At 69.9% G+C, this 57,671-nt stretch carries 45 protein-coding genes and 1 tRNA gene (1 of these 46 running past the window's edge); 18 read left to right on the top strand and 28 right to left on the bottom strand.

Annotated features, from left to right (window positions below):
* Positions 1 to 963: the 3' end of a TonB-dependent receptor gene (locus AC07N1_RS18980; RefSeq protein WP_494673199.1), read on the top strand. Its footprint begins 1,791 nt before the window's first position; 963 of the gene's 2,754 nt are visible here — the last part of the coding sequence; its start codon lies off the left edge, out of view; it ends in the stop codon at positions 961 to 963.
* 67 nt (positions 964 to 1,030) lie between these two features.
* Here AC07N1_RS18980 and AC07N1_RS18975 read toward each other — a convergent pair whose 3' ends face one another.
* The 10 genes from AC07N1_RS18975 to AC07N1_RS18930 all read right to left on the bottom strand — a co-directional run bounded on the left by AC07N1_RS18975 (position 1,031) and on the right by AC07N1_RS18930 (position 11,816).
* Positions 1,031 to 2,389 (bottom strand): DUF1501 domain-containing protein, encoded by a 1,359-nt coding sequence (locus AC07N1_RS18975; RefSeq protein WP_494673198.1) that lies wholly within the window; start codon positions 2,387 to 2,389, stop codon positions 1,031 to 1,033.
* A gap of 3 nt (positions 2,390 to 2,392) precedes the next feature.
* A complete protein-coding gene (locus AC07N1_RS18970) occupies positions 2,393 to 4,108 on the bottom strand; it encodes a DUF1800 domain-containing protein (protein WP_494673197.1) in 1,716 nt (571 codons plus the stop codon).
* 73 nt (positions 4,109 to 4,181) lie between these two features.
* Positions 4,182 to 5,162, bottom strand: a complete 981-nt coding sequence (gene virB11 / locus AC07N1_RS18965; RefSeq protein ID WP_494673196.1) for a P-type DNA transfer ATPase VirB11 — start codon at positions 5,160 to 5,162, stop codon at positions 4,182 to 4,184.
* Positions 5,159 to 6,277: a TrbI/VirB10 family protein gene (locus AC07N1_RS18960; RefSeq protein ID WP_494673195.1), complete on the bottom strand. Its 1,119-nt coding sequence runs from the start codon at positions 6,275 to 6,277 to the stop codon at positions 5,159 to 5,161. The genes virB11 and AC07N1_RS18960 overlap by 4 nt, the downstream gene beginning before the upstream one ends.
* Positions 6,274 to 7,023, bottom strand: a complete 750-nt coding sequence (locus tag AC07N1_RS18955; RefSeq protein ID WP_494673194.1) for a TrbG/VirB9 family P-type conjugative transfer protein — start codon at positions 7,021 to 7,023, stop codon at positions 6,274 to 6,276. The genes AC07N1_RS18960 and AC07N1_RS18955 overlap by 4 nt, the downstream gene beginning before the upstream one ends.
* Positions 7,024 to 7,052: 29 nt before the next feature.
* Complete coding sequence (locus AC07N1_RS18950; protein ID WP_494673193.1) at positions 7,053 to 8,243, bottom strand: TrbL/VirB6 family protein; 1,191 nt, start codon at positions 8,241 to 8,243, stop codon at positions 7,053 to 7,055.
* Positions 8,240 to 10,591, bottom strand: a complete 2,352-nt coding sequence (locus tag AC07N1_RS18945; protein WP_494673192.1) for a VirB4 family type IV secretion/conjugal transfer ATPase — start codon at positions 10,589 to 10,591, stop codon at positions 8,240 to 8,242. Before AC07N1_RS18945 ends, AC07N1_RS18950 begins: the two co-directional genes overlap by 4 nt.
* A complete protein-coding gene (locus AC07N1_RS18940) occupies positions 10,588 to 10,875 on the bottom strand; it encodes a VirB3 family type IV secretion system protein (RefSeq protein ID WP_198574271.1) in 288 nt (95 codons plus the stop codon). The genes AC07N1_RS18945 and AC07N1_RS18940 overlap by 4 nt, the downstream gene beginning before the upstream one ends.
* A 6-nt stretch (positions 10,876 to 10,881) precedes the next feature.
* A complete protein-coding gene (locus AC07N1_RS18935) occupies positions 10,882 to 11,199 on the bottom strand; it encodes a TrbC/VirB2 family protein (protein ID WP_494673191.1) in 318 nt (105 codons plus the stop codon).
* A complete protein-coding gene (locus AC07N1_RS18930) occupies positions 11,199 to 11,816 on the bottom strand; it encodes a lytic transglycosylase domain-containing protein (protein WP_494673190.1) in 618 nt (205 codons plus the stop codon). Before AC07N1_RS18930 ends, AC07N1_RS18935 begins: the two co-directional genes overlap by 1 nt.
* Positions 11,817 to 12,205: 389 nt before the next feature.
* Between AC07N1_RS18930 and AC07N1_RS18925 the strand changes: the two genes are divergently transcribed.
* Positions 12,206 to 14,578 (top strand): TonB-dependent receptor, encoded by a 2,373-nt coding sequence (locus tag AC07N1_RS18925; RefSeq protein ID WP_494673189.1) that lies wholly within the window; start codon positions 12,206 to 12,208, stop codon positions 14,576 to 14,578.
* 205 nt (positions 14,579 to 14,783) lie between these two features.
* Here the strand turns inward: AC07N1_RS18925 and AC07N1_RS18920 are convergent.
* Positions 14,784 to 14,858 (bottom strand) — tRNA-Thr (locus AC07N1_RS18920).
* A 341-nt stretch (positions 14,859 to 15,199) separates the two neighbouring features.
* Between AC07N1_RS18920 and murA the strand changes: the two genes are divergently transcribed.
* The 5 genes from murA (at position 15,200) to AC07N1_RS18895 (ending at position 21,447) form a co-directional block, all read left to right on the top strand.
* Entirely contained in the window at positions 15,200 to 16,489 is a 1,290-nt protein-coding gene (murA, locus tag AC07N1_RS18915; RefSeq protein WP_494673188.1) for a UDP-N-acetylglucosamine 1-carboxyvinyltransferase, read from the top strand.
* Between the two features lie 2 nt (positions 16,490 to 16,491).
* On the top strand, positions 16,492 to 16,929 hold the full coding sequence (locus AC07N1_RS18910; protein ID WP_494673187.1) for a DUF2948 family protein: 438 nt from the start codon (positions 16,492 to 16,494) through the stop codon (positions 16,927 to 16,929).
* 159 nt (positions 16,930 to 17,088) lie between these two features.
* Positions 17,089 to 18,219: a hypothetical protein gene (locus AC07N1_RS18905; RefSeq protein WP_494673186.1), complete on the top strand. Its 1,131-nt coding sequence runs from the start codon at positions 17,089 to 17,091 to the stop codon at positions 18,217 to 18,219.
* A 56-nt stretch (positions 18,220 to 18,275) separates the two neighbouring features.
* Positions 18,276 to 20,204, top strand: coding sequence for a M1 family metallopeptidase (locus AC07N1_RS18900; protein ID WP_494673185.1), 1,929 nt, complete (start codon positions 18,276 to 18,278; stop codon positions 20,202 to 20,204).
* A 115-nt stretch (positions 20,205 to 20,319) separates the two neighbouring features.
* The gene (locus tag AC07N1_RS18895; protein ID WP_494673184.1) at positions 20,320 to 21,447 is read left to right on the top strand and encodes a glycoside hydrolase family 5 protein; all 1,128 of its coding nucleotides are present in this window, start codon (positions 20,320 to 20,322) and stop codon (positions 21,445 to 21,447) included.
* Positions 21,448 to 21,725: 278 nt separating this feature from the next.
* On the opposite strand, the gene AC07N1_RS18890 is transcribed toward AC07N1_RS18895, so the two are convergent.
* Positions 21,726 to 22,976 carry a dicarboxylate/amino acid:cation symporter gene (locus AC07N1_RS18890; protein WP_494673183.1) on the bottom strand — a complete coding sequence of 417 codons (1,251 nt, stop codon included), beginning with the start codon at positions 22,974 to 22,976 and terminating at the stop codon, positions 21,726 to 21,728.
* A 144-nt stretch (positions 22,977 to 23,120) separates the two neighbouring features.
* On the bottom strand, positions 23,121 to 23,327 hold the full coding sequence (locus tag AC07N1_RS18885; protein ID WP_058346819.1) for a hypothetical protein: 207 nt from the start codon (positions 23,325 to 23,327) through the stop codon (positions 23,121 to 23,123).
* 226 nt (positions 23,328 to 23,553) lie between these two features.
* Here AC07N1_RS18885 and AC07N1_RS18880 point away from each other — a divergent pair, with 226 nt between their 5' ends.
* The 3 genes from AC07N1_RS18880 (at position 23,554) to AC07N1_RS18870 (ending at position 27,891) form a co-directional block, all read left to right on the top strand.
* Positions 23,554 to 26,562, top strand: a complete 3,009-nt coding sequence (locus tag AC07N1_RS18880; protein ID WP_494673182.1) for a TonB-dependent receptor domain-containing protein — start codon at positions 23,554 to 23,556, stop codon at positions 26,560 to 26,562.
* A 184-nt stretch (positions 26,563 to 26,746) separates the two neighbouring features.
* On the top strand, positions 26,747 to 27,415 hold the full coding sequence (locus AC07N1_RS18875; RefSeq protein WP_494673181.1) for a phytanoyl-CoA dioxygenase family protein: 669 nt from the start codon (positions 26,747 to 26,749) through the stop codon (positions 27,413 to 27,415).
* A gap of 113 nt (positions 27,416 to 27,528) precedes the next feature.
* Positions 27,529 to 27,891 (top strand): CZB domain-containing protein, encoded by a 363-nt coding sequence (locus AC07N1_RS18870; protein ID WP_494673180.1) that lies wholly within the window; start codon positions 27,529 to 27,531, stop codon positions 27,889 to 27,891.
* A 93-nt stretch (positions 27,892 to 27,984) separates the two neighbouring features.
* Here the strand turns inward: AC07N1_RS18870 and AC07N1_RS18865 are convergent, their stop codons facing one another.
* The 9 genes from AC07N1_RS18865 to AC07N1_RS18825 all read right to left on the bottom strand — a co-directional run bounded on the left by AC07N1_RS18865 (position 27,985) and on the right by AC07N1_RS18825 (position 40,981).
* Positions 27,985 to 29,385 carry an efflux transporter outer membrane subunit gene (locus AC07N1_RS18865; RefSeq protein ID WP_494673179.1) on the bottom strand — a complete coding sequence of 467 codons (1,401 nt, stop codon included), beginning with the start codon at positions 29,383 to 29,385 and terminating at the stop codon, positions 27,985 to 27,987.
* The gene (locus AC07N1_RS18860; RefSeq protein ID WP_494673178.1) at positions 29,382 to 32,585 is read right to left on the bottom strand and encodes an efflux RND transporter permease subunit; all 3,204 of its coding nucleotides are present in this window, start codon (positions 32,583 to 32,585) and stop codon (positions 29,382 to 29,384) included. The genes AC07N1_RS18865 and AC07N1_RS18860 overlap by 4 nt, the downstream gene beginning before the upstream one ends.
* Complete coding sequence (locus tag AC07N1_RS18855; protein WP_494673177.1) at positions 32,582 to 35,716, bottom strand: multidrug efflux RND transporter permease subunit; 3,135 nt, start codon at positions 35,714 to 35,716, stop codon at positions 32,582 to 32,584. The genes AC07N1_RS18860 and AC07N1_RS18855 overlap by 4 nt, the downstream gene beginning before the upstream one ends.
* A 15-nt stretch (positions 35,717 to 35,731) precedes the next feature.
* The gene (locus AC07N1_RS18850; RefSeq protein ID WP_494673176.1) at positions 35,732 to 37,030 is read right to left on the bottom strand and encodes an efflux RND transporter periplasmic adaptor subunit; all 1,299 of its coding nucleotides are present in this window, start codon (positions 37,028 to 37,030) and stop codon (positions 35,732 to 35,734) included.
* A 104-nt stretch (positions 37,031 to 37,134) separates the two neighbouring features.
* Positions 37,135 to 37,392, bottom strand: a complete 258-nt coding sequence (locus tag AC07N1_RS18845; protein WP_494673175.1) for a hypothetical protein — start codon at positions 37,390 to 37,392, stop codon at positions 37,135 to 37,137.
* Between the two features lie 175 nt (positions 37,393 to 37,567).
* The gene (locus AC07N1_RS18840; protein WP_494673174.1) at positions 37,568 to 38,740 is read right to left on the bottom strand and encodes a S41 family peptidase; all 1,173 of its coding nucleotides are present in this window, start codon (positions 38,738 to 38,740) and stop codon (positions 37,568 to 37,570) included.
* Between the two features lie 91 nt (positions 38,741 to 38,831).
* Positions 38,832 to 39,593 (bottom strand): pseudouridine synthase, encoded by a 762-nt coding sequence (locus AC07N1_RS18835; protein ID WP_494673173.1) that lies wholly within the window; start codon positions 39,591 to 39,593, stop codon positions 38,832 to 38,834.
* A 4-nt stretch (positions 39,594 to 39,597) separates the two neighbouring features.
* Positions 39,598 to 40,638, bottom strand: coding sequence for a lysine-2,3-aminomutase-like protein (locus tag AC07N1_RS18830; protein WP_494673172.1), 1,041 nt, complete (start codon positions 40,636 to 40,638; stop codon positions 39,598 to 39,600).
* A 217-nt stretch (positions 40,639 to 40,855) separates the two neighbouring features.
* Entirely contained in the window at positions 40,856 to 40,981 is a 126-nt protein-coding gene (locus AC07N1_RS18825) for a hypothetical protein (protein ID WP_255580250.1), read from the bottom strand.
* Positions 40,982 to 41,110: 129 nt separating this feature from the next.
* Between AC07N1_RS18825 and AC07N1_RS18820 the strand changes: the two genes are divergently transcribed.
* Positions 41,111 to 41,986 carry a LysR substrate-binding domain-containing protein gene (locus AC07N1_RS18820; protein WP_494673171.1) on the top strand — a complete coding sequence of 292 codons (876 nt, stop codon included), beginning with the start codon at positions 41,111 to 41,113 and terminating at the stop codon, positions 41,984 to 41,986.
* A 177-nt stretch (positions 41,987 to 42,163) separates the two neighbouring features.
* On the opposite strand, the gene AC07N1_RS18815 is transcribed toward AC07N1_RS18820, so the two are convergent.
* Together AC07N1_RS18815 and epmA are read right to left on the bottom strand one after the other, a co-directional pair.
* Complete coding sequence (locus AC07N1_RS18815) at positions 42,164 to 42,604, bottom strand: VOC family protein (RefSeq protein ID WP_494673170.1); 441 nt, start codon at positions 42,602 to 42,604, stop codon at positions 42,164 to 42,166.
* Positions 42,605 to 42,859: 255 nt separating this feature from the next.
* Positions 42,860 to 43,912 (bottom strand): EF-P lysine aminoacylase EpmA, encoded by a 1,053-nt coding sequence (epmA, locus tag AC07N1_RS18810; RefSeq protein ID WP_494673169.1) that lies wholly within the window; start codon positions 43,910 to 43,912, stop codon positions 42,860 to 42,862.
* Positions 43,913 to 44,051: 139 nt separating this feature from the next.
* Here epmA and efp point away from each other — a divergent pair, with 139 nt between their 5' ends.
* Complete coding sequence (gene efp / locus AC07N1_RS18805; protein WP_494673168.1) at positions 44,052 to 44,618, top strand: elongation factor P; 567 nt, start codon at positions 44,052 to 44,054, stop codon at positions 44,616 to 44,618.
* 278 nt (positions 44,619 to 44,896) lie between these two features.
* Here efp and AC07N1_RS18800 read toward each other — a convergent pair whose 3' ends face one another.
* Positions 44,897 to 45,835, bottom strand: coding sequence for an alpha/beta fold hydrolase (locus tag AC07N1_RS18800; protein ID WP_494673167.1), 939 nt, complete (start codon positions 45,833 to 45,835; stop codon positions 44,897 to 44,899).
* Between the two features lie 187 nt (positions 45,836 to 46,022).
* Here AC07N1_RS18800 and AC07N1_RS18795 point away from each other — a divergent pair, with 187 nt between their 5' ends.
* Positions 46,023 to 46,418 (top strand): MerC domain-containing protein, encoded by a 396-nt coding sequence (locus AC07N1_RS18795; protein WP_494673166.1) that lies wholly within the window; start codon positions 46,023 to 46,025, stop codon positions 46,416 to 46,418.
* A 176-nt stretch (positions 46,419 to 46,594) separates the two neighbouring features.
* On the opposite strand, the gene AC07N1_RS18790 is transcribed toward AC07N1_RS18795, so the two are convergent.
* Positions 46,595 to 48,415 (bottom strand): glycoside hydrolase family 9 protein, encoded by a 1,821-nt coding sequence (locus AC07N1_RS18790; protein ID WP_494673165.1) that lies wholly within the window; start codon positions 48,413 to 48,415, stop codon positions 46,595 to 46,597.
* 396 nt (positions 48,416 to 48,811) lie between these two features.
* Entirely contained in the window at positions 48,812 to 49,405 is a 594-nt protein-coding gene (locus tag AC07N1_RS18785; RefSeq protein ID WP_494673164.1) for a metal-independent carbonic anhydrase family protein, read from the bottom strand.
* A 386-nt stretch (positions 49,406 to 49,791) separates the two neighbouring features.
* Between AC07N1_RS18785 and AC07N1_RS18780 the strand changes: the two genes are divergently transcribed.
* Positions 49,792 to 51,294 carry a DUF885 domain-containing protein gene (locus AC07N1_RS18780; RefSeq protein ID WP_494673163.1) on the top strand — a complete coding sequence of 501 codons (1,503 nt, stop codon included), beginning with the start codon at positions 49,792 to 49,794 and terminating at the stop codon, positions 51,292 to 51,294.
* Positions 51,295 to 51,407: 113 nt separating this feature from the next.
* On the opposite strand, the gene AC07N1_RS18775 is transcribed toward AC07N1_RS18780, so the two are convergent.
* Entirely contained in the window at positions 51,408 to 53,045 is a 1,638-nt protein-coding gene (locus tag AC07N1_RS18775) for a pectate lyase (protein WP_494673162.1), read from the bottom strand.
* A 532-nt stretch (positions 53,046 to 53,577) separates the two neighbouring features.
* On the opposite strand from AC07N1_RS18775, the gene AC07N1_RS18770 reads away from it, so the two are divergent.
* The 4 genes from AC07N1_RS18770 (at position 53,578) to AC07N1_RS18755 (ending at position 57,169) form a co-directional block, all read left to right on the top strand.
* Entirely contained in the window at positions 53,578 to 53,757 is a 180-nt protein-coding gene (locus tag AC07N1_RS18770) for a hypothetical protein (protein WP_110120980.1), read from the top strand.
* An 85-nt stretch (positions 53,758 to 53,842) separates the two neighbouring features.
* Positions 53,843 to 54,865, top strand: a complete 1,023-nt coding sequence (locus AC07N1_RS18765; protein ID WP_494673161.1) for a sensor histidine kinase — start codon at positions 53,843 to 53,845, stop codon at positions 54,863 to 54,865.
* 100 nt (positions 54,866 to 54,965) lie between these two features.
* Positions 54,966 to 56,912, top strand: coding sequence for a transglycosylase domain-containing protein (locus AC07N1_RS18760; RefSeq protein WP_494673160.1), 1,947 nt, complete (start codon positions 54,966 to 54,968; stop codon positions 56,910 to 56,912).
* Positions 56,913 to 56,992: 80 nt separating this feature from the next.
* Positions 56,993 to 57,169, top strand: a complete 177-nt coding sequence (locus AC07N1_RS18755) for a hypothetical protein (RefSeq protein ID WP_494673159.1) — start codon at positions 56,993 to 56,995, stop codon at positions 57,167 to 57,169.
* The last annotated feature ends 502 nt before the right edge of the window (positions 57,170 to 57,671 follow it).

Here is a 57,671-nt window from a genome sequence, read left to right as displayed (position 1 = left end):
GCCTACGACACCGAGCTGACCTCGACCGGCGTCATGGCCGTGCGCGGCGTCAACACCCCGACCACCGTCAAGAAGAGCTATTCGGGCGTCCTGCCGGCCTTCAACGCCGTGCTGGAAGTCAGCGACCAGTTCCAGATCCGCGCCGCCGCGGCCCAGAACATCAACCGTCCGTCCCTGGCCGCCTACGCCATGAACGGCTCGATCAGCGTCGACGGCTCGACCGTCACGGTGTCGAGCGGCAACCCGAACCTCGACCCCTACACCTCGGACGAGTTCGACCTGTCGGCCGAATGGTACTTCGGCAGCATCGGCATGCTGACCGCCGGCGTCTTCCACAAGAAGATCGACAACCTGGTCAGCAGCACGACGAGCAACGCGCTCTATTCCGACACGGGCCTGGCCGAAGGCCTGGTGACGGGCGTCACCGCCTCGACCCCGGTGATCTACACCCGCTCGGTCAACAACGCCTCGGCCACGCTGAGCGGCCTCGAGCTGAGCGCCCAGAGCGACTTCTTCTTCCTGCCCGGCCCGCTCAAGAACCTGGGCATGGTCGCCAACCTGACGCTGATCGACTCCGAGACCACCAACAAGATCAACGGCAAGGACGTGAAGGGCCAGATCTACGGCCTGTCGGACGTCAACACCAACATCACGCTCTACTACGAGACCGCCAAGTGGGGCGCGCGGGTGTCGTCGAACTACCGCTCGGACTACACGATCGACAGCGGCGGCTTCGAGGCCACCACCTATGTCGATGCGGCCGCCTTCTATCAGGTGAGCCCGCGCATCCGCCTGACGCTGGACGGGGTGAACCTGACCGACGAGCGCGAGGCCCAGTACAACAGCTTCTACGTCTACAACTCGACCACCGGCGTGAACGTCACCCAGCCGGGCGCCCACCGCCTGTGGAACCACACCAAGAGCGGCCGGACCGTCTTCTTCGGCGCGAACATCCAGTTCTAGGGCTTGGCCCGGAACTGAAAGAGAAACGCCCCGGAGCCGCAAGGCTCCGGGGCGTCGTCTTTTGGGATCAGCCGAACAGGGGCACGGGTCCGCGCCCGCCGCCGTTCCACGTCGCCCAGTTGGGGAAGACGTAGGGCAGGTCGGTCGCCGACACGCCGTACCACCTGGCGATGGCGCCGACATATTCCTCGACGGCGATGGTCGGGATCCAGCGGCCGTCGTTGTAGGCGTCGTCCGCCCCGCCGAAGGTCGTGTCCGGATAGGCGCCGTGCACCTTGCGCGAGGCCAGGCCCGCGCCGAGCACCAGGTGGTTGGAGCCCCAGGCGTGGTCGGTGCCGCCGCTGGCGTTGGATTTGTAGACCCGCCCGAAGTCCGACATCGTGAAGGCCGTGACGTTGTCGGCCAGGCCCAGCGACTTCATGGCGTTGTAGAAACCGGCCAGGGCCATGGCCAGGTCGGCGTAGAGCGAGGCGTGGGCGGCGACCTCGTTGGTGTGGGTGTCGTAGCCGCCCTGGCTGACGAAGAAGGTCTGCTTGGCGTGGCCCAGGTTGTTGCGGGCCTCGATCATCCGCGCCGCCCGCAGCAGCTGGCGGGAGATGTCGCTGGTCAGGGCCGCGCCGGTGGTCGGGTTCTTGAAGTACTGGTCCACCGTCGAGGTGGTCGAGCTGATGATCGTGTTGGCCGTGACCGCCTGGGCGTAGGCCGACGACATCCCCCGGCCGGTCATGTCGGTCACCGCGCCGAACGCCGAGGCGTCCGAGAAGGTGTTCAGCGCCGCCTGGCGGGCCACGACGGCCGCGTCGATGCTGGCGGCGTTGTAGCCGTTGCGCGAGATGCCGCCGCTCGACGGCAGGATCAGCGGCGACTTGCGGCTGCCGATCAGGGCCAGCTGCGAGCCGGCGATCGAGACCAGCGGCGGCAGCTCGGCCGCGTCGGCGCGGTCGAGGATGCGGCCCATGTAGCCGTCGAGGTTCTTCTCGCGCGTCCGCATGCCCTGCCACTGGTTCTGCTGGTCCTCGTGGGACATCAGGTTCAGCGGCCGCAGGTCCGGGCGGGTCTGGTACAGCGACTTGGTCAGCGGCTGGAACAGGGTGCCGGTGTTGAGCACGACGCTCAGCGCGCCCTCGTCCCAGGCGGTCTTCAGCGGGGCCATGGCGGCGTTCAGGCCGAAGGCCGTGCCGGTCAGCGGGACCAGGGTCTCCTTCTTCAGGGCGATGCCGCCGCGCTGGCTGGCGTAGGCCGCGTAGCGATCGTCGGTGGGCACGACCATGTTCCAGGCGTCGTTGCCGCCGAACAGGAACACCCCGACCATCGCGCGATAGCTGGAGGTGTCGGCGATGGCGGCCGAGATGCCGATCTGGGTCAGGGCGGCGGTGGCGGAGGCGCCGGCGAGCAGCCGGCCGAAATCACGTCGGGAAAGGGTCATGGCTCAGCGGTCGACTTGGAATTGCGGGGACGAGGCGACGATGTAGAGGGCGACCTGTGCCCGCTTGCGCGCCTGGACGGCGGGGTCGGTGTTCTTGACGGCGGCCATGGCCGACGACAGCGCGCTGCGCTGGGCCGAGGTCATGGTCCCGTTCAGGAAGATGAGGTCGATGCGGTCGAGCATCCTGGCCTCGTCGGCGGCCAGGGCCTCCCACTCGGTCCACGGCAGCTCGACGGCGGTCGAGCCGGCGAGGGTCGACTGGACCTTGAACTCGGTGCGGGTGGCCTCGCCGGCCATGGTCCAATCCCAGGCCAGGTTGTGGCGGGCGATCATGGTCGAGGTGGTCATCAGCTTGCTGACCGGGCTGATCTCGCCCGAGCCCAGCGGCAGCGGGAAGTCGTAGGGATAGAAGTTGAACACCGAGGTGGCGCGGAAGGGCATCTGGCCCAGGGCGTTGTCGCGGTAATAGAAGGCGTAGCCGTCCGACTTCAGGCCCATGCCGCGCGCCAGGCCGGTCAGGAACAGCACCGGCTCCTTGATCTTGCCCGGGGTGGCGGCCGAGCCGCGCGCCTCGGCGTCGGTCAGGATCGCCTTGATCACCGCCTTCATGTCGCCGCGCACGCCCGCGCCGTTGTCGGCGAAGACCGCCGAAACGCGGCCCACATAGGCCGGCGACGGGTTGGCCAGCACCAGCTGCTGGATCAGCCGCTTGCTGATGAAGGGGGCGGTGTTGGGGTGGTTGAAGACGGTGTCGACCACCGTGTCGACATTGGCCTGCGGCGTGGCGTCGGCCGCGATGGTGACGCCCAGGAAGGTCTTGGCCTTGGTGTCGAACCGCACCGTGCTGACGATCATCGGCTTGGAGTAGTCGAGCTTGGTCCCGTCGGTGACGGCCGCGCCGTCGAGGCGGGCGTAGGTCCACCCCGTCAGGGCGCGGGCTACTTCCTTGACCTCGGCGTTGCTGTAGGTGGCGATCACCGCCCCGTCGGCGCCGGTCTTGGCCGTGCCGTCGGCGTTCAGCAGCACCGTGCCGACCGAGAACAGCTGCATCAGCTCGCGGGCGTAGTTCTCGTTCGGGGCGGTCTTGTTGCTGTCGACCATGTCGAGGAAGTTGCCCATGAACGGGTTCAGGGTGACCTCGCGCAGGATGTCCTTGTAGTTGCCGAAGGCGTTGCTCAGCAGGATCTGGTTGAAGGTCGCCAGGCCCGCGGTGGTGTGCACCTCGAGGTCCGACGCCACGACGATCTGCGACAGGGCGAAGGCCACGCGCTGGCGCAGCTGGTCGTCCTTGGCCATGGCGTTGGAATAGAACCGCATCGACATCGGCAGGGCGCCGTAGTTGTCGCGATTGCAGTTGTTGAGATCGGTGCCGGTCAGGCCCGAATTGGCGCAGTAGTTGGTCGCCACCGGCTTGGCGGCGATGTCGGCGTAGCTGCTGCTGCTCAGGGCGAACTGCTGGTCGATCCAGGCCGAGGCGCTCTTGGCGGCGACGATCTGGTCGATCAGGGCCGGCGTCGGGCCGAAGGTGGCCTGCTTGGCCAGGCGCGCGGCCTCGGCCGCCGAGATCACCACGGGGGCGGGCGGGGCGGTCGGCGTCGTGCCGCCGCTGCTCTGGGGCGTCGACGAAGATCCGCCGCCGCCTCCACCGCCGCCTCCGCAGGCGGAAAGAGCGAGGGCGAGGCCTGCGCCCGCCGTGGAAGCCAGAAGTTTCATACGCATTGCACAGAGGTCCCCGATCACGCCCGCGGCACGGGCGCGTTGAAGCTGGAAAGAGGTTGAGTGGAAGCGGCCGCTATCGGTCGATGAAGACGATCTCCCGAACGGCGCGGACGCCGTCCTGGCGATGGAGCTGGACGAAGACGTCGACGACGCGTTCGACATGGTCGACCACGTCCTGGCGTCGCAGGTTGGCGCCGGCCTGAAGGGCCATCAGCGCCAGCTGTTCGATGGCCCCGCGCGGGTCGTCGGCGTGGACCGTGGTCATCGAGCCGGGGTGGCCGCTGGAGACGGCGCGCAGGAAGCTGAACGCCTCCGCGCCGCGCAGCTCGCCCAGGATGATGCGGTCGGGCCGCAGGCGCAGGGAGGCTTGCAGCAGGTCCTCGGTCCCGATCCGCGCCTGGCCCTGGTCGCCCTTGGCGGCCACCAAGCCGACGGCGTTGGCGTGGACGAGACGGATCTCGGGCGCGTCCTCGATCAGGACGAGGCGCTGGTCGCGCGGCACTTCCTTGAGGAGGGCGTTGAGAAAGGTGGTCTTGCCGGTCGAGGTGCCGCCGCTGACCACGATGTTCTTGCCCGCGCGCACGGCCGCCGACAGGAAGCCGCGCACGTCGCCGGCGTCGAGCAGGGCCCGCAGCGCCGCGTCGGGCCTGGCCGGCGGCGTGGTGGCGTGGGCGAAGGCGCCGGCCGCGGCGTAGTCGTCGAGCGACAGGTCCGAGACCACGTGCTTGCGGATGGCCATGACGATCCCGCCGCGCGTCGCGGGCGGGGCCACCACCTGCATCCGCGCGCCGTCGGGCAGCACGGCCGACAGCAGCGGGTGCTCGCGGCTGACGCCCTGGTGGACCAGGGCCGCGGCCTGGCGCGCCAGGCGCCAGAGGTTGGTCTCGTCCAGCTCGGGCGCGGCGACCTTGGCCACGGCGCCGCCCAGTCGCTCGACCCATAGCTCGCCGGGACGATTGACGTAGAGGTCGGTCACCTCCGGATCGGCCAGCCACGGCGCCAGCGGCGCCAGGTAGGCCTCCAGATAGACCCCCATCGGGGCGTGATGGGTCATTGCGCGACGCCCCGCACGCCGGAGAAGTCGAGGTCGCGGGCGACGAAGATCGTCACCGGCGCGCCCTGCGGCGTCTTGATGGTGGGCGAGGTCTGGGTCGCCTTGGCGCTGTTGGCCAGGTTCGTCGCCTCGGTCATCGAGCCGATGTAGATCTGCGAATTGGCCCGGGTGTTGCTGACGGCGGCCACGCCGGCGTTCAGCACCGAGGTCAGGATCGAGCCGCCGAACCGCGTGAAGAAGTGGCGGTCGACCTTGCCCTCCAGCCCGCCCCGGCCCAGCGGGTCGGCGGCCGGCGAGCCGATCTGGATCGACACGCCGTCGGGACGGATCACCCGGGTCCAGATCACGAAGACGCGCGAGGCGCCCATGGCCAGGCCCGACTTGTACTGGCCGATCACCCGGCTGCCGCGCGGGATCAGCACCGTCGAGCCGTCGAAGCTCTTGACGTCGCGGGTGACCATGGCCCGGGCCAGGCCCGGCAGGTCGGAATTGATCGCCGTCTCCATCACCGCCGGGATCACCGCGCCCTGGGGCACGACGGCGTCGAGGTTCTGCATGGCCGTGGCCTTGGCCGGGGTCGCCTCGTCGAGGCTGACCTTGTCGCCGAAGCTGTCGCCGGCGTTGGCGGCGGCGGGCGCGGCGGCCTCGCCCTTGTCGCCTGCCGGGCGCGGGGCCGAGCGGTCGCCCAGGTCGACGACCAGGGTCGGGGCGCGGCGGCGGACCGACTCGTCGAGCGCCGGGGCGACGACCATCGGAGGCGGCGCGGTCGGCGGGGCGAACTCGCCGCGCGGCGGTTCGGACGCGGGCGACGGGGCGCTGTTGTCGACGGTGAACTGCGGGCCGGGGATCTGCGGCAGCGGTCCCTGGAGCTGGGCGGCGTGGGCCAGCGGCGCGGCCGCGGCCGCCGGCGGGGCGGCGGGCTGGGGCTGGCCGGCGTCGGCGCGATGGCTCGACAGCCAGACAAACACGGCCACGCCGAACACGCCGAAGCCGGCCATGATCGCCAGGTTCGAGACGCCGCCGGCGCGACCGACCACGGGGCGGGCCTTGGCGTCGGCGGTCGCCAGGTCGTCCTGGACCTCGGGCGTCAGGCGGGGATCGATATCGAGGCTCATCGGGCGCTCCCCGTCGTCAGGTCGCGGCGCCAGGCGGTGTTGACCACCGTGGCGCTGGCCTTGTCGCTGCGCAGCACGAAGCGCGGCGCCAGGCGATCGACGACCAGGTAGCCGTCCTTGACGAGGGCGTTGGCCAGGCCCTCGACCCCGTCGGAGCCGATGACGAAGATCGCCGGCAGCTCGGCCTGTTCGGGCCAGGCGAAATAGGTGGCGCGACCGTCGTCGAACACCCGCGAGGGGGCCACGGCGGCGGCGCCTTCGATGGCGTAGGCCGTGTTCTGGGCGGTCGGGGCCACGGGACGGACCGGGGCGGCGACGCTGGGATACTGGAACCGCACGACATAGGCCGCGTCGCTCGCGGCGGCGCCGGCCGGGGCCACCGACAGTTCGAAGACGTAGCGGCGGCGATCGGTGACCACGGTCATGTTGGTGGCCGGGGCGCGGTCGACGGGCTTGAGGAACAGCAGGGTGGCGCGCTTGTTCGGCGTCACCTGCCAGCCCAGGGCGTCGCCGATCGAGACGTTCTCGATACGCTCGTCCGGGCCGAACTCGATCATGGTCTGGAAGCCCATGAACCCGGTCAGGCGATGCACCCGGTCGGCGTCGTAGGGCAGGGTGCGGATGTGCGGGTCGGCCGGCTTGGCGGCTGGCGGCCGGACGATGGCCGGAGCCACCGTCTGGGCTGCAGCCACTACGGGGGCGACGAGGCCGCAGGCGATCGACAGGACGAGAAGCGGGCGCTTCACGGGCGATACTCCGAAACGGGAAAGCGGGGTCACAGGTCTCTCCGGGCGCCCGAGGCGGTGCGGCGAGGGGAGGCGGGGCGGCGGTAGCTGGCGCCGAGCGGGACGGCGGCCAGGGCGGCCGACGGCGCGGGCGAGGTCGAGGGCGCCGAGCGGTCGGACACCACCGTCAGGCGGCGTGGGCCGATGGTCGCGGTCGAGGCGGCGGCCTGCTCCTCGCGCCGGGCCAGGGCCGTGGCCGCGGCGGCGACGTGGGCGGCGCGCGAGGGCGGCTCCAGCGGCGCGGCGGCCTGGCCGGCGCCGATCGATGCGGGGGCCGCCTGGTCGAGCGAGCGTTCGCGCGGCAGGCGCAGGCCGGCGGCCATGACCGAGACGGCGATGGCGGCGGCGGTCACCACCAGGGCGAACACCAGGCTCAGCACCAGCACGGTGACGGCCGGGCCGATGTCGAGTTCGGCGAACTGCTGGGCCGTCTTCATGGCGGCCAGGGCCTTGAGCGACGGGGTCATCATCGCCAGCTCGAGGGCCAGGCCGATCGTGGCCACCATCGGCAGCAGGGCCAGGGCGATCATCGCCTTGATCCAGCCCTCGACGAGGCCGCGGGTGGCGTCGAACAGCAGCAGGCCGGCGACCAGCGGGGCCAGGCCCAGCAGCACCGACAGCACCACCTTGCAGGCCAGGACCGCGCCCAGGCTGGTCAGCAGCATGACGAGGCCGCCGACATTGGCCGCGAAGGCGGCGAAGCCCGGCCCGCCCTGCAGGGCCGAGTCGCGCGCGCCGGCCCGGCTGGCGAAATGCTGGGCGGCTTCCTGCAGGACGTCGTAGGCCGCCTGCAGGCGCAGATAGGGATCGGCCTTGCCGGCCTCTCCGCCCAGCTGGCCCAGCAGCAGGCCGCCCAGTTCGGCGGGGGCCTTGAACAGGGTGTCGTAGGCCAGGGTCTCCAGCAGCGCCCAGTTGGTGGCCAGCGCCACGACCAGGGCCATCTTGACCACGGCGATGGTGGCGTCGCCGATCCGCAAGGAGCCTCGGCCAAGCACCAGCCGGTAGCCCATGAAGCCGACATAGACGGTCATCAGCACCGTCAGCAGGGTCGAGACCGGCGAGCCGGGCGCGGCCAGGGCGGCGTAGCCGGCCTGGGCCAGGCCGTGCACCTGGCAGTCGACCGAGCCGATCAGGCCCTGGACCAGCGGGGCGTCGGCGGCGGGACAGGAGAGCGAAGTCATGCGGCGTCCCTCACCAGCTTGGCCATCCAGGCCTCGGGCGCGTCGCCCAGGTGTTCGCGCAGGGCGTCGAGCCGGCGCACCGTGCTCTCGCGGCCCGACAGCACCGTCAGCAGCTCGGGCGAGCCGGCCAGGTTCAGGCGGGCCACGACGCTGTCGGTGCCGTGCTTGATCAGGAAGCAGCGGGCGGTGTCGGGCAGGCTGCGGACCAGCTCGAACTCGTGCTCGGTCAGGCCGAAGCCGCCGCAGTAGTCCTTCGCCTGGGCCTTGGGATTGGCCATGAAGATCTGGGTGGCGGCCTGCTCGACGATGGCGCTGGCGATGCGGCTTTCCAGAGCGTCCTGGGCCGACTGGGTGGCGAAGCCGACCAGGCCGTTGCGCTTGCGCAGGGTCTTTTCCCAGTCCTTGATCCGGGCGACGAAGACGTCGTCGTCCAGCGCCTTCCAGCCCTCATCGACGACGATCAGGGTCGGGTGGCCGTCCAGGCGCTGCTCCACCCGGTGGAACAGGTACATCATGGCCGGCGTACGCAGGGCCGGGTCGTCCAGCAGCTGGGTCATGTCGAAGCCCAGTGTCGCGGCCGACAGGTCCAGGCCGTCCTGGGCGTTGTCGAACAGCCAGGCGTGCTCGCCCGTTCCGTGCCACGGCGCCAGCCGCGCGGAGAGGTCGGCGGCGTCGGGGCGGCGCGCGCCCTTGAACAGTTCGGCGAAGAACCGCAGGCGGCGCAGTTTCGGCGCCTGGTCGTAGTTGGCGTCGACCGCGTCCTTGATGCGGGCCAGGTCGTCCGGCGTCAGGCTTTCGCCCGGCTGCGAGACGAGGCGCGCGACCCAGTCGGCGATGAAGCGGCGGTTGGCCGGCGTGTCTTCCAGGGCCAGCGGGTTGAAGCCCGTGGCCTGGCCCGGACGCAGCACCTCGTAGCGGCCGCCGATGGCGCGCAGGAAGATCTCGGCCCCGCGGTCCTTGTCGAAGAAGACGGTGCGCGGCTTGTACTTCTGGGCCTGGGCCAGCAGGAAGTTCAGCACCACGGTCTTGCCCGAGCCCGACGGGCCGATGATCGTGAAGTTCCCAAGGTCGCCCTTGTGGAAGTTGAAGTGGTAGGGGCCGGCCGAGGTGGTCTCCAGCAGCGTCACCGCCGGACCCCAGTGGTTGCCCATGGCCTTGCCGACCGGGAAGTTGTGGCCGCTGGCGAAGCCGGCGAAATTGGCGGTCGAGATCATCGCCCGGCGGGCGATGTCCCTGAAGTTGCCGGGGAACTGCGCCCAGAAGGCCGGCTCCAGGTTGACGTCCTCGCGCACGGCGATGGCGCCCATCTCGGTGAAGGCCGACAGCACCTCGGCCGTCGACTGGTCCAGGCCCTCCAGGCTCTCGCCGCGCACCAGCACCGACAGGTGATGCTCGCCGAAGGCGGCCCGGCCGCTGACCACGTCGTCCTTGGCGCGGATCAAATCAGCCTTGAGGCTGACGCCGTCGTCGTCGGCCGCGCGCATGCGGCGCAGCGCGAGGTTCATCTTGTCGAGCGTCGGCTGGCGATCGACGAAGCCGAAGCTCTGCGTCACCACCATCTCGCACGGCAGGCGCAGCAGGTCGTCCAGCATCCCCGGCGTGGTCTGGACCGGGTAGTCCTTGACCGAGACGATCGAGGAAAAGCCGCGCGCCAGGCCGCCGGCCCGCGACAGCTCCAGCGTCTCGTGGCCGAAGCTGACCCGGCGATAGGGCAGGTATTCGCCCGCGTCGCCTTCCGGCGCCAGCACCGGGCGCATCTCGCCGTTATAGAGGCAGGACAGGAATTCCAGCGGCTCCGAGCAGGTCCCGTTGCCGCCTTCGTACTGGCCCAGAGCCCGCGCGCCGTAGGGGGCCAGGGCCGAGACCAGGCTGTCGCGGGCGGCGTCCAGGTCGCGACGGTCCTGGGCCTTCTGGCCGGCGGTCTGGGCGGGGCCCTTGGCCAGGCGCAGGGCCTTGTCGATCAGCCCGCCCTGGCCTTGCAGCGGCCGGCGGACGATCGTCAGGAAGAGGTCGTTGACGTACAGCTTGCGGCCGGCGAGGCGGTCGCTCCAGTCGGCGTCCAGCCGCTTGCTGAAGGCGTCGGAGAAAGCGCCCTCCGTGCCGACCCTGGCCTCGCGGCGGATGATGTGGTGGTAGACGGCGAACCGTGAGCTGGCCAAGCCGCGCAGCATCACGTCGCGCACCGCCTTGCGGTAGTTCAGCGTCTCGCTGTCGGCCGTCTCGAAGGGCAGGCCGGCCAGGTGGATCACCTGCAGCAGCAGCCCGTCGCGGGTCTCGATTGTCCGCTCGTCCAGATGCCGGGCGTAGGGCAGGCGCTTGCCGGCCGACGCTTCCTTTTTCGGGTTCACGGTTGGTAGCTGTTGCATCGCCAGGCCCGGAAATTGGGAACGCGGGGGCAGCGGCTGACCTTGGTCAGCCACAGGTCGAAGATGCGCGGCTCGCGCAGGCAGGCCGCGTAGCCGATCGCGTGGACCACCAGGGCCGCGAGCAGGGCCCAGAACGACTTGGTGATCAGGAAGAGCTCGGTCGTGACCACGCCGTTGACGACGAAGTAGCTGTAGGTCACGCCGGCGAACATCTGGGGCCGGGTCAGGGCCCCGAACACCACGTCGCGATCGAGGGGAGCGGCCATCGGGCTTTACGCGCCCGCCGCGGTGCGGATGCCGCTGACGATGGTGGTGGCGCCGAACAGGATGAAGCAGCCCAGGATGACGGTCGCGCCGTAGCGCCAGTTCATCCGGCCGGTCAGCATCATGAAGCCGACCGCGGCCACGGCCATCACCGCCACGGCGGTGGCGACGTTGCCCATCAGGGTGCCCTGCAGCCACAGCACGCCCGACAGCACGGCCGACGAGCCTTGCGGGTCGGCTTGGGAGACCTGGGCGTGGGCCTGGCCGGCGGCGGCGGCGAGGGCGGTCGCCAGGGCGGCGGCGCGGGCGTCGAAGAACTTACGCATCAGTTGGGGGCTCCGAGGGCGGGGAGGGCGAGGGCGGGCGCCGCCACGGCTATGCGGCCGAGGATCGAGGCGACATAGGCTTGGGTTTCGGCGTAGGGCGGCACGCCGCCGTGCTTGAGGACGGCGCCGGGGCCGGCGTTGTAGGCGGCCAGGGCCAGCTTCACGTCGCCGCCGAAGCGGTTGAGCATCTGGCGCAGGTACATCGCCCCGCCCTTGATGTTCTGGGCCATGTCCGAGGGATCGACGCCCAGGTCGCGGGCGGTGGCCGGCATCAGCTGCATCACGCCCATGGCGCCCTTGCGCGAGCGGGCGGCGGGGCGGAAGCGGCTCTCGCGCCAGGCCACGGCCTCGATCAGCTTGGGGTCCAGGGCGTAGTCGGCGGCGGCGGCGTGCAGTTCGCGCCGGACGGCGTCGCTGGCCGCGATCTCGACAGGGGCGGCCGGCGGCGGCGCGATCGCCTCGACCGTTTCGCCGTTGAAGACGGCCGGGCCGTCGAAACGGGTGACCTGGCCTTCGTCGCCGATTTCCAGAACCTGCGCGGCGGCCGGGGCGGCGAGCAGGCAGCAGGTCGCGATGGCCGCCAAGCTCATGGCCTGGCGGGCGAGATCGAACGTCATCGACGCTCCCCCGTACAGCTATGGTTAAACGATATGCTTAATGCATCTGTATAAGGCTCGCCTGAATCGCGTAATGCGGCAGGACAGCGCATGAGGTAGCCAGTTATTTGTGTCGTAAAGTCTACGTATGAAGTTGTTTCAAGTTAATCGGCGTTAAGTATTTCGCGCTTTTACTTATGCTGAAGCTTGCTGCGCAGATGGCGATAACGGTCAAGCTTGACCGATCGTCCGAGGCCGGACTTCCGGCGGGCCGTCGAGACGCAGGCGCGCGCTCGAAACGGCTCGAGCGATGATCCGAAGCATCGCCGTGATTGTTTCGGTCCGGTGATGGTGCTGCACAACTCAGGCCTTAGGAGCCCTGCTTCGCTCATCCTGGACGAAGAGGGACCATGGCCGTCGCACCGTTTGTCATCCTGGCCGCAGCGGCCCTGCCGGCGGTCGCCGACACCGTCGCCGCGCCGACCGACGTCTCCGGCGTCGTGGTCGAGGCCAGCAAGCGCGGCGAGGCCCGCGGCGGCCAGGCGCCGCTGGTCGCCTACGACCCGCTGCAGATCCAGGCCTTCGGCGCGGCCACGGTCGACGAGCTGATCGAACTGCTGGAGGCCCAGACCACCAGCGCCCGCGGCGGCTCGCCGGTGTTCCTGATCAACGGTCGCCGCATCTCGGGCTTCCAAGAACTGCGCGGCCTGCCGACCGAGGCCATCCAGCAGTTCCAGATCCTGCCCGAGCAGACGGCCCTGGCCTATGGCTACAGCGCCGACCAGCGGGTGGTGAACATCATCCTGCGCGAGCGCTTCCGGTCGCTGTCGCAGCAGGTCGACGCCGAGCGGCCGCAGGGCGGCGGGCGCACCGTCGGCAGTTCGCGCACCAACGCCCTGCGCATCCAGGGCGGCGCCCGCACCTCGCTGGGGCTGGACCTCAAGAACCAGTCGGCCCTCTACGAGGACGAGCGCGACATCGACCGTTCGGAAACCGGCGAGACGACCTCGGGCCGCACGCTGCTGCCCCGGCTTCGCCAGGCCCAGCTGTCGGGCGTGATCAAGCGCGACCTGACCGACAAGGTGGGCCTGACCCTCAGCGGCGGCGTCAAGTCGGCGGACGAGGTCAGCCGTCTGGGCGACGGCGACGGCGGCCTGTCCGACACGCTGCAGAAGAAGGCGAAAACCACGACCGCCGACCTGGGCGCCCTGACCGACGGCTTCGTCGGGTCCTGGGCCTGGACCGGCAGCCTGGCCTACCAGCGGGTGGATACGGACTCGCGCACCGACCGCGAGACCGCCGCGGATCCCACCCTGGCCTCGTCGGTGGCGCAGAGCGTCAAGGCCGACGTCGTCGCCAACGGTTCGCTCCTCTCCCTGCCGGCCGGCTCGCTGCGCCTGTCGCTGAAGGCCGGCGGCGAGCATTCCAGCCTGGAGAGCGAGAGCCGCATCGACGACGACGTCACCAGCCGCGAGGTGTCGCGCGACCAGGGCTCGGTGCAGGCCAGTTTCGACTTGCCGCTGACGGCCGCCGGCCAGGGGCTAGGCGAGCGGATCGGCGCGGTCTCGGCCAACCTCAACCTCGCCGCCGCGCAGGTGTCGGACTTCGGAACCCTGCGCACGCTGGGCGCCGGCCTCAACTGGACGCCGCTCGAGAAGCTGGTCTTCACCGGCGACTACACCACCAAGACCATGGCCCCGACCCTGTCGCAGCTGAACGACCCGGCGCAGACGACGCCCAACGTGGCGGTGTTCGACTATCTGACCGGCAAGACAGTGTCGGTGACCCAGACCAGCGGCGGCAACGCCGACCTGGAAGCGCCCGAAAGCCGCATCCTGCACTTCGGCGTCAACTGGACCCCGACCTCCAGGCATGCGCTGCAAATGAACCTGAACTGGACCCGCACCGAGGTGCTGGACGGGATCAGCAGCTTTTCCAGCGTCACCGCCGGCCTGGAGGAGGCCCTGCCCGAGCGCTTCACCCGATCCGCCGACGGAACCCTGCTCGGCATCGACGCCCGGCCGATCAATGTGGCGCGTGAAGTGAAGGAGGAGGCCGCCTGGGGCTTCACCTTCTCGCGCGCCTTCGGCAAGCCGATGCAGTTACCGCCGCGCCCGGGCTTTGGCCCGCCCGGCGGTCCTCCCGACGGCGGCCCTCCGCCCGGAGAGGGAGGCGGCCCGCCTCCGGGCGAGGGCGGCGGTCCTCCGCCTGGCATGGGCGGCGGTCCCCCGGGTGGTGGTCCGGGCGGCCCTCCTGGCGGTCCCGGCGGTCGGCGGCCGGCCGTGGCCATCATGCCGGGCCAAGGCATGATCAACGTTTCGCTGACCCACACCTGGCGGCTGAAGGACGAGGTGACGATCCGCGACGGCTCGCCGGTGCTCGACCTGCTGAACGGCGACTCCATCTCAGGCTCCGGCGGCGAGCCTGAGCACGAGGTCAAGCTGCAGGTCGGGGCCTCGCGCCGCGGCGTCGGCGGCTTCGTCAACGCCAAGTGGGAGTCCGGCACGATAGTGAAGGGCGAGGGCCTGACGCCGGACTACAGGTTCGGCGACCTGGCGACCGTGAACCTGCGCCTGTTCGCCGATCTCTCGCAGCGCCGCGAGTGGGTGCAGAAGCATCCGTGGCTGCGGGGCATGCGGGTGACGGCCGAGGTCACCAACCTGTTCGACGCCCGCACCGAGGTGACCAGCAGCGATGGGACCCTGCCGCTGACCTATCAGCCCGACTATCTCGATCCGCTGGGCCGCGTGTTCCGCATCGGCGTCCGCAAGATCGTGTTCTGACCTGAAGGGGAGGGGCGGCCCGGCGGGTCGCTCCTGGTCCTGTGGGCGATTCCGGCCGGCTAAACGACGCGCTTCCAGCTTCGGCGGACGGCTTTGTCTGTTCGGACACGACTTCGCGAGCGCGAACGAGCACGCCGTCTGGCGTCGAGAAAGCTTTGCGATTTCAGGGGTGTGGTGGGGACCCAGACTTCCGTCTGGGTCCCCGTGGTGCCGCCGGGCAGGATTGAACTGCCGACCTCAGCCTTACCAAGGATGCGCTCTACCACTGAGCTACGGCGGCGACGAGGAGGGGCGTATAGCCAACGATTTCGGGGATTGCAAAGCCCAAATCGCGTTGACTGAACGTCGCGGGCAATTCACCTGTGGACACATGAGTCAGTCATCGAAGCCAAACCCCAGTCAGGACAAGGAAAAAGCCGAACGCGAGGCGCGTCTGGCCCAGGCCCTGCGAACCAACCTTCGCCGTCGCAAGGCGCCCGCCAGCGCCTCGGCCAAGCCGGAATCGGCTTCGGAATAGGAATCGGCGCGGCCTCTTGCATGCCCCCTTGCAAGCGTTAGAACCGCGACCTCACATGTGACCCGCGCGGAGGACGGCTTTTCCGCGCGTTCGAGGGAATTTCATTGGATCGCATCGCCATCACCGGCGGCGCGCAGCTGAACGGGACCATCCCCGTCAGCGGCGCCAAGAACTCGGCCATCAAGCTGATGGCCGCCAGCCTGCTTACCGATCAGCCGCTGCGGCTGACCAACATGCCGCGCCTGGCCGACACGCGATTCCTCGGCAAGCTACTGACCCGCCTGGGCGTCAGCGTCACCGAAAGCGACGGTCCCGACGGCCAGCAGACGATCCTGCACGCGCCCGAGATCACCAGCGGCTTTGCGCCCTATGACCTGGTGCGCCAGATGCGCGCCTCGTTCAACGTACTGGGTCCGCTGGTCGCCCGCTCGGGCCAGGCCAAGGTTTCCCTGCCTGGCGGTTGCACCATCGGCGCGCGTCCGGTGGACCTGCACCTCCAGGCGCTTGAGGCCCTGGGCGCCAAGATCGACCTGCACGAAGGCTACGTCTACGCCCAGGCCCCGCGCGGCCTGAAGGGCGCCGAGATCGTCTTCCCGATCGTCTCGGTGGGCGCCACCGAGCACGCCATGCTGGCCGCCGTGCTGGCCGACGGCGTGACGGTGATCCGCAACGCCGCCTGCGAGCCGGAACTGGCCGACCTGCAGGAGTGCCTGAACGCCATGGGCGCCAAGGTCGAGGGCGCGGGCACCCCCACCATCACCATTACCGGCGTCGCCCGACTGAACGGCGCGACCCACTCGGTGATCCCCGACCGCATCGAGATGGGCACCTACGCCGTCGCCGCCGCCATGGCCGGCGGTGAAGTGCGCCTGACCAAGGCCCGCCCGGAACTGATCGAGAGCCTGTCGGTCAAGCTCGAGGAGGCCGGCGCCACCGTCGTCCGCACCGAGGACGGCGTCATCGTCCGCCGCAACGGCTCGCGCCTGAACGCCGTCGATCTCGAGACCGCGCCGTTCCCCGGCTTCGCCACCGATCTCCAGGCCCAGTTCATGGCCCTGATGACCACGGCGAACGGCGAGAGCCGCATCCGCGAGACCATCTTCGAGAACCGCTTCATGCACGCCCCCGAGCTGATGCGCCTGGGCGCCGACATCTCGGTGCACGGCGGCGAGGCCCGCGTGCGCGGCGTCGAGCAGCTGGAAGGCGCCGAGGTGATGGCCACCGACCTGCGGGCCTCCGTCAGCCTGGTGATCGCCGGCCTGGTGGCCCGCGGCGAGACCGTGGTGTCGCGCATCTACCACCTCGACCGCGGCTTCGAGCGCCTGGAAGAGAAGCTGGGCGCCTGCGGAGCCCAGGTGCGCCGCATCAAGGGCGACGGCGAGCCGGAGCTCTGAGCATGAGCGCCGCCCCCCTCCGCCTGCTGGCCCACGAGCCTGAAGACCTGCCGGTGATCTCGGCGGCGTTGCAGGACGCCGTCGCCAAGATCGGCGACATCCGCTGGGACGCGGCCGCCCGCACCCTGACCCTGGCCTGCAACCGCTTCCGCTGGGAAGCCGGCGCCAAGAAGAAGGGCGGCGAGCGCGTGCGCTCGGCCCTGCAACTGGGCGACGTCACCGGCGTCCAGGCCCGCAACCTGCGCCGCGACGCCAGGCAGGCGGTGGTCGAACTGCTGTCGATCGCCTTCGAGCCTGGCGAGGAAGCCCCCGGCGGCGTGATCCTGCTGACCTTCGCCGGCGGCGGCGACCTGCGGGTCACCGTCGACTGCGTCGAAGCCGCCCTGGCTGATGTGTCGGAGCCCTGGGCGACTCCCAGGAAGCCGGGGCACGAGGGGTAGGGGCGCGCTCCCCCTTCCGCCCGTCATTCCCGCCACAAGGGCGGGAATGACGGGATTAAAGGGAGGGGCGTTAACCAACCAACCTTCTGATTTCCAAACATTTCAAATCGCATCCAACCTGATACGCTTATCCGAAGTTGAATCGACTTCGAGTGCGTGATGACCAGGATCGGCTCTCAGGGCTACGCCGCCGCCTATGCCTATGCGGGCGCGACGAGCAGCCAGGCGGGAACGACGACCGCCGCCCAGGCCCAAGCCCAGACCAAGGCGGCCGAGGCCGCCAAGACCGGCGCCTCCAGCGTCAGCGTCACCCTGTCGGCGGAAGCCCAGGCGGCCATGGCCGCCGCCGGCTCCGACAGTCGCGGCCTGGCCACCGTGATTTCCGACGCCCGCAAGAGCCTCGACAGCCTGCTCTCCGCCGCCAAGGCGACCAGCGCCCTGAAGGACGGCAAGGCGACGATCGATGTCTCGGGCCTCGACCGCCGCAGTTTGTACGCCATCGCGTCGAACCAGGGCGGAAGCTTCCCGATCGAGGAGCAGGTGGTCGCCAGCCTCCAGCTGAAGGCGGGCCTCGACAAGGCCCTGGCCGGACCCGCCGCCGACGCCCGGGTCACCGGCGACTACGCCGGCCTCTACAAGGCCGCCCTGACCCGCCACGAGGCCGCCGGGACCGAGGAAAAGGGCACGCTGGCCTGGCAGAACGCCAAGGCCGCCCTGGTCGAGGGTCTGCGCCAGGCGACCGCCAAGCCCGGAACCGCCCCGGCCGGGATCGCCGACGATCCGGTCGCCGCCTACCTCAAGGAGAACGGCGGCGTCGTTTCCAATCCGCGTTCGCGCGACATCGCCGACGTGGCTTCCGACGTCCGCACCGCCCTGGACCGCCAGTATTCGCTGGCCACCGGCGAGGGCATGGCGACGAACGCCGACGCTGGAACCATCGACTTCACCCGCTTCGACGACCGCTCGCTGTCGGCCATCGCCCTGAACAAGGGCGGCAAGTTCTCCGAGCACGAGGTCAAGGAAGCCGCCGACGAGGTCCGCGCCCGCAATCGCGACGGCGTCTCCTCGAACTGGAAGTCGGCCCAGCAGTCGGGCGACAGCGCCGCCTTCGGCCGCACCCTGGTCTCGCAATACGTCTCGATGAGCGATGAGGAGCGCGAGGCCGTCGGCTGGACCCCGGCCCTCTACGACAAGTTGGTCTCGCTGCAGAACCTCTCGGACAAGCTTTCCTCGATGTTCGGGGCCGACGGGACGCTGAACACCAGCATGAGCCTGCTCGACTATCTGTAGGCGCCCGTATCTGGAATAAGAGGGGCAAAGTTCCGCTTCCACGGATTCATCGCCTCATGTCCCTGATCTCGAACACCTCGCGCGCCCTGCTCGTGGCCGCGCTCCTCGGCGGCGTCGCTGTCCCGGCCCTGGCTTCGGCGGCGCCGGTCTCGAAAGCCACGGGGGCCCCCATGATCGCCCCGCTGTCGACCCGCTCGGACGCCAAGGACATCCACTCCTACGCCAGGCCCCAGGTCGCCCGCGTCACCCACGTCGATCTCGACCTGACGGCCGACTTCGAGGGCAAGAAGATGGTCGGCAAGGCCGCCCTCGACCTGAAGCTCGCGCCCGGCGCCAAGGCGGTCGTGCTCGACACCAAGGGCCTGAAGATCAAGTCGATCACCAACGCCCAGGGCAAGCCGCTGAAGTGGACCCTCGGCGCCTTCGACCCGCACCTGGGCGCGCCGCTGACCGTGACCCTGGCCGGCGCCAAGCGCATCGTCATCGCCTATGAGAGCGCCCCCGACGGCGCGGCCCTGCAATGGCTGTCGCCCTCGCAGACGGCCGGCAAGGTCAAGCCGTACCTGTTCAGCCAGGGCGAGGCGATCCTCAACCGCACCTGGATCCCCACCCAGGACAGCCCCGGCATCCGCCAGACCTGGACCGCCCGCATCGTCGCGCCCGAGGGCCTGAAGGCGGTGATGAGCGCGCAGATGTTGACGCCCGACGGCGAGCCCGTCGCCGGCGGCGGCCGCGCCTATCGCTTCGCGATGGACAAGCCGGTCGCGCCCTACCTGATCGCTATCGCCATCGGCGATCTGGCCTTCCAGCCCCTGGGCCCGCGCACCGGGATCTATACCGAGCCCTCGGCTCTGAAGGCCGCGGCCTGGGAGTTCGCCGACGTCGAGAAGATGGTCGAGGCCGCCGAGAAGCTCTACGGCCCTTATCGCTGGGGCCGCTACGACCTGCTGGTGCTGCCGCCGTCGTTCCCGTTCGGCGGCATGGAGAACCCGCGCCTGACCTTCGCCACCCCGACGGTGATCGCCGGCGACCGCTCGCTGGTCAGCCTGGTGGCGCACGAGCTGGCGCACTCGTGGTCGGGCAACCTGGTGACCAACGCCACCTGGGCCGATTTCTGGCTCAACGAGGGCTTCACGGTCTATTTCGAGAACCGGATCATGGAGTCGCTGTACGGCAAGGACACGGCCGCAATGCTGGCCGACCTGGGCTGGACCGACCTGCACGAGGCGATCGAGGAGGCCGGTGGCATGACCGGTCCCGACACCCGCCTGCACATCGACCTGACCGGCCGCGATCCCGACGACGGCATGACCGACATCCCCTACGAGAAGGGCGCGGCCTTCCTGCGCACCATCGAGAAGGAGGTCGGCCGCGAGCGCTGGGACGCCTATCTGCGCGGCTATTTCGCCCGCCACGCCTTCCAGCCGCAGACCGCCGAGGGCTTCATCGCCGACCTGCGCGCCAACCTGTTCAAGGGCGATGCGGCGCTGGAAAAGAAGATCGACGTCCAGCGCTGGATCTACCAGCCGGGCCTGCCCGAGAACGCCGTCCACGTGCAGTCCAAGGCCTTCGAGCCTGTGGACGCCGCCGCCAAGGCTTTCGCGGACGGCGGCGTTGCGCCGGTCGAGGCCTGGAAGGGCTGGGGCACGTCGGAGCGGGTGCGGTTTGTCAGCCAACTGCCGCGCAAGCTGACGCCGGCCCAGCTGGCCGCCGCCGACGCCGCCTTCGGCCTGTCGGCCCAGGGCAACAGCGAGATCCGCTTCGCCTGGCTGCAGCTGGCCATCGCCAACCGCTACGAGCCGGCCGTGCCGTCGCTGGAGCAGTTCCTGACCGGCCAGGGCCGCCGCAAGTTCGTCGCCCCGCTGTTCGTCTCGCTGTGGGGCCAGGGCGACTGGGGTCAGCCGATCGCCAGGCGCATCTATGCGGAGTCCCGGCCGCTCTATCACGCCGTCACCCGCGAGACTGTCGACAAGACGGTGAAGTAGGGGCCGCTTGCGCCCGAGGGTATTTGTAGGATGAATGCGCTCCGTCCCTTGCTGGTGGCGGAGCGTTTTCTTGTCGGCTTTTTTTAGAGGCCTCGCGGCCGCTCTTGCCTGCGCATTGCTGGCTGTCCCGGCGCTTGCCGCGCCCAAATATCCGCTTTCCACGCGCGGTCCCGACATCGTCGACGCCAAGGGCGCGAAGGTGCGGCTGGTCAGCGTCAACTGGTTCGGGGCGGAGTCGGCCGAGTTCGTGGTCGGCGGGCTCGACAGGCAGCCGCTCGAAGCGATCGTGAAGACCATCAAGGCCGGCGGCTTCAACTCGGTGCGCCTGCCGTGGTCGAACGAGCTGGTCGAACGCGATCCGGTGATCGAGGACCGCTTCCTGGCCGCCAATCCGAAGCTGAAGGGCAAGACGGCCCTCCAGGTGTTCGATGCGGTGGTCGACGCCATCGGCCGCGAGGGGCTGATGGTGGTGCTCGACAACCATCGCAGCCGCGGCGACTGGTGCTGCGACGAGGCCCATGGCGACGGCCTGTGGTGGACCCCGGCCTATCCCGAAAGCGCCTGGCTGGCCGACTGGAAGACGGTGACGGCGCGCTATGCGAACCGTCCCTTCGTGGTCGCCGCCGAATTGCGCAACGAGATCCGTCCCGACCCGTCCCTGGGCCTGAAGCCCGTCTGGGGCGGCGGCGATCCGCGCACCGACTGGCGGGCGGCCTCGATGCGCGGCGCGGAGGCCGTGCTGGCGGTCAATCCGAAGCTGCTGATCATCGTCGGCGGCATCGACTACCAGAACCACCTGAGCGGCGTGCGCGACCAGCCGGTGACCCTGTCGGTCCCGCGCAAGCTGGTCTACGCTGCCCACGACTACGCCTGGAACCGCAAGCCCGAGGAACTGGCCGACCCGGCCGCCTTCGCCCGCCGGTCTCACGAGCGCTGGGGCTTCGTGCGTGATCCCGGCCAGCCCTGGACCGCGCCGGTCTATATGAGCGAGTGGGGCGGCTGCACCCAGAACGGCCCCGACGGCCAGCCGTGCAAGAGCGACCGCACCGCCTTCGTGTGGGCTCTGGCGAGGTATGCGCGGGACACCGGCATCGACTTCGCCTGGTGGCCGCTGAACGGCACGCAGTCGGGCGGCTACAACCGCGTCGTCGGGGCGGTGGAGCCCTATGGGCTGCTGGATCCGACCTGGGGCAAGTGGGCCGATCCGAAGGTGGTCGAGGCGCTGACGGGGAAGGCTCCCTAGGCCCCGAGGCTCTCCCCTCCGCCTTCCTGGGCCTTGTGCCCAGGATCCATGCTTCAGCCTGCTCAGACCTTTCGCGTTGGAGCGCGGTCTGAGCAGCGGCCGGCATGGGCCCTCGCCACGAGGGCGAGGGAGACGGTGTTGTTGAGGGCATCGCTCAACCCCCACCCCAAACCGTAAAACCCCCGCGAAAGCGGGGGGCAGGCTTTTTCTGAAACGCGGGGCGCTCGACGATAAAACGCTTGGGTCCCCGCTTTCGCGGGGATTTTACGGAGAAAGGATCAGGCCTTGGCGGCCTCGGCCTCCGGCATGTCCTCCAGCTCCCCCTCCCACTTGGCCACGACGGCCGCGGCGACGGAGTTGCCGACGACGTTGGTCGCCGAGCGGCCCATGTCGAGCAGGTGGTCGACGCCCAGGACCAGGGCGATCCAGGCCTCGGGCAGGCCGAAATAGGTGAGGGTGGCCATGATGACGACGAGCGAGGCGCGCGGCACGCCGGCGATGCCCTTGGAGGTCACCATCAGCAGCAGCAGCATGAAGATCTGCTGCTGGATGGTCAGGTGCACGCCGTGGGCCTGCATGATGAACATGGTGGCGAAGGTGCAGTAGAGCATCGAGCCGTCGAGATTGAACGAATAGCCCAGCGGCAGGACGAACGAGACGATGCGGCGACGCACGCCCACCTTGGGCAGGCTGTCGAGGATGCGGGGGTAGGCGGCTTCCGACGAGGCGGTCGAGAAGGCCAGCAGGGCCGGCTCGCGGATCACCCCGAACAGCGGGATGGCGCGCTTGCCCAGCACCACGAAGGCGGCGGCGAACAGCAGCACCCAGAGGGTCCCCATCGTGGCGTAGAAGCCCAGCACGAACTTGGCGTAGGCGCCCAGCATGGCCAGGCCCTGGGTGGCGATGGTCGAGGCCAGGGCCGCGAAGATCGCCAGCGGGGCCAGCTTCATGACGAAGCCGGTGACCTTCAGCATGATCTGGGCGCACTGCTCGACCAGGTGCAGCACCTGCGGGGCCTTGTCGTCGAGCGCGGCGACGGCGGTGCCGACGAACAGCGAGAAGACGACGATCTGCAGGATCTCGTTCTTGGCCATGGCGTCGAAGATCGAGGTCGGCACCAGGTGGGTGATGAAGCCCTTCAGCGTGAAGGCGTCGGTCGAGGCGGCGGGCTTGGACGACACCGCGGCTTCCACCAGATGCAGCCCATGGCCCGGCTGCAGCAGGTGGACCATCAGCAGGCCCAGCAGCAGGGAGACGGCCGAGGCGCCGATGAACCAGCCCAGGGTCTTGGCGCCGATGCGGCCGACCGCGGCGGCGTCCTCCATGTGGGCGATGCCGGCCACCAGGGTGGTGAACACCAGGGGCGCGATGATCATCTTGATCAGGCGCAGGAAGATGTCGGTGATCAGGGACAGGCCCGAAGCCGCCGACTTGGCCCCCTCGGCGTCGAGGAACTGGTTGCACCCCCAGCCGACGAGCACCCCCAGCACCATCGCGCCGACGATCAGATAGGCGAAGCGTTTGTTCATCGGGCGGAACCTCTGCGCATGCGGCCGGCGAGCCGCCTGTCGCTCGGGCGTCCGCATGGTGCGTGAATTTTGGGGAAAGGGCGGACGGCGGGGCCGGAAAAAGGGCCGGTCCCGGTCAGGAATAGGGACGCGCTTGCGCGGTTATCAGGAGGCGGCGGCCTTTTGCAGGCGCTCGTAACGGCTCAGGAGGCGCTCCCAGGTGACCCGCTTGATCGGCTCGCCCCGGCGCAGCTTGGTCCAGGTAGTCTCGCTGATCCCGTAGACGTTGTTGAGGTGCTCGCGGGTGATGGCGGGCAGGCGGCTCTTCAATCGCTCGAAGTGTTCGGCGGGGATCTGGATCACGTCCGGCATAACGGTCCCGTAGCTCTTTTCAGGAGGCCGACATAAGCGGCCCGCATCTATCAAGACGCAGTCGCGCGACGTTTCCTCACGTTCGCCGACAAAAAAATTTCTCCTTACCAATCCGTGACTTGGCTTTACGGCAAAATGTCGTCGGGAAGATGTGGGTTCCGCAACAGGCTGCGTCTTGAGGTTCGGAAGCGCGAGGGGCGCGACCGAATGCGAAGGGGACTAAGCGATGCGATCCAGCACCTTGCGAGCGATGATGGCGGGCGGTTGCGCCTATGGCGCCCTGATGATCGGCGCGGCCGGCGCCTACGCCCAGGAGGCGGCCCCGGCGCCTGAAGAGCCCCAGGCCGTCGAGGCCGTGGTCGTCACCGGTTCGCGCATCGCCCGTCAGGACTATGTGGCCAACAGCCCGATCCAGACGGTCGGCGCGGCGGCGATCGAGGCCACGGGCCAAGTGACGGTCGAAAAGGCCCTGTCGCAGATGCCCCAGTTCACCGGCTCGTTCGGCCAGGGCAACACCGGCTCGACCAGCACCGGCCTCAACGGCGGCCAGTCCTACGCCAGCCTTCGCGGCCTGGGCGCCAAGCGCACCCTGATCCTGCTGGACGGCCGCCGCCTGCAGCCGTCCAACCCCGACGGCTCGGTCGACCTCAACATCATCCCCGAAGCCCTGATCGAGAACGTCGAGGTCATCACCGGCGGCGCCTCCACCGCTTACGGTTCGGACGCCACCGCCGGCGTCGTCAACTTCAAGCTCAAGCGCAGCTTCGAGGGCCTGACCGCCGACGCCCAGTACGGCATTTCGGAAAAGGGCGACGCGGAGTCGTTCCGCTTCTCGGTCACCGGCGGCTCGTCCTTCGCCGACGGCAAGGGCCGGGCGGTGCTGTCGTTCGACTACACCAACCGCGACCGCGCCCTGCAGAGCGCCCGCGACTACTACATCTTCCGCACCTCGGCGCCGGGCCTCTCGACCATCCCGCAGGGCACGGTGCTGTTCGGCGCCAACCTGCCGACCCTGGCCTCGATCAACAGCCTGTTCCAGGGGACCTACGGGACGGCGGCCCTGACCGGCAACAGCGCCGGCCGCTACACCGGCCAGCTCGGCTTCAACACCGACCAGACCCTGTTCTCGACCTCGGGCGTGCCGGTCCTGAACTTCCGCGACCCGCAGACCGACAACGCCTACATCGTCAACGCCAACGCCTCGGGAACCTCGCAGCAGGTGAACTTCGGCTACAACGGCAGCTCGATGCAGTCGGACCTCGACCGCTACGCCGTGTTCGCCAAGGTCGACTATAACCTGACCGACAATCTGCGGTTCTTCTCGCAGTTCACCTTCACCGACTACACCTCGGTGGGCGTGTCGAACCCGACCCTGGCCTCGAACGTCTACGGCCTGACCGTGCCGGTGACGAACCCGTTCATCCCCAACGACTTCAAGGCCATCCTGGCCTCGCGTCCGACCCCGAACGCCGCCTTCACCTTCTACAAGGCCCTCGATATCCTGGGTCCGCGCGTCCAGAAGTACAGCTACGACGTCTTCCAGTTCACCAACGGCCTGTCGGGCGACACCGGCTTCCGCGACTGGACCTGGGACGGCTACGTCTCGTTCAGCCGCGCCAAGTTCGACAACGAGCAGACCGGCGGGGCTAGCGCCAGCGCCATCTCGCGCCTGCTCAACAGCCCGACCGGCGGCACGGAATACTGCGCCGGCGGCTGGAACCCCTTCGGCAACCTGACCCCGTCGGGCGAGTGCGTGCGCTACATGTCGCGCCGCACGCTTAACCAGAACAGCCTCGAGCAGCGCATGGTCGAGCTGAACGTCTCGGGCACGCTGTTCGACCTGCCCGCCGGCTCGGTGAAGTTCGCCGCCGGTACGGACTACCGCTCGAACGAATACACCTTCAAGCCCGACAGCCAGCTGAACCAGCCCGACGGCACCAGCGACATCCTCGGCTACAGCGTGCTGCGCGACGCCTCGGGTTCGGTCGACACCTACGAGGTCTATGGCGAACTGCTGGTGCCGATCGTCAGGGACCTGCCGTTCATCGAGGAGTTCAATCTCGACCTCGGCTACCGCTATTCCGACTATAGCTCGGTGGGCGGGGTGCAGACCTACAAGGCCGACTTCGACTGGAAGATCATCGAGCCGGTGCGCCTGCGCGGCGGCTACAACCGCGCCATCCGCGCCCCCAGCGTGGGCGAGCTCTACGCCCCGGTCTCGACCGGTTCGGTGGCCATCGGCACGGCCTCGTCGACCACCACCAACGGCGACCCCTGCGACGTCCGCTCGTCCTACCGCACCGGCGCCAACGCCGCGGCGGTCCGCTCGCTCTGCCTGGCGCAGGGCGTGCCGACGGCGATCATCGACAGCTACCAGCTGGGCACCGCCCAGGTCTTCGCCCTGACCGGCGGCAACCCCGACCTGCAGGAAGAAACCGCCGACACCTACTCGTTCGGCGCCGTGCTGCGCTCGCCGTTCGAGGGCCCGCTGCTGAGCCGGATCACCGCCTCGATAGACTGGTACGACATCAAGGTGAAGGACGCGATCGGCAGCCTGTCGATCGTCAACGCCTTCCAGTTCTGCTTCAACTCGGGCGGCGCCAACCCGACCTATGATCCGAGCAACTACTACTGCTCGCTGCTGACCCGCAATTCGGCCAGCGGTGTGCCGACCAACCCGGTCCAGCCGCTGCTGAATCTGGGCCAGTTCCAGACCACCGGCGTCGACGTGCAGGTCGACTGGAACTTCGACTTCGCCGACACCCTGCTGGACAAGGTGCCCGGCTCGCTGTCGGTCAACGTGGCCCTGGGCTACACCGACAAGTTCAAGATCCAGAGCCTGCCGGGCGCTGCGGTCTACGACTATGTCGGCACCATCGGCACGGGCGTCGAAAGCACCGCCGGCACCGCCCACCCGAAGTGGAAATCGGTCACCTCGACCACCTACACCTGGGGTCCGGCGAGCGTCGGCCTGCGCTGGCGCTGGATCGACGCCATGGAGAACTCCGCCAAGGTGGTCGCCCCGACCAGCACCTCGCGCGGCGTCGTCTCCTACAACGCCTTCGACTTCAACGGCCGCGTCAAGCTGCCGTGGGACACCGACCTGCGCTTCGGGGTCAACAACCTGTTCGACAAGGCTCCGCCGCAGGTGGGCGACACCGAGGGCAACTACGACGCCCAGAACTACGACGTGCTGGGCCGCTCCTACTACCTGGGCGTCCGCAAGCGCTTCTAGTCGCGACGCGAGCTTGAGACACCGGGCGCGTCCGCCCCCCTTTCGACGCGCCCGGCCTTCGCCGCCAACACCCCCGGCGGCGGCGAGGAGGGGCGCCGGTCTTGGCGGGCCGGCGCCCTTTTCGCGTTTCGGGATCCGTGCGGGGGCGGCTTGCGAACGTTCGGGTTGAACCCTAGGGAGCGTCATGAGCGATTTCACGACGCCCTCCCGGATCGATCCCCTGGAGGCCGGGCTGGCCGACGCCCTCGACCGCGACGGCTACCTGCTGCTGCGGGGCGCCGTGCCCCACGCTTGGCGAGCGCCCCTGCGCGAGGCTTTCGAAGCCGGCGAAACGGCGGCCGACCGCTGGATCCCGCCCCGCGCGCCCGGCTGGCGTCACGCCCTGGTCGACCTGGATCCCGTCGTGCGGCGGACCTACCGGCTGCCGTCCCTGCTGTCGGCGGCGGGGCGGATCCTGGGCGGCCCGTTCTTCCTCAGCCAGGTCGAGGGTCGCGAGCCGCTGCTGGACGGCGGCCACCAGCCCTTGCACCGCGACGGCGCGGGGTTGAAGGCCGTCGTGGCCATGGTCTTCCTCGACCCCTACGGTCCCGACAACGGCGCCACCCGCGTGCTGCCGCGCCGCCTCGACCGGGGCGAGCCGGACGAAGCCCTGTCCGTGACCCTGGCCGGCGAGGCGGGCGACATCCTGGTGTTCGACGCCGACCTGCTGCACGGCGCCACCCGCAACCGCTCCGGCGCGCGGCGGCGCTCGTTCCTGGCCAGCTTCAAGCCCGAGGGCGACCGGGTCGGCGAAGACGCATGCCGCGCCGTCCGCAACGTGCGCATGGACACCCGCGAGGTGTTCGTCCCCTAGGCGCTCGCCCCGCGCGCCGGCGGCCGTCGTCAAACTGCAACCTCCGCGCAATAATCGCGAAACCGAAAGTCGCCATTCCGCGCCTCAGTCGCCCCCAGCGTGAGAGCGTGGTCATGGACTTCCTGGAACAGACCCAGTTTCACAACCGCATCTGCGAAGACCTCGAAGAGGCCATGGCCGCTAGCCGCCAGGTCGACGCCGTCGCCGTCCGCGCCGAGCGCCAGTGCGCCGCGGGCCAGTGGCTGCACGGCGAAGGCCACCGGCGGATGCCGGGCAGCCACCTGCACCTGCACTGCCTGGAGGCCCATCGCGAATTCCATCGCGCCGCCGGCCAGGTCGCCGACCAGATCAACCGCGGCGCCGTCGCCGACGCCCGCCGCGCCCTGCGCAACGGCGGCGCCCTGGCTCAGGCCAAAGCCGACCTGACCGCCGCCTTCCGCAAGATGCGCATCGCCGCCGAGACGACGGCGGGGTAGGGACTCAAGCTCTCCATTTTTCGTCATCCCGGCCGCAGCGCAGCGGAGAGCCGGGATGACGAGCCTTTTGGTTTCGAAAGATAGGCTGAAAGCCTACTCCTTCACGCTCGTCCATCCCCCGCCCAGCGCCTGCACCAGCGCCACCGCCGCCGCCTGGCGCGACACCCGGGCCGTGGCCAGTTCGCGCCGGGCCGACAGGGCCGAGGCCTGGGCGGTGACGACGTCGGTATAGGCCACCTGGCCGGCGCGATACTGGTTCAGCAGCATCTGCTCGGTCTGGTCGGCGGCGGTCGAAGCTGTCTGCAGCAGGGCATACTGGCGCTCCAGCACCCGCACGGCCGTCAGCTGGTTCTCGACGTCCTGGAAGGCCTCCAGCGCCGTCTGGCGATAGTCGGCGGCGGCCGCGTCGTACGAGGCGCGGGCCTGGGCCACCTGGGCCTTGCGCGCGCCGGCGTCGAACAGGGTCTGGGCCGCGGCCAGGCCCAGCGACCAGGTGTTGGTCGAGGCCGCGAACAGGTCGCCCAGCTTGGTGGCGCTGCTCGAGCCGTCGCCGGTCAGGGTGAAGGTCGGGAAATAGGCGGCGCGGGCCACGCCGATCTCGGCGTTGGCGGCGGCCACGCGGCGCTCGGCGGCGGCGACGTCGGGACGGCGCTCCAGCAGGGTCGAGGGCAGGCCCACGGGGATTTCCGGTACGCTGGCCGACCAGTTGGGATCGGCGGCGATCGTGAAGCTGCTGGCCGGCTCGCCGACCAGCACCGCCACGGCGTTCTCGTAGGTGGCGCGGGTCTGGGTCAAACCCTCCAGCGTCGACTGGGCGTTGGCCAGGGTGGTCTGGGCCTGCAGCACGTCCGAGCGCGGGGCGATGCCGGCGTCGTAGCGGTTCTGGGTGATCTTCAGGGACCGCTGGTAGCCCTCGACCGTGGCCTGGACGAGGGCGATCTCGGCGTCGGCCTGGCGCAGGCCCAGATAGTTGGTGGCGAGCTCGCCCTGGGCCGACAGCTCGGCGGCGGCCAGGTCGGCGGCGCTGGCCTGGGCCGAGGCCTTGGCGTTGCTCACCGTCGCGCGGATGCGGCCCCAGACGTCCGGCTCCCAGCTGGCGCCGATGCCGGCCTGGTAGCGCTCGCCCTTGCTGGAGCCCGCCCCCCCGCCGCCCGTCTTCGTGCCGGAGCCCGACAGGTCGATCGCGGGGAACAGCGAGGCGCGCTGCTCCTTCACCAGGGCGCGGGCCTGGCGATAGGCCGCCTCGGCCGAGGCGATGGTCTGGTTGTTGACCTTCACGCGCTGGGCCAGGGCGTCCAGCTGCGGATCGCCCAGCAGGGTCCACCAGTCGCCGCGGTCGACGTGATCCGAAGGGCTGGCGGCCTTCCAGCCGTCGAGCGCTTTCCAGGTCGCGGGCGTGGCCGAGGCGAGCTTGGGGGTCTCGTAGGCCGGCGTCGTCGAGCAGGCGGCCAGCAGAGCCAGAAGCGGAAGCGAAGTCAGGATACGGGCGGTCATCGGGCGGGCTCCGGCGGGGCGGGCATGTGGGTCAGGTCGCGCTCGTCCTTGCGCCGCTTGCCGCGCAGGCGGTCCATGTAGACGTAGACGACCGGGGTGGTGATCAGGGTCAGCAGCTGGCTGGCGATCAGGCCGCCGATGATGGTGATGCCCAGCGGCCGGCGCAGCTCGGCGCCTTCGCCGAAGCCGATGGCCAGGGGCAGGGCGCCCAGGGCGGCGGCCAGGGTCGTCATCAGGATCGGACGGAAGCGCAGCAGGCTGGCTTCGCGCACCGCCTCCAGCGCCGTCAGCCCTCGGGCCCGTTGGGCCTCCAGGGCGAAGTCGATGATCAGGATGGCGTTCTTCTTGACGATCCCCAGCAGCAGGAACACCCCGATCAGGGCGATGATCGAGAACTCCATGTTGAAGATCAGCAGGGCCAGCACCGCCCCGACGCCGGCGGCGGGCAGGGTCGACAGCACCGTCACCGGGTGGACGTAGCTCTCGTAGAGGATGCCCAGCACGATGTAGATCGCCACCAGCGCCGCGGCGATCAGATAGGGCTGCTGCTTCATCTGCTCGTTGTAGCTGCGGGCGCTGCCCTGGAAGCTGCCGCGCACGCTGGTCGGCAGGCCGATGTCGGCCTCGGCCTGGGTGATGGCGGCCTGGGCCTGCGACAGCGACACCCCGTCCGGCAGGTTGAACGACACGGTGGTCGCCAGCTCGCCGTTCTGGTGGTTGACCGAGGTCGGGGTGGCGTTCTGCGAGACGCTGGCGATGGCGGTCAGCGGCGTCATCGGCGTGGCCGAGGTGTTCAGTGTCGAGCCGGTCGAGGCGTCGCGCAGCGACGGATTGACCGACGCCCCGCTGGTGCTGGCCGTGGTGGCGCCGCCGCTGGTGCTGGTCGGCACATAGACGTCGTTCAGCGCCTCGGGGCCCTGGGCGAACTTCTGGTTCCACTCCAGGATCACGCCGTACTGGTTGACGTCCTCGTAGATGGTCGCGACCTGGCGCTGGCCGAAGGCGTTGTAGAGCGCGTTGTCCACGGCCTTGGGCGTGACGCCCATGCGCGAGGCGCTGTCGCGGTCGATGGTGACCAGGGTCTCGACGCCGTTTTCCGACTGGTCGCTGTCGACGTCGGTCATGACGTCGGAATGCTCCTTCATCGCCTCGGCCAGCTTCGGCGCCCATTCCTTGAGGGCGGCGCTGGAGTCGCTGGTCAGGGTGTACTGGTAGGTCGAGTTGCTCGACCGCCCGCCCATCCGCACGTCCTGCACGGGGTTGAGGAAGATCGACAGGCCGGTGACCTTCTGCAACTGCGGCCGCAGGCGGGCGATGACGGCGCTGCCCTTCTCCTTGCGCTCGGCGATGGGCTTGAGATTGACGAACATGAAGCCGCCGCCGGCCCGGTTGCCGCCGGTGAAGCCGACCACGGTGTCGACGGCCGGGTCCTTGCGGATGATGTCGACGACCGCCCTGAGTTTGCCCTGCATGGCCTGGGACGAGACGCTCTCGTCTGCCCGCATGCCGGCCATCAGCTGGCCGCTGTCCTGCTGCGGGAAGAAGCCCTTGGGCACGGCGATGTAGAGCCAGATAGTCATGCCGATGACCGCGATCAGGATCATCAGCACCAGCGGCTTGGCCGCCAGGGCCCAGTCCAGGCTGCGGGCGTAGAGCCGCTGGATGCGGTCGAACAGCTTCTCGAAGGCGCGGGCGATGCGGCCTTCGCGGTGGCCCTCGGGCTGGGGCTTCAGCAGGTAGGCGCACATCATCGGCGTGGTCGTCAGGCTGATGACCAGCGAGATCAGCACCGCCGCCGACAGGGTGACGGCGAACTCGCGGAACAGGCGTCCCACCTGGCCGCCCATGAACAGCAGCGGGATGAAGACGGCGACCAGCGAGACGCTGATCGACAGCACGGTGAAGCCCACCTCGCGCGCGCCCAGCACGGCGGCCTTGAAGCGGTCCATGCCCGCCTCGATGTGGCGCTGGGTGTTCTCCAGCACGACGATGGCGTCGTCGACGACGAACCCGGTCGCCACCGTGATGGCCATCAGGGACAGGTTGTTGAGCGAGAAGCCCAGCAGGTACATCACCCCGAAGGTGCCCAGCAGCGAGACGATGGTCGCCGCCGTCGGGATGAAGGTCGCCCGGGCGCTGCGCAGAAAGGCGCTGACCACCAGCACCACCAGGATGATCGAGATCAGCAGGGTGATCTCGATCTCCTTCAGCGACGAGCGGATCGAGTTGGTGCTGTCGCTGGCCACCTGCACGCTGATGTCGCTGGGCAGCTGTTCGCGCAGCTCGGGCAGGGCGGCGCGGACGCTGTCGACGGTCTCGATGATGTTGGCGCCCGGCTGGCGGGTGATCAGCACGATGATCGCCGGCTTGCCGTTGAAGAGGCCCAGCGTGCGGGTGTCGGCGACGCTGTCCTTGACGTCGGCCACGTCCGACAGCTTGACGCCGGCGTCGCCGCGCCAGGCTACCAGCAGGCCGGCGTAGTCGGCCGCCTTGCGGCCGCTGCTCGAGGTGTAGATCTGGAAGCGCTTGCCGTCGCCCTCGACCGCGCCCTTGGGGCGGTTGGCGTTGGCCGCCTGGATCGAGGCGCGCACGTCCTCCAGGCTTACCCCGTACTTGTTGAGCAGGAACGGGTTCACCGAGATCCGTACGGCCGGCAGCGAGCCGCCGCCGATCTCGACGTCGCCCACGCCCTTCACCTGCGAGATCCGCTGGGCCACCACGTTGGAAACCGCGTCGTAGATCTGGCCCGGGGTCTTGGTGTCCGAGGTCAGGGCCAGGATGATCACCGGCGAGTCCGACGGGTTCATCTTGCGATAGGTCGGGTTGCTCTTCAGCGTCGCGGGCAGGTCGGCGCGCGAGGCGTTGATGGCGGCCTGCACCTCGCGGGCGGCGCCGTCGATCTTGCGGTTGAGGTTGAACTGCAGGGTCACCCGCGTCGAGCCCGACGAGCTCTGCGAGGTCATCTCGTTGACGCCCGAGATCGTGCCCAGCCGCCGCTCCAGCGGCGTGGCGACGCTGGAGGCCATCGTCTCGGGGCTGGCCCCAGACAGGCTGGCCGACACCGAGATGGTCGGATAGTCCACCTGCGGCAGGGGCGAGACCGGCAGCACGAAGAAGCCGAAGATCCCGGCCATGGCCAGGCCGACGGTCAGCAGGACCGTGGCCACCGGCCGGCGGATGAAGGGCGCCGACAGGTTCATGACGGCAGCCCCGGCAGCGGACGCTCGACCCGGCCCTCGTCGGCGGCGCCGTCCTCGCGGCGGCCCTTGGCGCTGGGCGCCAGGCGATCGAAGGCGAGGTACACGACCGGCGTGGTGAACATGGTCAGCAGCTGGCTGACCAGCAGGCCGCCGAAGATGGCGATGCCCAGCGGACGGCGCAGCTCGGCGCCTTCGCCGAAGCCCAGCATCAGCGGCACGGCGGCGAACAGGGCCGCCAGGGTGGTCATCAGGATCGGGCGGAAGCGCAGGATGGCGGCCTGGAAGATCGCCTTCTCGGGCGACTTGCCCTCGTTGCGTTCGGCCTCGATCGCGAAGTCGATCATCATGATCGCGTTCTTCTTGACGATGCCGATCAGCAGGATGATGCCGATGATCCCGATCACGCCCAGGTCATTGCCCGTCACCCACAGGGCCAGCAGCGCCCCGACCCCCGCCGACGGCAGGGTCGACAGGATGGTCAGCGGGTGGATGTAGCTCTCGTAGAGCACGCCCAGCACGATGTAGACGCAGACCACGGCCGCCAGGATCAGCCACAGCTGGTTGCTCAGCGAGTTCTCGTAGGCCCCGGCCGCGCCCAGGAAGGTGTGGGTCACCGACGAGGGCATGCCGATGTCCTTCATCGCCTTGCGCACCTCGTCCACCGCATGGCCCAGCGACACGCCGGGCGCGGTGTCGAAGCCGATGGTGGTGGCCGGGAACTGGGCGACGTGGGTGACCTGCAGCGGCGCCTGCTTTTCCTTGATGGTCGAGAAGGCCGCCAGCGGGGCGGGCGAGCCGCCGCCGGTCTTGAGGTTGAGATTGCCCAGCGAGGTCGGGTCGGTCAGCAGGCCCGGCTTGGCCTCCAGGATCACCCGGTACTGGTTGGTCTCGGTGAAGATGGTCGAGACGATCCGCTGGCCGAAGGCGCTGTAGAGGGCGTCGTCGATGTCCGAGGCGGTGATCGAAAGCCGGGCGGCGGTGTCGCGGTCGATGTCGATATAGGCGGCCGAGCCGGTGGCCGAAGCGTCGCTGTAGACGTTGCGGACGGCCTTCACCTCGGCGAGCTTGGCGGCCAGCTTGCCGGCCCATTCCTTGACCGTGGCGGTGTCGGCGCCTTCCAGCGACAGGCGGTACTGGGTCGGGCCGCTCTCGGCGTCGATGGTCAGGTCCTGGGTGGGCTGGAGATAGAGGGTGACGCCCGGCACGGCGGCCACGCGATCGCGCAGCCGCTGCATGATCTTTTCCTGCGAGCCGCTGCGGTCGGCCTTCAGGTTGATCTGCATCTGGCCGGTGTGGAGCATGCTGTTGTTGGCGCCGTCCACCCCGATGAACGAGGCGACGTTCTCCACCGCCGGGTCCTCCAGGATGGCTTCGGCGGCCTGCTGCTGCAGACCGGCCATGCGCTCGTACGACACCGACTGCTCGACCTCGGTGCGGGCCTGAAGCTGGCCGGTGTCCTGGGTCGGGAACAGGCCCTTGGGGATGACCATGTAGAGCACGCCGGTCAGCACCAGGGTGGCGACGGCGACGACCAGCGTGGCCTTCTGGCGGGCCATGACCCAGGCCAGGGCGACCTCGTAGCGGCCCTCGATCTTCTCGAACAGCGCCTGCGCCTTCTTGCCGACGCTGTTGGGCTTTTCGGCCTCTTCCTCGTGGCTCTTCAGCCAGCGGGCCGACAGCATCGGGGTCAGGGTCAGCGACACCACGGCCGAGATCAGGATGGTGATCGACAGGGTGATGGCGAACTCGCGGAAGAGGCGCCCCACCACGTCGCCCATGAACAGCAGCGGGATCAGCACCGCGATCAGCGAGATGGTCAGCGAGATGATCGTGAAGCCGATCTCGCGCGCGCCCTTCAGGGCGGCCTGCATCGGTTTCTCGCCGCGCTCCATGTGGCGGATGATGTTCTCGATCATGACGATGGCGTCGTCGACGACGAAGCCGGTCGCGATGGTCAGGGCCATCAGGGACAGGTTGTTGAGCGAGAAGCCCAGCAGGTACATCACCCCGCACGAGCCGATCAGCGAGATCGGCACGGCCAGGCTGGCGATGATCGTCGCTCGGATCGAGTGCAGGAAGAAGAAGATCACCAGAACGACCATCACCACGGCCAGCACCAGCTCCATCTCCACGTGGTGGACCGAGGCGCGGATGCCGGTGGTGCGGTCGGCCAGGACCTCGACCTTCAGGGTGGCGGGCAAACCCGCTTGAAGCTCAGGCAGCTTGGCCTTGATGGCGTCGACCGTCTGGATGACGTTGGCGCCCGGCTGGCGCTGGACGTTGACGATGATCGACGGGGTCTTGCCGGCCCAGGCGCCCAGGCGGGTGTTCTCGGCGCTCTGCACCACGCCCGCCACGTCGCGGATGCGGATCGGGGCCTCGTTCTTGTAGGTGACGACGAGGTTCAGATAGTCGTCAACCGTCAACAGCTGGTCGTTGGCGTTGATCGTGTAGGTGCGGGTCGGACCGTCGAAGCTGCCCTTGGCGCTGTTGGCGTTGGCGTTGCTGATCGCGGTCTCGAGGTTCGACAGGGTCAGGCCGTACGAGGCCATGGCTTGCGTATCGGCCTGGATGCGGATCGCCGGCTTCTGGCCGCCGCTGAGCGACACCAAGCCCACGCCCGATACCTGGCTGATCTTCTGGGCCAGGCGCGTGTTGACTAGGTTCTGCACCTCGGTCAGCGGCAGGGTGTCGGACGTGATCGCCAGGGTCAGCACCGGCGCGTCGGCCGGATTGACCTTGGCGTAGGTCGGCGGGGCGGGCAGGTCAGCCGGCAGCAGCGAATTGGCCGCGTTCATCGCCGCCTGCACTTCCTGCTCGGCGACGTCCAGGGTCTCGCCCAGGCTGAACTGCAGGGTGATGACGCTGGCGCCGGCCGTGCTGACCGAGCTCATGCGGGTCAGGCCCGACATCTCGCCCAGCTGCTTTTCCAGCGGGGCGGTGACGGTCTGGCTCATCACCTCGGGGCTCGCGCCCGGATACAGGGTCTGGACCTGGATGGTGGGGTAGTCCACCTCCGGCAGGGCCGACAGCGGCAGCAGCTTGAAGCCGACCAGGCCGGCCAGGACGATGGCCGCCATGAACAGGGCCGTGGCGACCGGCCGCTGGATGAAGGGACGCGAGGGGTTCATGGGGCGGCTTCCGGCCTATTCCGGACGCCGGCGGGCTTCGCCGTTCTGGGCGCCGCCCTTGCCGCGTTCACCCTTGCCGTCCTTGCCCTTGCCCGCGCCCTGGCGCTGGCCCGGCAGCTGCACCTTGCCGCCTTCGGTCAGGCGGTCGCCGCCCTCGGTGATCACCTTGTCGCCGACGGCGAGCCCTTGCGTGACCGCCACCTGGGTGGTGGTCGACTGGCCGGTCGTGACCTTGGTCTTGGTGACGGTCTGGTCGCTCTTCAGCTTCCAGACGAACGAGCCGTCCGAGCCCTGGCGCACGGCCGTGGCCGGCACGACGATGGCGTCCTTCAGGGTGTCGAGCTGGATGCGGACATTGACGAACTGGCTGGGGAACAGCTTGCCGCCGGTGTTGGGGAAGCGGGCCTTGCCCTTCACCGTGCCGGTGCCGGTGTCGACCAGGTTGTCCAGCGTCGAGAAGGTCCCTTGGTCCAGGGTGTTGGTGCGGGTGCGATCCAGCACCGTGACTGGCAGGGTCGCCCCGCCGAACACCCGCTGCGAGATGCGTGGCACGTCGTCCTGCGGGACGGTGAATTCCACGTCGATCGGCGACAGGGTGGTGATCACCGCCACGCCGCTGGAGTCGCCCGAGGCGATGTAGTTGCCGACATCCACCACGCGCAGCCCCACGCGGCCGCTGACCGGGGCGACGATGCGGGCGAAGCCGACGTTCAGCCGCGCGGTGCCGACGGCGGCGCGGTCGGCCATCACCGTGCCTTCCAGCTGCTTGACCGTCGCGGCCTGGGTGTCGACCTCCTGGCGGGCGATGGAGTCCTGGGCCAGCAGGGTCTGGTAGCGCTTCAGGGTCAGCTGGGCGACGGACAGCTGGGCCTCGTCGCGGGTCAGGTTCCCCTGCGCCTCCATCAGGTTCATCTGGAACGGCCGCGGATCGATCTGCACCAGGGTCTGGCCGGCCTGGACCAGCTGGCCCTCGCGGAACAGCACCTGGGTGATGACGCCCGAGACCTGCGGCTTGACCGTCACCGTGGCCGCCGGGGTCACGGTGCCCAGGGCCTCGATCACCACCGGCAGATCGGCCTTGGCCGCCGTCGCCACCGCCACGGTGCTGGCCGGACCGCGACGACCGCCGCCGCCGCCCGGGCCTCCGGGACCGCCGGGGCCGCCCATGTCGCCGCCGCCCTGGCCGCCGTTGTGCAGCAGGGTCCAGGCCAGGACGCCGACGCCCGCCAGAGCCGCCACGGCGACGGCGCCGCCGATGATCCGCGCCCGACGGCTGGGCTTGCGGGCGGAGTAGGACGGGCTGGATTCGGTCATGGACGGCCTCTGGGCGCGGGCGGGCGGCGAAGATGGTCGGGGATAGGCGAGGGTAGGAAGTGTCGGGTCGCCGACGCTGGCGACCCGATGCTCAAGCTAAACTGCTAGAGGCGGCATTTGATCCATTTGCCGCCCTGAGCGCGATAGGCGTCGCGCTTGACGTCGTAGTTGCGGTGCTTGGCCTTGCAGGCGCGGACATGGCGCTCCTGCTTGGTTTCCTTGCCCGGGCCCGGCTTGGCGTCGTGGCGCTGCTGCTGGGCGGCCGGCGCCTGGGCGCCGTGCTGGTCGTGGCCCTGGGCCAAAGCGGGGGCGGAAGAGGCGGCGGCGAGGCTCAGGGCGATCGCTGCGAGAACGGCTTTCATGTCGGTCTCCGAACTTGAGGGGACCGCACGGCTAGCAATGCGAAGTGGCGGCGATGTTGCCGCTTTGAAACGGCGTCCGGCGAACTTGCAAAAATGGGCGGAAAGTTTCGGTACAGGCGCGAGTTCAATCGCCCGTTTAGTTCCGGCCCATGACCAGGATCGGCGAAAAGCGCCCTCAGGACTTGCAGGCGAAGTCTTCCCGCCGAACGCCGCCGACGCTCGACAGGCGCTCGGTCGGCAGCTTCAGGACCAGACCGGAATGGTCCAGGCGGTAGTCGTAGACCGCCCCCAGCAGGCCGGCCATCGGACATCCCGAGATCTTGGCGCCGATGGCGTCCAGGCCGATCGCCAGGCCTTCGCCCATGCTGCCGGTCCAGCGTCCGACCCGCACCTTCACCGGACCGGAATGATGACGGCCCGCGCGGGGCAGCACCTCCTCGATCCACTGGCGCGGCACGCCGCTCTGGCGCTCCTCGGCGATCAGTCGGTGCACCTGATAGGGCCGCGCCGACGAGACGAACCAGCCCATCACGGCCCGGGCGACCACCGTGTTTCCACCGCTCGGCGTTTCGGTGAGGTCGAGAATGACGGTCTCGCCGGGGCGGGCCTGGGCCATCGCCTGGTCGAAGGCCGAAATCGTGGAGTCGTCGCCCAGGGAGTCGTTGAACCGGATGGTTAGCGCCTTGCCGCCGCGCTCGACGGTGACCGGCGGCCGGTCCTGGCGCGGCGCGGCATAGAGGCTCGGCAGGCTCACCGTCCGCACCTCGCCCGACGCCTTGCGGATCGTCAGCACGCGCGGCCGGTCGCGACGCCCCGCCGCCAGTTGCCGCGCCGCATAGCCCGCGCCGTCCGGCGGAACTTCGACCCCAAGGTCGCGCCAGAAGGCCGCCACCGCCTCCGCCGCCGGCGCATGGTCGACCTCCAGCAGGCGATCGCCGGCCGCCACGCCCGCCGTGGCCGCCGGCGTGTCCGGGCGGACGGCCGTGACGCGATAGCCGCCGGCGTCCGGCTCGATCCAGAGGTCGGAATAGCTGGGGACCAGCGCCCAGCTGTCGTTGAAGGACCGGCTCGTGATCGCGTGCGGGTCGGCCAGGGCCGACAGGCGGCGCTCGGCGTAGCGGGTCAGCGAGCGCGAGTCGTGCACCGCCTCGGCCTCGGCGCGAAGCTGCGGGCTCGACGGCGCCGTTCCGGACGGAAAGCGGTCGAGATAGGCGTAGTTCTCCGCGATCAGCCGGTCGATCGACAGCGCATCGGCTCTGAAGTCCTCGGCCGTCTGGGCGAAGGCCGAAGAGCTGTCGGCGAGGATCGCGGCTGCGAGAACCAGGGCGGGGGAGAAGCGGAGAAGCATGGGCGGAAGCTCGGGCGCCCGCGGCCTGCGGACAACTGAAACTTCGGTAACGCTTCTCAACTGGACAGAGGGGGGGAGGGGAGGCGGCGCCCTAGCCTCGGATCAGCGCCTCGCGCTCGGCCGCCGTCAGCGGGCGCCAGCGGCCTTCGGGCAGGTCGCCCAGCACGATCGGGCCGACGCGGTGGCGGAACAGGTCGATGACGTCCAGCTCGACCAGGTCGCACATCCGGCGGATCTGGCGGTTGCGGCCTTCGGTCAGCACGAAGCGCAGGGTCTCCTGGCCCAGGCGGTCGACGACGGCGCGCTTCAGCTTGCGGCCGTCCAGCTCCAGGCCGTGACGCAGCCAGTCGATCTTCTCGCGGGTCAGCTCGCCGCGCACCCGGACGCGGTATTCCTTTTCCAGCGTCGATTCCGGACCGATCACCGCCTTGGCCACCACCCCGTCCTCGGACAGGATCAAGAGGCCGCGGGAGTCCATGTCGAGACGCCCCACCGGGGCCAGCTTGCTGTCGCGGCCGGGCACGGGGCCGGGCTGGCCGAACTGGGCGGCCCTGGTCAGCAGGCGCACGGCCGGGATCTGCTCGCCTTCCGGCTGGGACGAGACGATGCCGATCGGCTTGTGGATCATCACCGTCATCGCCGCGCCCAGCTGCTTGGTCGCGCCGTCGTTCAGCACCAGGGTCTGGCCGGGCAGGATCTTGCGGCCGGCGTCTTCCACGACCTCGCCGTCGATGGTCACCAGGCCCTGGCCGATCAGGGCCTCGGCCTCGCGACGCGAGCAGACCCCGCTCTGGGCCAGCCACTTGTTGACGCGCTGAGGCTCGGCCTCGTCGTAGGTGCGGGTCCAGGCCATGGGGTCAGTCGGCTTTCGGGGGATAGGCGTGGGTCTGGCCGCGCGGGTCTTCGACCGCGCCGTCGTCCAGATAGGTGGGGCCGATCGGAACCTTGCCGTGGCCGTCGGGGATGTCGAGCACGTAGGTCGGCTGGCACAGGCCTGAGAACCGGCCGCGGATCGCCTTCATCAGCGCCTGGCCCTCCTCGACGGTGGTGCGCAGGTGGCTGGTGCCGGGGGCCAGATCCCCTTGGTGCAGGTAGTAGGGCTTGATCCGCGTCTCCACGAGCGCCCGCATCAGCGCGCCCAGGCTTTCGGGATCGTCGTTGACGCCCTTCAGCAGCACGGTCTGGCCGATCATCGGCACGCCGGCGTCCACCAGCCGCGCGCAGGCGGCGCGGGCGGCCGGCGTCAGTTCGCGGGCGTGGTTGGCGTGCAGGGCGACATAGACCGCCTTGCTCCCGCGCTTCAGCGCCGCCACCAGCTCGGGCGTCACCGCCGCCGGATCGACGGAGGGGATCCGGGTGTGAAAGCGCACGACCTTGACGTGCTCGATCGCCTCCAGCCGGTCCATCAGGTCGGCGATGCGGCGCGGCGACAGCACGAAGGGATCGCCGCCGGTGACGATCACCTCCCAGATCTGCGGGCGGGCGGCGATGTAGGCGAAGGCGGCGTCCAGCTCGGCCGGCGACAGGGTCTTCAGGCCCTCGGGGCCGACCATCTCGCGGCGGAAGCAGAACCGGCAATAGACCGCGCAGGTGTGGGTCGGCTTCAGCAGCACGCGGTCGGGATAGCGGTGGACGATCCCCTCGACCGGACTGTGGGCGAAGTCGCCGATCGGGTCGGCGCTTTCGGCGGGCAGGGTGGTCAGCTCGGCTTCCGTGGCCACGAACTGGCGGGCGATCGGGTCGAACGGGTCGGCCTCGTCGATCAGCTGGGCCATGTCGGGCGTGATGGCCACCGCGTACTGGGCGGCCACGCGCTCCAGCGCCGGCAGGCGTTCGGCGGCGACGAGGCCGGCGTCCGCCAGGGCCCTGGCGCTGCGGATGGTCTTGGCGGCGATCATGATTGCCGGGGATATGCGCCGAACGGACGAGGTTGGCAAATGCGGCGGAGGGGCGCTTCCGCCTTCCTCCCGTCATTCCCGCCCTTGTGGCGGGAACCCCTCTGTCAACCGCAAGGGCAGTAGGGGCGGCGCGCTGGGCGCGCCGCTAGCGCTTCACGTGCGGGCTGAACCAGGGTTTCCCGCCACAAGGGCGGGAATGACGGGAAGAGAAAGGAACTCACCTCGGGCTATGCACCGGCACGCTGCCGGGCCAGGGCTCGGCGCGGAAGGGTGAGGAGGGGGCGCGGTCGATCGCGCCGATCAGGGCGAGCGCCAGGGCGCCGCCGGCAAGCAGCAGTTTCATCGTCTCAATCCTGTTAGATGCGGTCGCGGGGGAGGGCGGCCGCAAGGAGACAATCGCAAATCCACGTCGGCTTTACGAACGATGGCTTCTGCGCCAGGTTGTGAGTCAGGCTAACAAGTAAGGGGTCCCGTGCGCCTTCCGCCCTTCAGCTCGCTCGTCGCCCTGGAGGCGGCCTATCGCCACCGCAGCTACAGCCGCGCGGCCGACGAACTGCACGTCACCCACGGCGCGGTCAGCCAGCAGATCCGCAAGCTGGAGGAGGACCTGGGCGCGGCGCTGTTCCGGCGCGAGGGCAACGGCATGGTCCCCACGCCCACCGCCCGGCGCCTGGCCGAACACGTGGCCGAGGCGTTGTCGATCCTGAAGGCCGGCGTCGACAGCGCCCGCCAGACCCTCGAAGGGCCGCTGGTGGTCAGCGCCACCGCCGCCTTCGCCAGCCGCTGGCTGGTCACGCGCCTGGCCCGCCTGGCCGCCGACACCGGCGAGGCCGACCTGCAGCTGCGCATCGAGGACCGCAAGGCCGACCTGCGCACCGACGGCGTCGACATCGCCCTGCGTTTCGGGCGCGGCCCCTGGGCCGACGTGGAGTCGATCCCGCTGCTGGGCGAGCGCCTGTTCCCCGTCTGCTCGCCGGGCTTCCTCGAAAAGCACCCGATGAGCTGTCCGGCCGACCTGCTGACCGTGCCGCTGCTGCGCCACACCGGCGTGCACTGGGCCGTCTGGTTCCGGGGCATGGGGCTGGAGCCGCCAGCCATGATCACGGGCCTGGCCTTCGACGACACCTCGGTGATGCTCGACGCCGCCGCGCAGGGGATCGGCGTCGCCCTGGCCCGCGAAGGCCTGTCCGAACGCGACCTGCGCGACGGCCGGCTGGTGCGGCCCTTCCCCGGCGAGGTCGAGGTCGAGACCGGCCACCACGTCGTCTGGCGCGCCGACGCGACCCGGCTGGCGCGGATCCTCAAGGTGCGCGACTGGCTGCTGGCGGAAGTGGGACGGGAGGCATAGGCATCCATCCCCCACCGTCGTCATCCCGGCCGTAGCGCGCAGCGCGGAGAGCCGGGACCCAGGGGCCGCCGCAACGCTTTGGCCGATGCCGGGGGATGAACCCCTCCACCGCGCCCAGTCCCCTGGATCCCGGATAAGCCCTGCGGGCTTTCCGGGATGACGAGCTTTTTTGGGAAGTTACTGCCCCGGCCGCCAGTCCGCGCCAGGGATGGTGTTTACCATCCAAGGAATGCCGAACCTGTCGGTCAGGCTGCCGTAGCCCGGCGACCAGAAGGTGGCCGCGAACGGCATGCCCACCTTGCCGCCTTCGGAGAGCGCCTCGAACACCCGCCTGGCCTCGGCGGCGTCCTCGCTGTGGAAGGTGACGTCGAAGCCGTTCTTGGGCTTGTCGATGTTGGGGGCGAACTCGGGCGGCATGTCGGCGCCCATCAGCGCCTGGTCGCCGACGTCCAGCCAGCAGTGCATCAGCCAGTCCTTGTATTTCGGATCGATCGGCATGTCGGGCGGGCCGTCGCCGAACGGCATGGCGGCGGTGACCTTGCCGCCCAGCACCTGGGCGTAGAACTCGAAGGCCTGGCGGCACTCGCCCTTGAAGCTCAGGCTGGTGACGATCTTCATGGCGGCTCTCCCTGTTGTTTCCTTTGGGGAAACTAGCGCAGGAGAACGACGGTCTGTCGACGGCCTCTCCCATCTCCCGTCATTCCCGCCCTTGTGGCGGGAACCCCTCTGTCAGCCGCAGGTGAGATTGCGGCGGCGTGCTCAGCACGCCGCTTGCGCTGCCCGTACGAGCGGAACCAGGGTTTCCCGCCACAAGGGCGGGAATGACGGGAGGAGGGGGGAGGGGGAGGGGGAGGGGGAGGGGGAGGGGGGAGGTCACACCTCCGCCACCGGAACCCACAGCACCTCGTCGATGCGCCGCGCGCCGGTGGCCAGCAGCACCAGCCGGTCGAAGCCCAGGGCCGAGCCCGCCGCGGCCGGCATGTGCTCCAGGGCGGCCAGGAAGTCGTCGTCGATCGGATAGCGCTCGCCGTAGACCCTCTGCTTCTCGTCCATCTCGGCCACGAAGCGGCGGCGCTGTTCGGCCGCGTCGGTCAGTTCGCCGAAGGCGTTGGCCAGCTCCACCCCGCAGGCATAGAGCTCGAAACGTTCGGCCACGCGCGGGTCGCCCGGCTTGGGCCGCGCCAGGGCCGCCTCGGCGGTCGGGTATTCGCACAGCACCGTGGCGCGGCCGATCCCCAGGTTCGGCTCGACCTTCTCGACGATCACCCGGCTGAAGACGTCGGCCCAGGTGTCGTCGGCCGACACCCGGATCCCCGCCGCCGCGGCCGAGGCCGCCAGGGCGTCGCGGTCGGTCTGCCCGCCTTCGCCCAGGCTCGCCAGCAGGTCGACGCCCGCATGGCGCTCGAAGGCTTCGGCCACCGTCAGCCGCTCGGGCTGCGCGAACGGATCGCAGTCCAGCCCCCGGAACGAGAACAGCCTGCTCCCCGCCGTCTCCGCCGCCAGGGCCAGCAGGGCCGCGCAGTCGTCCATCAGGGTCTCGTAGGGCTGCCCGACCCGGTACCACTCCAGCATGGTGAACTCCGGATGGTGCAGCGGCCCCCGTTCCCGGTTCCGCCACACCTTGCCCAGGCTGAAGATCCGCTCCTCGCCCGCCGCCAGCAGCTTCTTGCAGGCGAACTCCGGCGAGGTGTGCAGGTGCAGGGCCGCCCGTTCGCCAGACAGGGTGATCGCTTCGGTCGAGAAGGCGTGCAGGTGCGCCTCGTTGCCGGGCGAGACCTGGAGGCAGGCCGCGTCGATCTCCAGGAAGTCGCGGCTTTCGAACCAGTCGCGCACCGCCGCCGTGATCCGGTTGCGGGCCAGCAGGAACGGCCGGCGGTCCTGGTGCTTGCGCGGGCTCCACCAGGGAGAAGGAGAGGGGGCTGTCACGGGCGGGCTCGGAAAGGGCGAAACGACGGAAGGGCTGGCGATCTAGCCCCGTTCGCTATAGAGGGGCACACGGATTCATCTGCAATATACGCGCGCGCGGTCTTGAACGCGCCGTCGCCCGATCTTCGAGGACTCTCACGTGAAGGTAGCCGCCAGCTCGCTCCGCAAGGGCGCCGTCGTCGACATGGAAGGCAAGCTCTATGTCGTCCTGACCGTCGACAACATCCACCCCGGCAAGGGCACCCCGGTGACCCAGCTGAACATGCGCCGCATCAGCGACGGCGTGAAGGTTTCGGAACGCTACCGCACCACCGAGCAGGTCGAGCGCGCCTTCGTCGACCAGCGCAACCACACTTTCCTGTACCAGGACGGCGAGGGCTACCACTTCATGAACCCGGAAACCTACGACCAGGTCGTGGCCTCCGAGGACGTGATCGGCGACGCCGCGCCCTACCTGCAGGAGAACATGACGGTCCAGCTGTCGACCCACAACGACGTGCCGATCGCCATCGAACTGCCGCGCACCATGATCCTGGAAGTCGTCGACACCGAACCGTCGGTGAAGGGCCAGACCGCCAGCTCGTCGTACAAGCCGGCCCTGCTCAGCAACGGCGTCAAGACCACCGTCCCGCCGTACATCGCCGTCGGCACCCGCGTGGTCATCCTGACCGAAGACAACAGCTATCAGGAACGCGCCAAGGACTGATCGTCCTTACGCGACTGGAACTGACGAACCCCGGCGGCCGCGAGGCCGCCGGGGTTTTTCGTTTCTGGAAGCGGGGCCGAACGCCCACGCCCACATCCGTCGTCATCCCGGCCGCAGCATAGCGGAGAGCCGGGACCCAGGGGCCGTCGCACGGCGTCGGCGGCCGCTCGACGACGGTGGCCAAGACCGCGCCCGGTCCCCTGGGTCCCGGGTCTGCGGCCCGCTTTGCGGTCCTCCGCCCGGGATGACGGCGATTGGGTACGGGTGAAGTTCGACGCCTACCCCAGCCGCACGAACGTCTCGATGTGCGCGGCGCTCGACACCGGATGCTGGTGCTGCGGACCGTGGCCGGCGTTGGGGTAGGTCAGGAGCTGCAGCGTCGGCAGCTGGTCGTTCAGGGCGTACCAGTTCTCGACCGGGCAGATCAGGTCGTGGTCGCCGCCGATGTGCAGGATGGGGATCGTGGTGGTCTTCAGGATCTGCAGGATCGGCGGGGCGGGGAACGGATTGGCCTTGGGCGCGTCGCCCAGGCTCTGCGCGGCCCACTGGTAGGGCACGGGCGGCGACAGCTCGGCTGTGCGGGCGGCGATGCGGTCGTGCGAGGCCTTGGCCGCGGCGCGGCTGGCCGGGCTGTTGGGCTCGAAGAACAGGATCACCTCGTCCTCGAAGTCGTTCTCGCGGGCGGCGGCCTGGTAGAACAGCGGCTCGGCCAGCTTGGCGACCGGTCCCGGCGGCGTCGTGCCGATCAGCACCAGGTGGCTGATCCTGCCCGGAAAGATCGACAGCGCCGCCTGGGCGGCGATCCCGCCCAGCGACCAGCCCAGCAGCACCACCTTGTCGAGGTTCAGCGCGGTGACCAGGTCGCCGGCGTCCTTGGCCCAGGAGAACGGGTTCAGGGTCTTCTCGCCGGTCGACAGGCCAAGGCCCGTATAGTCGAAGGTGATGACCCGGAAGCCCCGCTGCGCCAGGCTGTCGAGGAACAGCGGGTCCCAGCTGTCGAGGTTGCCGCGAAAGCGGGTGCACAGCACCAGCGGCGTTCCCTCGCCGACCGAGCGGTAGGCCAGGCGCCGGCCGTTGCTCTCGACATAGCGGGTGGGAGCGTTCACGGCGCCGGCGGGAGCGGCCTGCGCCAACGCCGGCGCGGCCAGGCCCAGCGCCAGGCCCGACAGCAGCACCCCGCGGCGCGAGCCGGTCCAGAGACGATCCTTGGTTTCCATGGCGGGGCTCCTCATGCCGCGTGCGATTGCGGCCGGACCATCGCCGATCAGGCTTCCCGCGACTTGGATGATCCCGCCCGGGGTCGGACGCGGCAGGCGCGCTGGCGGAAATTCCGCCGGGCGCCTCTTGACTGGGTGTTATGTAATAACATTTAAGTCGCCTCGACCGTCGTACTCGGAGTTCCGCATGCCCCGCCACAACCACCTGCAACGGGGTCTCGACGGCGCGGCGATCGGGCTCTCGAGCCTCTGCCTCGTGCACTGCCTGGCCCTGCCGGTGATGGCGGCTTTGCTGCCGCTGGCGGCGAACCTGTCGCACGCCGAGTGGCTGCACCCCCTGTTCCTGGCCATGGCCGCGCCGATCTCGGTCTTCGCCCTGGCGCGCTCGGGCAACTGGCGGCGACCGGGCATGGTGGCTCTGGCCGCCGGGGGCCTGGCCCTGATGACCGCCGGCGCCTTCGCGCCCGTCGCCGACTGGGCCGAAGCCGCCCTGACCAGCCTCGGCGGCCTGATGCTGGCCGGCGTCCACCTGCTGAACGCGCGGATCTGCTCGTGCGCGGAGCAGGGCGGGGCGGCGGCGTAAGGCCCGCCGCAGCCTTTCAACATCCCGTCATTCCCGCCCTTGTGGCGGGAACCCCTGGTTCCGCTGACACGTGAGGCGCAAGCGGCGTGCTCAGCACGCCGCCTCATTCGCCCTTGCGGCTTACAGAGGCTTTCCCGCCACAAGGGCGGGAATGACGGGAGTTTTTGGGAAGCGGGCTACTTCCCCTCATCCAGGAACGCCGCGACCCAGAAGAACGGCGCGTTCCAGTTCACCGCCACCTCGTTCTGGGTGAAGGCTCCGGCGTCGTCGACCCAGCAGGTCTGGGCCGCGCACTTGCCCTGCATCTTCCTGGCCACCTCGTCGCTGAAGGCGGTGTTGTTGGGGCCGCCCGAGATCACTCCCGGCGGCGGAGCGGGGTACTTCCCCTGGCCCACCCAGAAGCGGTGGTGCGGATGCTTCATCGGCCGCGCGCCCCAGCCGGTGACGTATGACTGGTCCAGCGGATTGCGGCCCAGCACGTAGTCCATGGCGTCGGCGGCGGCCTGGCGATAGGCGGCCTTGCCGGTGACGTCGTAGGCCGCGCCCAGCACCATGGCCCGGTTCATGATCACCGCGTTGGAGCCCCAGGAATAGCGCGTCCCGGCGTCGGGCAGGCGGTAGCCGGCCTGCAGGTCCTCGGCCGCATAGCCGTCGGCGGCGGCGACCAGCCCCGCGCGGGCGGCGTCGCGTATGTCGGCGGGAACGGTGTTCGAGATCGCCAGCGACATCACGCCCAGGCTCGCCGTCCAGCCCCAGCCCGGCGCCTGCGCCGGCTTGCCGGCGGCGGGCATGTAGGGCGAGGCCCGCACGACCTCGCCGTACGCGGCCTCGCCCGTGGTCGCCCACAGCTCGGCCGCCGCCCAGAACAGCTCGTCCGACAGCTCCGGATCGCCATAGCCGCCCCCGCCGGTGAACTGGCTGTGGGCGTAGATCTCGGGATTGCGCCGCGCCGCCGCGAAGGCCGAGCGGGCGACGGTCAGGCAGCGGGCCGAGAAGGCCGGGTCCACCGTCTTCCACACCCGCGCGCACTGGGCCGCGACGGCGGCCAGGTTCAGGGTCGCGGCCGTGGTCGGGTGATAGAGGAAGCGCGGCGCCGGATCCTCGTGCGGGGCGGTCGGCACGCCGGTCCAGAAGGCGTCGGTCAGCTTCTGGTGGGCCATGCCCGAGGCGTCCACATTGGTCAGCGCCAGCGGACCCTTGCCCTGGTGGCCGACCGGCAGGGCCATGGTCGTTCCGGCCGGAACCTGCATGGCCAGCAGGAACTCCAGCTCCCACCGCGCCTCGTCCAGCAGGTCGGAGACGCCGTTGCCGGCCTCGGGGATGCGCTGGCTACCGTCGGCGAAGGCGTCCTTGCGCCCCAGGGCCGTCAGCCGCTCGCGATAGTTCACCAGCGTCCACACCGCGATGCCGCCGTTGACCACGTACTTGCCGTGGTCGCCGGCGTCGTACCAGCCCTTGCTGGCGTCGAGCACATAGCCGCAGCCGGCCCAGGCCTGGCCGCGCTCGTCCTTGCCGTTGAAGCAGGTCGCCTTGTCGGGCGCGTGGCCGGCCGGGCGGGCCAGCTTGGGATCGTCGCCGAACCGCGCCTCGATCGGTATGCCGCTGCGGTTCTGGTAGAAGAAGGCCAGGGCGTCGCGCTTGAGGCGCGCATAGGGATGGGCGGCGATCGCGAACGGCCGGCTGGAGCGGCCGCCGGCCTTCAGCCGATAGCCCGCGCCGGCCGGCGCCGTCGAAAAGTCGATCTGGTGCAGGCTCTCGCCCGACGCCGCGTCGGGACCGACCACGGTCGTCCGGCCCTTCAGCACCACGCGCCCGGCCGCGTTCTCCAGCGTCCAGTCCAGCGGCTGGGTCGAGGCCTCCGGCAGCACCGCCAGCTTGCCCGCGCTTTCCAGCACGCCGGCCTGGTTCAGCCGGATCGGCGCCAGGGGTTCCGCGGCCAGAGCGGGTGCGGCGAAGGCGGAAGCGGCCAGCAGGGCCAGGATCGGGCAGGTCGGCAAGGCTTCCTCCGGGACGCGAACCAGATGGGCGTCTTCGTGCGCCCCGACGGCACCCTAGGCGATCCGTGACAGCGTTGTCACGCGTCCGATTATTCCCTCTCTCTGTGAGAGAGGGAGGGGCCCGCCGCCGCAGGCGGTGGGAGGGTGAGAGGTTACATCCTATCCGAACCAGGCGCAGCCAGCATGCCGGCGGCGACTCCTCAGCAGCCCGAACCCCCGCCGAAACAGCGGGTGGTCGCGTCCATGGCGGCGGCCTGGGCCCGCCCTTTGAGAAACCGCAATGGAAGGATCGAGGGCTTCCGGCTAGCGGTAAAACCTCTCACCCTCCCACCGCTTCGCGGCGGGTCCCTCCCTCTCTCAAAGAGAGAGGGACTTTAGCGCGTCCGCCCCCCAGCCTCAGTACCCGTTGAACTGCAACGACGAGTGGTGGACGATGATCCGCACCACGCCCTTGTCGTCCTTCTTGAACACCCAGGTCTTGTCGACCACCACGGCGGGCTTGTCGTCCTGGCCCTTCACGTACAGCTCCACCGTGCCCATGGTGTTGGCGACGGCGCCGTTGATCTGGATGCCGACGGGCTTGAAGACCACTCGGCGCCACGGCCGCTGCAGCGCGAAGCCGTCGTCGTCGTACGTCGGATCGTCGTCGACGAAGTAGGACAGCGCGCCCTCCTTGGTCAGGCGGTAGATGTGCGGCTCGGTGGTCATGGTCGGCTTGAACAGCACCGGACCCAGATTGTAGCCGTAGGCCTTGTCGATGAAGGCGCTGGCCACCGCCTTGGCTCGTGGCAGGTTCTCGCGCTTGCCGTTGTAGGCGACCGAGATGGACACCAGGCCTCTGCCCCAGGCGTCCACGGCGGCCAGGACCTCGGCTTCGGTGATCTGCTGCGGGGCGGCGCTGTCGGCGGCGACGGCCAGGGCCGGGGCGGTGGCGGCGACGGCCAGGCCGAACAGCGAGGCGGTCAGGGCGCGGCGAGTGGCGTGTTTCATCGATCTTACCTCCATGGCGGAACGTCGGCCCGGCATGGGCCGCGCGCGGGTCTTTGGACGCGGACGCTGACTGTCACTGTCTCTTCGGGGCCGGCCCCGGGCCGTCCCAAGGATCGGAACTCGAGGCGGGGAGAGCGCGGCGCCGGCGACGCGGCCTCCAGTGTCGGTTCGAGCGTCGGTTCAAGCCTCGGTTCGGGCGTCGTTTCGGGCGCGATGCGGCCGAGGTCAGGCTCGGTTCCTCCCCCAAGGTTCCGGATGTAGCTTTTGGGTAGTTTCGCCGATTCATGCAACCTGATGATGCATTGAGCGACTGTCGCCGATCGCTCTGGACACCGGTGTCTTTCCCGCTACGACAGGGATCAACAACGGCAAGGGAGAGGCCGGGAATGATCGATCGTCGGGCGATGATGATGCTGGCCGCCGCCGGCCTGGCGGCGGGACCGGCTTTGGCCCGCCAGGGCGGCGATGCGGCGCTCAAGACCCTGCTCGACGGCTTTCCCAAGCTCGCCGGCGCGGCCGATCGCCTGAAGGCCCTGGCCGCCGTCGATCCCGCGACCCTCTCTTCCAAGGCCCGCCTCGACTACGACGCCGTGAAGGCCTCGACCGCGATCGAGGCCGAGTTCGTGCGCCGCTTCCCGTTCGGCGCGGGCGCGGCCGGGCCCTATGTCGTCACCACCCGGGCCGGCGCCTGGCTGAAGGCGGCCGACGCCAAGCCCAACGCCGTCGCCGCGACCGTCACTCGCCTAGACGCCGAGACCGACCAGATCCGCCGCGACGCGGCCGCCGGGGTGGTCCCGCCGGCCTTCCTGATCGATCGCCTGGAGAAGGGCCTGGCCGAGGCCGCCGCCAAGGCGTCGCCGCCGGTCGCCGCCGCCCTGGGCCGCCAGGCCGAGGCGCTGGCGGCCCTCAAGCCCCGCGACGGAACCGCCGCCGGGATCCGCTTCAAGGACCGCGAGGCCTATTACGCCCTGGCGCTGAAGGGCCAACTGGGCGCGGCGCTCGCCCCCGCCGAGGCCCGCAGGCGCCTGGACGAGACGATCCGCGCCCTGCACGCCCGCGCCGACGTCCTGCTGAAGGCGCAAGGCCTGACCCAGGGCGGGGTGGGCGAGCGCCTGCGCGCCCTGGCCGTCGACGAACGCTTTCTCTACAGCGACGACGACGCCGGCCGTGACCGCGCCGTGGCCGACATGGCGCCGTGGCTGGCGAAGGCCCGCGCGCGTCTGCCCCTGGCTTTCGCCAACCTGCCCGGCGCGGTGAACGCCGTGTCTGTGCGCCGCATGTCGCCCGCCGACGAGGCTTCGGGGCGCCAAGGCTATCGCGACCTGCCCTCGGCCGACGGCTCCAAGCCCGGCGCCTACTATCTCGACCTCAAGCAGATCCGCCGCCGCCCCAGCTGGAGCCTGCCGGCTGTCGTGCATCACGAGGTCATCCCCGGCCACATGCTGCAGATCCCGCTGGAGGAAGCCTCGGGCGCTCACCCCTACCGCACCCGCGTCGCCTGTCCGGCCGCCATGGAGGGCTGGGCCGTCTATGCCGAGCACCTGGCCTGGGAGACGGGCGCCTTCGACGGCGAACCCCTGGCCGAGATCGGCGGCCTCTACTGGATCCTGTTCCGCGCCGCCCGCGCCCGCATGGACCTCGGCGTCCACCTCGAAGGCTGGACCCCGCAGCGCGCCATGGCCTTCCTGGCCGACACGCAAGGCGATCCGGTGATCTTCGCCCCCTTCACGCAAGAGGTCGAACGCGCCGCCATCGCGCCGGGCGTCGCGGCCGGGCAGGGCATGTACTGGCTGGAGCTCTCCCGCCTGCGCCGCGCCTGGGGCGGGACGTTGAGGGAGTTCCACGGCCGGGTGCTCGATCGTGGGACCTTGCCGCTGGGGATGATCTAGCGCCGCGCGGGCCCCCTCCCCCAGGGGGGGGGGGAGGATCTAGAAGCGCCGAGCCAGATGCTCCCCCTCTGGGGGAGCTGTCGCGGAGCGACTGAGGGGGCCGCCGCAGGCGGTCAGGCCGCCCCGACGTACTTCAGCAGCGTCACCATGTTCTCGATGTAGCTGCCCGTCGAAATCCCGATCTTCGGCTTGTCGGTCACGTAGGGCGAGGTGTCCGACGCATCGCCCACGTGCGTGCGGCTGAAGTCGCCCGGGGCGGGCGTGGCCGAGCCGTCGCCGATATAGGGGTTGGAGGTCGCCTTCAGCTCGGTCGGCCACCAGCCGGCCTCGTTCAGCGCGGCGATCAGGCCGGCGACCTTGTCGGGGGCGCTGGCGCTCGTGTCGCCCTTCAGGGCCCCGACATTGAGGTCGGACACCGACACGTCCTTCAGGGTGAAGTACTTCGGCAGCGCCTGGCGGCCGGCCTTCAACGGCGAGGCCTTGCTGGCCACTTCCGGCGGCGTCGCCTTCAGCGTCTCCAGCCGCTTGCGCAGGGCCGGGATGTTGATCCCCCGGAACGACGAATAGTGCGCCACCGTGTTCTCGGGGTTCTGGTCCACATAGTAGCGGCCGTTGACGACGTTGCTGCCGGTGCGGTGCACGTAGAGCGGCTTGCCCGTGCCGATCTCGACGAAGGTCGGGAAGGCCCGGCCCTTCTGGTATTCCACCGGCAGGCGCAGGGTCTCCAGCCAGTCCAGGGCCTCGGAGAGGCGCGCCAGGTACTTCGGATCGCCGGTCAGCTCGTAGAAGCCCATGCAGGCGGTGATGTTGGCGGCCGTGGTGTGGGTGGCGAAGGCTTCGGGCTCGTAGGTGCGGGCGCCGGCCGGCTTCAGGTCGGCGACGCGGTGTTGGAGGCCCCAGCCCGGCTGGGGCTGCGGCTGCTGGCAGGCGACGAAGCAGTCCATGGCCTTCCTGATCGCCGGCAGGGCGCGCGGGTCGCCCAGGGCCTGCCAGACCATGATCAGGAACTCGATGTTCTCGCCGGCCACGTCGTCGTTGAAGGTGATGTAGCCGGTGTAGTCGGGCCGCCCGTGATGGTGGAACTCGTCCTTCAGCGGGAAGCGCTGCGGCCAGCCGCCGACCGGGTACTGGCTGTCCAGGACGAAGCCGATGGCCTTGTCCAGCGCCGGCTTGAAGGCCGGGTCCTTCTTCTCGACATAGAGCCGCAGCAGGAACTGCGCGCTCTCGGCCGTGCCGGCGTCGTCGAAGGTGGCGTTGCCGTAGTAGTGCTGGAATTCCTCGAGCCGCCAGCCGTTCTTGCCGATGGTGTCGTACCACTTCCTGATCGAGGCCTCGCCGGCCAGGTCGCCCAGATAGTTCCAGCCGCCGGCCGGGTGCTGGATCTTGATCAGGGCGCCGGCCACCTGCTTGGCGGCCTCGTAGTAATAGGCGTCGCCGGTGGCGTGATAGGCGTCGAGGAACAGGTGGCCCATGGTCGCCGTGCCCGGCGGCTGCACCCAGATCATCGTCGGATAGGCCTCCATCTCGCCCCAGCGGCGCGAGAAGTCGGGCAGATAGCTCCAGACATAGCCGCCCTGGTAGGCGACCTTCTCGACCATGAAGGTGGTGGCCCGCTTCATCGTCGCCAGCGCCTCGTCCTTGCCCGGCGCCTCGGCGGCCAGGGCCTTGAACGGCGCCAGTCCCGCGGCGGCGGCGAAGGCGGCCGCGGTGGTCGCCATCAGGCGGCGGCGGGTGAGGGGGCTGAGCGGCATCGACGCTGACTCCGGGTCCTGAACTTGCGCGACGCGAGGACGCAGGCGGCATGGGATGGGGAGCGGTTCGACGCCTGAAATCAAGCGTCGCCTTTGTTTCCTTCCCCGTCGGAGGCCAAGCTCCGAGTCCTTGCCGCCGTTGGCCCGGCGCGTGTTGGGCGACACAATGTCCACCGGTGTCATTGTTGGCAAGGGCGTGAATGGCGAGCCCGTCGAAAAATTCCCCCGACGCGTGTGCGACAGGCCGCCGCGTTGTGTCGCGCAAGGCTTTCCGCGAAATGACGACCATCGGTTTATGAGGCGACGCCGCCGCGCCGGATGGCAGCGGGCGACGCCGTCCTGTTGGGGAACAGGACGACACCCCCGGACCCTCAGGGTCCGGGGGTGTTTTCATTTCGGACGCCGGCATTCCTGGGCGCCGCGCACCTTGTGCAAATACACACTAAATGGCTGATACCGCTAACGAAGTTCTCCGAGCTGCGTCGCGCGGTCGCATGGAGAACGGCGTTCATCTCCAGTAAACAATCACCCCATGCCGAGCCAAAACGATCATCTCAAAGAAGCCGAACGGCTGGAGCGCCAGGCGGAGATCGCCGACAGCGCCCATGCCCGCGAAGCCCTTCGCCGCATGGCCCAGACCTCGCGCGTCACCGCCGCGATGGTCGGACTGATGGAAGCCTGCGCCGAGGATGCGCCCAGCATCTCCTTCTGAGGGCGCCGTCCGCACGCGCCTTTGACGAGCGTCCCGGCCTTGCGCAACTCTCGCTCCTGAGCAGGGGCGGGGCGATGGAGGGGGCATGGCGCAGGACCGTACGGACGCAGGCGTGCTGGCCGACGCCGGGGCCTATTTCCACAGCGTGCTGGAAGCCAGCCAGGACTGCATCCGCGTCATCGATCCGGACGGCCGCCTCGAATACATGAACGCCCGCGGCCGGGTGCTGTTCGAGATCGACGACTTCGACGGCCGCAACCGCGACCGCTACTGGCCCGACATGTGGCCGCCCGAAAGCCGCCCCGCTGTCGAGAACGCCCTGAACAAGGCCCTGGCCGGCGGCGCGGCCTTCTTCCGCGCCCTGTGCCCGACCGCCAAGGGCAATATCCGCTGGTGGGACACCACCGTCTCGCCCGTCCGCGACGAGGCCGGGATCGTGGTCCGGGTGCTGGCCGCCTCGCGCGACGTCACCGCCGCCATGCTGGCCGAGCGCCACCGCCAGCTGCTGGTCAACGAGCTCAATCACCGGGTCAAGAACACCCTGGCCATCGTCCAGTCGATCGCCGCCCAGTCGCTGCGCAACGCCGGGGTCGACGCCGCCGTGCGGCGCGCCTTCGAGGGCCGGCTGATGGCCATCGCCGCCACCCACAACGTGCTGACTGACGAGAACTGGGCCGCCGCCAGCCTGCGCCAGATCGTCGAGGGCTCGCTCAAGCCCTATCTCGGCGGCGAGCACCGCGCGACGATCGCCGGTCCCGACCTGATGGTTTCGCCCAAGCCCGCCGTGGTCATGGCCCTGGCCTTCCACGAGCTGGCCATCAACGCCCTGAAGTACGGCGCCCTGTCGGTTCCGTGCGGCGAGGTCGAGGTGGTCTGGGCCTCCGAGCCCGGCGCGCGCCTCTCGATCACCTGGACCGAGCACGGCGGACCGCGCGTCGCCCCGCCCACCCGTCGCGGCTTCGGCTCGCGGATCATCGAGCTGGCCCTGGCCAGCGAGCTCGACGGCGAGGTCGCCCTCGACTATCGCCCAAACGGCCTGGTCTGCACCGTCCGCGCCTCCCTGACCGCCCTCGACAAGGTCGACGCCTTCATGGCGCTGCAGGCCTGAGCCTTCCGATCCTGACCAGGCAACCTTGACCGTTCCCGGACGCTTTCCTGCCGCAACTGCCTGCCATCCAGGAGCGGGCTGAACAGGAAACGGGGGCCGGGTGGCCGAGATCGACTGGCGAGCTTGGACGGTGAAGGCGCGGCATGCGGCCCTGGCCGTCGCGGCCTTCGTCGCCGCCAAGGCCCGCGGCTTGGCCGCCTTCGTCCGCCGCCATCCGCGCTGGACGGGCCTGGTCGCCGCCGTCTTCGCCGTGCTGCTGGCCGCCTTCGTCTGGGTCGGGGTCAGCCTGCCGCTGTCGCGCGCCCTGGAGCCGCTGCCCAGTCCCGCCGTCGTGCTGCTGGACGCGCAGGGCAAGCCCTTCGCCAGGCGCGGCGCCTACAAGGAGGCGCCTGTCGTCGTCGCCGACCTGCCGGACTACGTGCCCAACGCCTTCATCGCCATCGAGGACCGGCGCTTCCGCCATCACTTCGGCCTCGACGTCTGGGGCATGGGTCGGGCCGCCGCCGTCAACATCAAGGCCGGCAAGGCCCGCGAGGGCGCCAGCACCATCACCCAGCAGCTGGCCAAGAACGCCTTCCTCAGCAACGAGCGCACCCTTCGCCGCAAGGCCCAGGAGGCGGTGATCGCCGTGTGGCTCGAGCTGCGCCTGTCCAAGGACGAGATCCTCGCCCGCTACCTGTCGAGCATCTATTTCGGCGACGGGGTCTACGGCCTGGGCGCGGCCTCGCGGCACTATTTCGGCCGCCCGCCCGAGAAGCTCACCCTCGGCCAGGCCGCGATCCTGGCCGGCATGGTCAACGCCCCCAGCCGCCTGGATCCGGTCGACAATCCCAAGGCCGCCGCCGCCCGCGCCGACCGGGTGCTGGCCGACATGGTCGAGGTCAAGTTCATCACCCCTGAGCAGGCGGCGGCCGCGCACGGCGCCCGGGCCCGCGCCGTGCGCGCCAGCCTGCCGGTCGGCGGCTATTTCGCCGACTGGGCTTCGCCCCAGATCGCCGACGCCTTCGAGACCGCCCGCTACGGCGAGGTCAAGGTTCCCACCACGCTGGACGGCCGCCTGCAGCGCCGCGCCGAGCAGGCGGTCAACCGCGCCCTCGCCAAGTCCGGAGGCCGGCTGAAGGCGGGGCAGGCGGCCCTGGTCGCCATGCGCCCCGACGGCAAGGTGGTGGCCATGGTCGGCGGCCGTTCCTACGCGACCAGCCAGTTCAACCGCGCCGTCCAGGCCAAACGCCAGCCGGGCAGCGCCTTCAAGCTCTTCGTCTACCTGGCCGCCCTGCGCGACGGCGCCCACACCGACATGCGGGTGGTCGGCGACCCGATCACCATCGGCGGCTGGAGCCCGAAGAACTACGAGGGCGGGGCGGGCCAGGACATGACCCTGCGCGACGCCTTCGCCCAGTCCAACAACATCATCGCCGCGCGGATCTGGCAGACGGCCGGCGGCGAGGCGGTGGTCCAGGCCGCTCGCGACCTGGGGATCACCTCGCCGCTGAAGACCACCGACGCCAGCCTGTCGCTGGGCACGGCCGAGACCACCCTGCTGGAGCTGACCAGCGCCTACGCCGCCGTCGCCTCGGGCCACACGCCGGTCGCGCCCTACGGCCGTCCGCGTCCGGCGGGACAGGCGCCGCCGCCCAGCCGGCCGCTCGACACCGCCCAGCGCGCGGCGCTCTACGAGCTGCTCGGCGCGGTGGTCGAGGAGGGCACCGGCCGCGCCGCCCGCACCGGCCAGCTGACCTACGGCAAGACCGGCACCACCCAGGACCATCGCGACGCCCTGTTCGTCGGCTTCACCGGCGACCTGGTGGTCGGGGTCTGGGTCGGCAACGACGACCACTCGCCGATGAACGGCGTCACCGGCGGCGGCCTCCCGGCCCAGATCTGGCGCGACTTCGTTGGCCAGGGCCTGAAAGCGGGCCTGATCGCCCGCGACCGCGCCCCGGTCCCCCGCGCCGCTCCGCCGTCGGAGGACGGCGAGATCGGCCGCGACATCGACCGCGCCGTCGGCGGCATTCCGGGCTGGCTGAAGCGGATCTTCGGCGGCTGATCGATACTCTGTGTCGCAGAGTTGTGATTGGACGGACGCGGCGGGCCATGGCCTGCTGCCCGCGATCCACGGAGACCGCCATGCCGCTCCCCAAACCGCCCCCGAAAACGAAATGGGCCGCCGCCATGGCCGACGGCCAGGCCAAGCGCGACGCCAAGGCCGCCAAAGCCCGCAAGGCCGCCAAAGCCGCCACCGACCTCAACACCACCCTCGGCCCCGCCGCCCTGGTGGCGATGCTGACCGGCTCGAACACCTGATCCTCCCCCTCTGGGGGAGGTGGCCCGAAGGGCCGGAGGGGGGGGCGTTTTCAGCTTCCGCGACGTGGGCCGTATCCGCACCCAGCAACAGACAAAACTCCGCCTCCCTCGCCCCTGTGGCGAGGGCCCATGCCGGCGACCGCTCAAACCTCGACCGTCCTGCCGAGGTCTGAGCAGCTGAACGATGGATCCTGGGCGCAAGGCCCAGGAAGGCGGTGTTGGGGTTGGGCGAGGGAAGTTACGAGCGGGGAGCCTGTCTCTCCTCCCGTAAAATCCCCGCGAAAGCGGGGACCCAGGCTTTTTCCGTCTTCCCTCTCCCCTTGTGGGAGAGGGTGGCCTCGCGGAGCGAGGTCGGGTGAGGGGTCTCTCAAATCTCGAAGCCGCCTACAGCGGTCAGGCCGGGCGGGGCGTCTCCCATCTGAGACACCCCTCATCCGTCGGCCTTCGGCCGCCACCTTCTCCCGCAAGGGGAGAAGGATCAGGCTCTGCGCACGCTGCTCGC

It is taken from the genome of Caulobacter sp. GW821-FHT09B11 (assembly GCF_059418205.1).
The sequence above is the reverse complement of the archived record's forward strand: the minus strand, read 5'-3'. Positions and strand labels throughout refer to the sequence as shown.

Coding starts and splice junctions, on each gene's coding strand:
- AC07N1_RS18755 (WP_494673159.1), top strand. CDS start 56,993: ATGCCGCTCCCCAAACCGCCCCCGAAAACGAAATGGGCCGCCGCCATG.
- AC07N1_RS18940 (WP_198574271.1), bottom strand. CDS start 10,875: ATGGCCGCTCCCCTCGATCGCGACGTGGTGTTCGGGGCCCTGACCCGG.
- AC07N1_RS18930 (WP_494673190.1), bottom strand. CDS start 11,816: ATGACGTTCGATCTCGCCCGCCAGGCCATGAGCTTGGCGGCCATCGCG.
- AC07N1_RS18775 (WP_494673162.1), bottom strand. CDS start 53,045: ATGCCGCTCAGCCCCCTCACCCGCCGCCGCCTGATGGCGACCACCGCG.
- AC07N1_RS18960 (WP_494673195.1), bottom strand. CDS start 6,277: ATGAGCCTCGATATCGATCCCCGCCTGACGCCCGAGGTCCAGGACGAC.
- AC07N1_RS18870 (WP_494673180.1), top strand. CDS start 27,529: ATGGACTTCCTGGAACAGACCCAGTTTCACAACCGCATCTGCGAAGAC.
- AC07N1_RS18925 (WP_494673189.1), top strand. CDS start 12,206: ATGGCCGTCGCACCGTTTGTCATCCTGGCCGCAGCGGCCCTGCCGGCG.
- AC07N1_RS18780 (WP_494673163.1), top strand. CDS start 49,792: ATGATCGATCGTCGGGCGATGATGATGCTGGCCGCCGCCGGCCTGGCG.
- AC07N1_RS18855 (WP_494673177.1), bottom strand. CDS start 35,716: ATGAACCCCTCGCGTCCCTTCATCCAGCGGCCGGTCGCCACGGCCCTG.
- AC07N1_RS18975 (WP_494673198.1), bottom strand. CDS start 2,389: ATGACCCTTTCCCGACGTGATTTCGGCCGGCTGCTCGCCGGCGCCTCC.
- AC07N1_RS18830 (WP_494673172.1), bottom strand. CDS start 40,638: ATGATCGCCGCCAAGACCATCCGCAGCGCCAGGGCCCTGGCGGACGCC.
- AC07N1_RS18835 (WP_494673173.1), bottom strand. CDS start 39,593: ATGGCCTGGACCCGCACCTACGACGAGGCCGAGCCTCAGCGCGTCAAC.
- AC07N1_RS18950 (WP_494673193.1), bottom strand. CDS start 8,243: ATGACTTCGCTCTCCTGTCCCGCCGCCGACGCCCCGCTGGTCCAGGGC.
- AC07N1_RS18935 (WP_494673191.1), bottom strand. CDS start 11,199: ATGCGTAAGTTCTTCGACGCCCGCGCCGCCGCCCTGGCGACCGCCCTC.
- AC07N1_RS18885 (WP_058346819.1), bottom strand. CDS start 23,327: ATGCCGGACGTGATCCAGATCCCCGCCGAACACTTCGAGCGATTGAAG.
- AC07N1_RS18825 (WP_255580250.1), bottom strand. CDS start 40,981: ATGAAACTGCTGCTTGCCGGCGGCGCCCTGGCGCTCGCCCTGATCGGC.
- AC07N1_RS18840 (WP_494673174.1), bottom strand. CDS start 38,740: ATGCTTCTCCGCTTCTCCCCCGCCCTGGTTCTCGCAGCCGCGATCCTC.
- AC07N1_RS18795 (WP_494673166.1), top strand. CDS start 46,023: ATGCCCCGCCACAACCACCTGCAACGGGGTCTCGACGGCGCGGCGATC.
- AC07N1_RS18785 (WP_494673164.1), bottom strand. CDS start 49,405: ATGAAACACGCCACTCGCCGCGCCCTGACCGCCTCGCTGTTCGGCCTG.
- AC07N1_RS18900 (WP_494673185.1), top strand. CDS start 18,276: ATGTCCCTGATCTCGAACACCTCGCGCGCCCTGCTCGTGGCCGCGCTC.
- AC07N1_RS18865 (WP_494673179.1), bottom strand. CDS start 29,385: ATGACCGCCCGTATCCTGACTTCGCTTCCGCTTCTGGCTCTGCTGGCC.
- AC07N1_RS18910 (WP_494673187.1), top strand. CDS start 16,492: ATGAGCGCCGCCCCCCTCCGCCTGCTGGCCCACGAGCCTGAAGACCTG.
- AC07N1_RS18800 (WP_494673167.1), bottom strand. CDS start 45,835: ATGGAAACCAAGGATCGTCTCTGGACCGGCTCGCGCCGCGGGGTGCTG.
- AC07N1_RS18890 (WP_494673183.1), bottom strand. CDS start 22,976: ATGAACAAACGCTTCGCCTATCTGATCGTCGGCGCGATGGTGCTGGGG.
- AC07N1_RS18850 (WP_494673176.1), bottom strand. CDS start 37,030: ATGACCGAATCCAGCCCGTCCTACTCCGCCCGCAAGCCCAGCCGTCGG.
- AC07N1_RS18815 (WP_494673170.1), bottom strand. CDS start 42,604: ATGAAGATCGTCACCAGCCTGAGCTTCAAGGGCGAGTGCCGCCAGGCC.
- AC07N1_RS18875 (WP_494673181.1), top strand. CDS start 26,747: ATGAGCGATTTCACGACGCCCTCCCGGATCGATCCCCTGGAGGCCGGG.
- AC07N1_RS18765 (WP_494673161.1), top strand. CDS start 53,843: ATGGCGCAGGACCGTACGGACGCAGGCGTGCTGGCCGACGCCGGGGCC.
- AC07N1_RS18770 (WP_110120980.1), top strand. CDS start 53,578: ATGCCGAGCCAAAACGATCATCTCAAAGAAGCCGAACGGCTGGAGCGC.
- AC07N1_RS18905 (WP_494673186.1), top strand. CDS start 17,089: ATGACCAGGATCGGCTCTCAGGGCTACGCCGCCGCCTATGCCTATGCG.
- AC07N1_RS18970 (WP_494673197.1), bottom strand. CDS start 4,108: ATGCGTATGAAACTTCTGGCTTCCACGGCGGGCGCAGGCCTCGCCCTC.
- virB11 (WP_494673196.1), bottom strand. CDS start 5,162: ATGACCCATCACGCCCCGATGGGGGTCTATCTGGAGGCCTACCTGGCG.
- AC07N1_RS18860 (WP_494673178.1), bottom strand. CDS start 32,585: ATGAACCTGTCGGCGCCCTTCATCCGCCGGCCGGTGGCCACGGTCCTG.
- AC07N1_RS18845 (WP_494673175.1), bottom strand. CDS start 37,392: ATGAAAGCCGTTCTCGCAGCGATCGCCCTGAGCCTCGCCGCCGCCTCT.
- AC07N1_RS18880 (WP_494673182.1), top strand. CDS start 23,554: ATGCGATCCAGCACCTTGCGAGCGATGATGGCGGGCGGTTGCGCCTAT.